The organism is Bacteroides mediterraneensis, assembly GCF_025993685.1.
In the GTDB taxonomy this organism is placed as follows: domain Bacteria; phylum Bacteroidota; class Bacteroidia; order Bacteroidales; family Bacteroidaceae; genus Phocaeicola; species Phocaeicola mediterraneensis_A.
Genome location: NZ_DAJPEN010000001.1, coordinates 3,107,745 through 3,165,415, shown reverse-complemented (window position 1 = coordinate 3,165,415; position 57,671 = coordinate 3,107,745). Strand labels below are relative to the sequence as shown.

The following is a 57,671-nucleotide window of genomic DNA, read 5'->3' as shown; positions in this document are numbered from 1 at the left end:
CTAAATTATCATATAAAGTATCATACTACGTATTCTATGTATGCATCGCACTGATTCTGGTGGTGCTGGGCATGTTCTACGGAGTAGGATACAGCGAAACAAATGCAGCTGGTTTGGTTGAACCGGCTAACACTCCGGCCCTGATGTACCTGATGTATGGTATGTTTGCAATTACTGTTATCGCAACTCTTATAGGAGCTATTGCACAGTTTGGCGGAGCGTTGAAAGATAATCCGAAAGGAGCTATCAAATCATTGATTGGATTGATTCTGTTGGTTGTATTGCTGATTGTAACTTATAACCTCGGTTCTTCTGAAACAGTTGTTATGGGTGGCGGTACAGAATATACCAATGTCACTATGCTGAAGGTAACAGACATGCTGCTGTACTCTACATACGTATTGTTCGGCTTGGCTGCCCTTGGTACATTGATCAACTTGTCTGGAATTTTGAAGAAATAATATCATCATTGAAGTTTAATTAAAATATAAGGAGTAAGTCAAATGGCAAAAAAGAAAAGAGCAGTGCCGGGAATCAACTCAAGTTCTACGGCCGATATTGCCTTCATGTTGCTTATTTTCTTCCTTATTACAACATCAATGGATACTGACCGTGGTTTGGCGAGACGTTTGCCGCCTCCACCTGAAAACAAGGATCAGAAAGATGATATTATTGTAAAGGAAAGAAACGTTCTTCAGGTTCGTTTGAACAAGGACGACCAACTGATGGTCGGTGGAGAATGGTCTGACATCAGACAGTTGAGACAAAAGGCAAAAGAATTCATTGCCAACCCGAATAACGACGAGAACTTGCCTGAAAAGCATGCAAAGCATCTTCCGTTCTTCGGTGACGTAATGATTACAGAAAAGCATGTAATCTCTGTGCAGAATGACGTGGGTACTAGCTACAATGCGTATATTCAGGTTCAGAACGAATTGGTAGCAGCTTACAATGAGCTGCGTAACGAACTGGCTCAGTCTCAGTTTGGAAAATCATTCGCTGAATGTTCTGAAGACGAGCAGAAAGCTATTACAGACTATTATCCGCAGAAGATTTCTGAAGCAGAACCTAAAAAATATGGAGGAAAATAATCATGGGAAAATTTAATAAGACAGGTAAGCGTGGCATGCCGGAGTTGAATACCTCTTCTTTGCCGGACCTTATCTTTACCATGTTGTTCTTCTTCATGATTGTAACAACCATGCGTGAAGTTACGTTGAAGGTTCAGTTCAAGGTGCCGCAAGCTACGGAATTGGAAAAGCTTGAAAAGAAGTCTTTGGTGTCCTTCATCTACATCGGTAAGCCGATGCCGGAGTTCCAGAAAAAGATGGGTACTACCGACCGTATCCAGTTGAACGATAAGTTCGCTGAATCTTCAGAAGTGCAGGACTACATCTATCAGGAACGTGAAAACATGAAAGAGGAAGATAAACCGTTTATGACTGTTTCCCTGAAGGTCGATGCAAATACCAAGATGGGTATCGTAACAGAAGTAAAACAGGCTCTTCGTCAGGCATACGCTTTGAAGATTAACTATTCAGCTACTCAGCGTCAGTAATAGTTTTTCATACTTACAAGAAAAGGCTGTCTCTTTAGAGGCGGCCTTTTTTTATGTCTTTAGGAGACCTTGGAGTTGATGGGGCTCTATTGTATGCAGGTTATTTTGTTTTCTGTGGAGAAGACTGACTGACGTGACGTACGAGCAACCTTCTGTGTATTTTTTTCTCTGGGCATGTAGGAACAGAAAGGCTTCTCTGAGGGAGTATAAGAATGGGTGAGATTGGTATGGTAGACAAGTCCTGCCTTTCTGCCTTTGATGGAAAAAGTGTCGGATAGAGGTGTGTCTTTTATTGTGAAACAGTGGGAGGGACAAGTAAGTAACGCTTCTTTTTCCAGTAATATACCTGTCCGTAGATATCCGCCAATGCCCAGCCGATAGGAATGGACCACCAGATACCGTGTACACCAATGGAAGGAATGGATGCTAAGAGGTAGGCTAAGGCTACACGGGTTCCCAAGGACAGAATGGTCAGGATAATAGACATTTCAGGCTTGCATACCGCCCGGTAAAAGCCATACCATAGAAACAGGTAGCCGATACCTAAGTAGAAACTGCCTTCTACTCGGAGATATTCTACTCCAATCCGGATAATTTCTTTTTCTTCCGGTGAAATGAAAATCTGCATTAGCCAGGGAGCAGTCAGAAAGATAAGCGCTGAGAGAAGCAGGCAGAAAAGCGTAGTCATCCAGAACGCTTTTTTGAAGCCTTGTAGGATGCGCTCTTTCTTTCCGGCTCCGTAGTTTTGGGCAGTGAAAGTAGAGAATGCATTGCCGAAATCCTGTACGGGCATGTAAGCAAAGGAATCAATTTTGACGGCGGCAGTGAACGCAGCCATGACGGAAGTCCCGAAACTGTTAACCAGCCCCTGTACCATCAGAATACCAAAGTTCATGACCGATTGTTGTATGCAAGTCAGTGAGGCATACGAAAATACCTGCCTGACGAGGGGACGGTTTATCTTGAAGTCTTTGCGTGTAAGTCGTGTTTCCGGAATTTTTCTCCAGCAGTACAGCCAAAGTCCGATGGCGGAAACGGCTTGCGAAAGGACCGTAGCTGTGGCCGCTCCTGCGATACCGTAGCCGAGTCGAAGGATGAACAGCAGGTCGAGTACGATGTTCAATACGACGGAGATTGCCAGATAAACTAGGGGTGTAAAGGAATTGCCTAATGCCCGCAGGAGGTAGGCATAATAATTATACAGGTAGACGAACCAGATGCCGATAAAGGTAATTTTCAGGTAGTCGTACGTCATTTCCTGTAATTCTTCCGGGGTTTGCAGCCATTGGATAATAGGACGGATGCAGCTGATGGTGAAAGCGAAAATGAGGAAGGTAGCGATGCCCGTAATGAGTAGAGCGGCTGCTTGGCTACGTTTCAGAAGTTCATAATCTTTGGCTCCGTAACGCATGGAGAACAAGGCACTGCATCCCATGCACAGACCGATGAAAATGGAAGTGATGAATACCATGAGCGTGTAGGAGGAGCCTACGGCAGCCAGCGCATTGGCCCCCAGCGTCTGGCCGATAATCAGTGTATCCGCAATATTATATCCCTGCTGGAGCAGGTTGCCGAGGATGAGCGGATAAGCTAGACAAAGCATGCTTTGGGTGATATTTCCCGAAGTGAGGTCTTTCGTGCGACTGGTCTGCATAGTTTATGGGGTATAACAAAATAAAATGGATTTAATAAACACGTGTTTATTAAATCCATTTTTACTATGTGCGCCTGATAGGACTCGAACCTACACGTCTCACGACACCAGATCCTAAGTCTGGCGCGGCTACCAATTACGCCACAGGCGCATACAGAAAACGATTTCTGCATTTGCGGAGGCAAAGGTAGAAATAATTTCCCGATTCTCCAAATCTGCGGGTCAATTCTTTAGTATTTTGATGGCGGTTTCAATGAGTGTATCTTTTCCTCGCTGCATGTCTTCACTGGTCATGTCTACTTTCACATCCGGCTCGATACCGAACTCCAGCTGGTTCATGTCCGGGTCGAACATGGGGCTGGCCGAGAAACGGATGGACCATCCGTTGGGGATTTCGGAACTGAACGGCAGACCGGAACCGCCTCCGGTCGTATCTCCCAGGGTAGTGACATGGGGGAACTGCCGCATGGTATTGACAAAGTCATTGGTGGCACTGTAGGAACGTCGGTTGGTCAGCACTACGGCCTTTTTCTGCCAACGGATGCTGTTGGATGGTTCTTGATACACCGGTTCCGGGTCGGAAAAGTCATTGTGGCCGGGTCCCGTTTTGTGGCGGATGTAGCCCACCAGCACCTTTTCGTTGGTAAAGCGGGCGGCCAGTTTTTGGGCGGTAGTCAGGCTACCCCCTCCGTTGTTGCGCACGTCGATAATCACTCCGTCGCAGATTTCCAGTTTTTTCAGCATCTGATCCAGATTTCCATCGCCGATACCGTCCGAGAAGCTCTCGCAGTACACATAACCGATGTTGTTGTCCAGTATCTGGTAGGTGAGTCCGGAAGTGATGATATAGTTTTTTTTAAGGTAATTGCTTTGGATGCTGTCGCTGAAATTGCGCGGGTAGGCATCAAACCATTCCCGGTATTGCGAGCTGCCTAAGGAGCTGCTCAGATTCACATGGCCGTCTCTGAGTTCGTTGACCATATCTGAAAGAACTTCAAAAAGTGCTTCCCAGCTCATCGACGGAGAAATCCGTTTCGCATAGCGGGTGTGTACTTCGTCCCAGTCCAGACCATACACTTCCTTTTTGTAATCCAGGAAACAATATTGCTCGTCGATGATTTTCCAGAGCGATTCGAAATTGGCTTCCGGTGTATTGCCCTGTATGTCTTCACGGATACACGAAGAGAATAAGGTGTAGGTCAGCACCAGCAGGAGGCCGTATAAGTGGAAATGATATATTTTCTTCATATCAGTAGGGAGTAACGTTTGAAGGCATGGTGATTCGGTTCTTGCCTTTCAGCAGGTGGAAATTCTTCACGAAGCCAATCATGAAATCATGTGAGTAAGTATGGTATTTCAGGTGGTTGACCTTGGCTTGCTGGAGATCGCAGACATAGGCTACACGCATTGTGACCTTCCGGATAGGGAAGTCGAGGGTTATCATCTGACGGAGGGAAGGGCTGTTGTGGAGGGAGGTAAACAGGACATTCTTTCCTTTGTATCCCAAGGAGAACATTTCGTAGTAGGACTGTCCGAATTCGGGAGAGAACATGGTACCCAGCAACGGAAGGTTGGCCTGGTAACGTGCTACCAGCGGATAGTGGCCGATGTGGAACTTGTAGATAGCCATGCCGGAGAGGCCCAAACTTCCGTACACCTTGGCCTGTGCCGGGTTATTGGAATTGCGCGTATTGTACACGAATCCCCCGTTCAGGTCAATTGTCGGGCCGGCCAGCAGCTTCAACTGCTCACTGAGACGGAACTGATAGTGGAGAGCATAACTCCAGTTCAGCAGTCCGGCATACATATAACCTGTCTTGCTGGGATTGTGCGTGTACGACACATGGGCTTGCAACAGATTCTGTGCCGATACGTTTCCGTTCATCAGCCGGGTCATGCGCATATTCTCACGCAGGATACGTACCTCCGGCCCTTTGTATTCCAGTGGAGAAAGATACGTGTCGAGTACGTTGCTCACGCCTGCTCCGTAGAGTACGGAACGCATCACGTAGCGGGTCGCACGCAGACTGTCTTCCTGTGCATGGAGCATGAGGACAGACAGGCAGGCGTAGAGTAGAAAGATAATTCGTTTCATGCGATTAAAAGAGTTTCATTTGTCCGTCGTCTTCCTGGATGTCCTCTTCTTCTGTTCCGTCTTCCTCATCCTTTTCCGGTTCTTCCGGTTCCGGCTCCGGCATGCGGGTCGGTTCCAGCTCGGTAATCCGTTCGACGGTATAGGTGGTCAGACGCTTGCCCTTGGCCTTGAAGCTTTTGACGCCCACAAAGTCGCTGGCTTCCAGTACGAGTGCTTCCCGGAAGCTGTCGTGCCCGCCGAAATCAACTTGTATGCGCGGGTACACCTGACAAGTCAGCAGGATGAGCTGTGTATGTTTGTTGTCGCCCAGGAAATTCTGTTTCTTGTTGGTCGCTTCGAAGGTGAACCGTTTCAGGTACGGATAATTCTGTTGGTCGGCATCATAGAGTACGGCTGTCCATACCTTGTCGGGATTGAACTTTTCAATGCAAAGGATATCCGGATCGTAATGGTTGCTCAGGTCGAAGTTCGTGGTGTAGAATTCTCCGTTTTTCTGAACCACCAGGATGCTTTCATCGCTTTGGAATTCGCCCAGGTATTGTCCTCTGCCGTCGTAGTTGAGCCGTAGCACGTCGTGGTCGAACCAGACCTTTCTGCCACCGAGGGTGGAACCGCCTTTCTGCTTCAGGCTGATTTTGTGTACCTCGGCCTTGGTGAGCAGGTTACCCATCGATTGCTTGCCCTTGATGTGGATGGTACTGAAATCCTTCTCGAAGGTCGGTTTCTTGATGCGGGGTGTCGGACGCAGGATGACCCGGATGACTTCCGCTTCTCCGTTGGGATTGGCCGTGAAGTAGACAATCTTGGAGCCTGGTGTACCTTGTGTCACGTCGTACTCCCGGTCGCGGATGATGGAGGTCACATTGAAGCGTTTGATATAATAATACCCATCCTTTCCGTCACGGTAAATGACGTTGTAGATGGTACGTTTGTCGTTCTTTTTGAATACATTGACATACAGGATGTTCTTGCCGACAAACAGTTTGTCGGACACGCGGACAATCTTGTATTTTCCGTCCTTGTAGAAGATAATCACATCGTCGATGTCGGAACAGTTGCACACATACTCGTCTTTTTTCAGCCCTGTACCGATGAAGCCCTCCTCTCGGTTGATGTACAGCTTCTCGTTGGCTTCCGCCACTTTGGTAGCCACGATGGTGTCGAAGTTGCGGATTTCTGTACGGCGTGGGAAATTCTTGCCATATTTCTCTTTCAGGTGCTGGTACCAGTCGATGGTATATTCCGTGATGTGTGCCAAGTGGTTGTCAATCTCCTCCAGTTGGGCTTTCAGACGGGCGATGAATTCGTCTGCCTTGTCTTTGTTGAACTTGAGGATACGTGCCATTTTGATTTCCATCAGTTTGAGGATGTCTTCTTTCGTCACTTCGCGCACGAACTGTGGATAGAAGGGAGTCAACCGTTCGTCAATGTGCTCGCAGGCTGCATCCATGGACTCTGCCTGTTCGAATTGCTTGTCCTTGTAAATCCGCTCTTCGATGAAGATTTTCTCCAAGGAAGCAAAATGCAAGGTTTCCAGCGTTTCGTCCCGCTGAATTTCCAGTTCTTTCCGGAGCAGGGCCAGTGTGTTGTCGACAGATTTTTTCAGCACTTTGCTCACCGAGAGGAAATGCGGTTTCTTGTTGTCGATGACACAGCAGTTGGGTGAGATGTTCACCTCGCAGTCTGTAAAGGCGTATAGAGCGTCGAGTGTCTTGTCGGACGATACACCCGGCGTCAGATGTACCAGAATTTCTACCTTTCCGGCCGTGTTGTCGTCTACCTTCCTAACCTTGATTTTTCCCTTTTCGATGGCCTTCAGAATGGAGTCAATCAGAGACGATGTGGTCTTCCCGTAAGGAATCTCGCTGATGCACAGGGTCTTGTTGTCGAGTTTGGAAATCTTGGCCCGTACGCGTACTACGCCCCCTCTTTCCCCGTCGTTGTAGCGGGACACATCGATGGAGCCCCCTGTCTGGAAGTCCGGATAGAGCTGGAAGTCCTCTCCGTGCAGGTAGGCAATGGCCGCATCACACAATTCGTTGAAGTTATGGGGAAGAATCTTGGAAGAAAGTCCCACGGCGATACCTTCCACCCCCTGAGCCAGCAGCAGCGGGAATTTTACCGGCAGAGTGACCGGTTCCCGGTTTCTTCCGTCGTAGGAAGCCTGCCATTCCGTGGTTTTCGGGTTGAACACCACGTCGAGGGCGAATTTGGACAGCCGGGCTTCGATGTAACGGGGAGCTGCTGCGCTGTCGCCCGTCAGGATGTTACCCCAGTTTCCCTGGCAGTCGATGAGCAGGTCTTTCTGTCCCAGTTGCACAAGGGCGTCTCCGATGGAAGCATCTCCGTGCGGATGAAACTGCATGGTGTGTCCCACGATGTTGGCCACCTTGTTGTAGCGTCCGTCATCCAGACGTTTCATGGAGTGGAGAATGCGTCGCTGCACCGGCTTCAGTCCGTCGTTGATGTGGGGTACGGCACGCTCCAGAATCACGTATGAAGCATAGTCCAGAAACCAGTTCTGGTACATGCCGCTCAGCTGGTGCTTCACCGCCTCATCGGTGGTCGATACAGGTTTGTAGTCAGAGTGTTCTTCTTTTTCAGGCAGATTTGCCGTTTGCTTTTCGTCCTTGTCAAAAGTATCTTCGCTCATATTCAAATGGGTCCTATGTAAAAGAGATTCGGGCAAAGTTACTGAATAATTCTGTAAGGTGGAAATAACTGACTTACAATTCTAGACCTTGCAAGGGGCATTTTTAGGGAAATCCCTTAGCTTGATTATCTCGACACGAGCGTGATGAGAGGTGGACACGGACGTGACGAGACCTTGACACGAACGTGATGAGACCGTTGCACGTTCGTGTCAAGGTAAGAAGTCAAGTACGGGATAGCTTATTGCTGCTTGCGGTAGCTGCGGATGGCCCATACATATAGCAGAACGGCAAAGGTGGAGAGCATGGAAAGCTGGAAGCCGATGTCGCCGATGTGGCTGCCCTTCAGATAGACCATGCGCATGATTTCCATAAAGTAACGCAGCGGATTAAGGTATGTGATGTATTGTGCCCATTCCGGCATGCTGCTGATAGGAGTGAAAAGTCCGCTCATCAGAATGAAAATCAGCATGCAAAACCACATGACGAACATGGCTTGCTGCATGGTAGAAGAATAGTTGGAGATGACCAGTCCCAGTCCCGACATGACCAGCGCGAAAATCAGTGTGGCCAGATAGATGGTGAGGATGTTTCCTTCGGGAGTCAGGCCGTAGACCAGCCAGGCCAGCAGCATGCACAGGTTCAACACCACAAATCCGATGGCCCAGTAGGGCAGCAGTTTGGCGAGGGTAAAGGTGAAACGGCTCACCGGACTGACATTGATTTGCTCGATGGTACCTGCTTCTTTCTCGCTCACCACGTTCAGGGCTGGCAGGAAGCCGCAGAGCAGTACCAGAATCAAGGTCATCAGGGCGGGTACCATGAATACTTTGTAGTTGAGGTACGGGTTGAACAGGTAGCGCACGGAAGTAGGGAAGGCTTGCGGATTGAGAATCTGTTGCAAGTAGGCACTTCCCAGTCCTCCTTTGGTACCGTTGACCGTGTTGACGGCAATTAGGGCGGAGGGACTGAGGCCGCGGGCCTGGTCTTTCTCAAATCCGCGGGGAATTTCCAGCAGCATGTCCACCTGGTCTTTTTCGATGACATTCAGACCTTGTGTGTAGGAAGCAGGCAGGGCGGTCAGCTGGAAGTAACGGGAGGCCTCGATGCGGTGTACCAGTTGTTGGGACGAGGGACTATGGTCGTGGTCAATGACGGCAATGCGCAAGTCCTCGATTTCCAGTGTGGCGGCCCAAGGCATCACCAGCATCATCACGCAGGGAAACAGCAGAATGAGGCGGGGCAGGAAACGGTTCCGTTTCAGTTGCTTGAACTCTTTTTCTATCAGGTAACGTAACATCATAAGCTTGCGGTTTATTCCAATCGGTTTTTAAATTTGCGGGTGGTGGCTGCAATCAGGACTACGGCCATGAGGCATAACACAGCCACTTCCTTCCACACGTAGACAAAGGGTACACCTTCAATCATCAGTCGTCGCACTGCTGCCACGTACCAGCGTGCCGGGATGAGGCAGGAAAGGGCCTGGAGGATACCCGGCATACTTTCCACCGGAAAGATGATACCCGACAGGATAATGGTCGGGATGAGCAGGACCATGGCCGAAACGAGCAGGGCTGCTACCTGGGTATGGGTGACGCAGGAAATCAGTAGTCCCAGCGCCAGCGACACGAAGATGAACAGCAGGGAGACTCCCAGCAAGGCCGTCAGACTTCCGGCTATCGGCACGTCGAGCACAAAGACCGAAAGCAGCAGGATGGTGGTCAGGTTCAGCAGGGAGAGCATGAAGTAGGGCACGGCTTTCGAAAGGATGACAAACAACGGATTGACGGGAGAGACCAACAGCACTTCCATTGTGCCGGTTTCTTTTTCGCGGACGATTGAAATGGAGGTCATCATGGCGCAAATCAGCATCAGAATCAGTCCCATAACTCCTGGCACGAAGTTGTAGGCACTCTTCATCTGCGGGTTGTAGAGCAGCTTGTTGTAGGCTACAATCGGCATCCCTTCCGTACTTCTTTTGGAGGAGAAAGCGTCAGCGGGCCGGATGGTTTGCAGGGCTTGTCGGAGAATGGTTTGGGCATACGTACTCCGGGTGACTGCCAGGTTGGGTTCCGTGGCGTCGGCCAGAATCTGTATCTGTGCGGAATTGAAGCGGAAACGGTGCAGGTCGGACGGAAAAATGACGGCCAGCTCTATCTGGTTGCGCCGGAACAGCCGCTCAATCTCATCGGGAGACTGGACGACATGTTTTACCGTGAAATACTCACTGGCATCCAGTTGCTCTACCAGTTTCCGTATATCCGTCTGAAGGGAGGGAGCCAATACGGCAGTCTGGACATTGCGCACCTCGGTAGAGATGGCAAAGCCGAAAAGGATAATCTGTATAATCGGCATTCCTATCAGTATCAGCATGGTGCGCCGGTCGCGCAGAATGTGATGGAATTCTTTTCTGACAAAAGCGATAAACTGTTTCATGGTCGTTCGGTTTGAGCGTGAGTAAAAGCCGCGTCTCCCCGTTGGGCATCGCGGGCCAGTTTCTGGAACACTTCGTCCATGTTTCGGGCTTGAAAACGGGCTTTCAGTCCGTCGGGAGTATCCAAGGCGCGGATATGTCCGTCCACCATCATGGAAATGCGGTCGCAATATTCTGCTTCGTCCATGTAGTGCGTGGTGACGAAAATGGTGATTCCCTGGTCGGCAGCCTGATAAATCAGTCCCCAGAACTGGCGGCGGGTGGCCGGGTCCACACCTCCGGTCGGTTCATCCAGAAAAACCAGTTCCGGGCGGTGAAAGATAGCTACCGAGAAGGCCAACCGTTGTTTCCAGCCTAGCGGCAGGGAACGGACCAAGGTATGTTGCTCCTCGTAGAGGCCGATACGCCGTAAGGTCTCTTCGGTGCGGGTCGTAATTTCTTTGGCATTGACCCCGTAGATACCTCCGAACAGGCGGAGATTCTCGCGGACCGTTAGGTCTTCATACAGCGAAAACTTCTGGCTCATGTAGCCGATTCGTCGTTTTATCTCCTCACTCTGGGTCCGGACATCGAACCCCATCACTTCCGCTTTCCCTTCGGAAGGCAGACTGAGTCCGCAGAGAATACGCATGGCGGTGGTTTTTCCGGCCCCATTGGCTCCCAAAAAGCCGAAAACCTCTCCCCGCTGTACCGAGAAAGAGATATGGTCGACCGCGGTAAAAGTGCCGAACCGTTTGACCAGATTGTCTACCTGAATGAGGGGGGCGGCGTTTCCGACTGCTGCTTTTCGCTTAAGTCCGGGAGGACACAGAATGTCGCTGAACCGTGTCAGGATGGTTTCCGGGCGGTCGATACCTTTGATTTCTCCTTCATACAGGAAGGCCACGCGGTCGCATTGTCGGGCTTCGTCCATGAAAGGGGTGGATACCACGAGAGTGATGCCTTCCTGACGGAGACGGGCCAGCATCTCCCAGAATTCCCTGCGGGATACAGGGTCTACTCCGGTGGTCGGCTCATCCAGAAACAGGATTCTGGGAGCATGGACCAGCGCGCAACACAATGCCAGCTTTTGCTTCATACCTCCCGACAGGGCTCCGGCTCGCCGGTTTTTGAACGGAGCAATCTGTTCGTAAATCGGCCGAATCCGTTCGTAGTTCTCTTTCACAGTGGTGTGAAAGACGGTGGCAAAGAAACGCAGGTTTTCTTCCACAGTCAGGTCTTGGTACAAGGAGAAACGTCCCGGCATGTAGCCTACGCTTCGTCGGATGGTGCGGAAGTCGGCCAATACGTCGGCATGCAGTACATGAGCCGTTCCCTGGTCCGGTTTCAGTAGAGTGGTCAGGATGCGGAAGAGTGTACTCTTTCCGGAGCCGTCGGGACCGATGAGACCGAACAGTTCGCCTTGTTTCACCTGGAAAGATACGTTGCGCAGGGCCTGTACCTTTCCATAGTTTTTGCTTACGTGGCTGACTTCAATAAGGGTTTCCATTTATGTGCTTCTTTCAGAATTTGACTTCGCCGTACATTCCCAGTTTGATGTGGCCGTCGTTGTGGACGGCTATCTTGACAGCATAGACCTGGTTGGCGCGTTCGTCATCGGTCAGGATGGTTTTCGGGGTGAATTCGGCTTCTTCGGAAATCCAGGTCACTTTGCCGGGGTAGGTGTTCCGTTGTGCATCGCCGAAGTCGGCAAATACCGTGACCTCGCTTCCCAGTTTTACGGAGGCCAGTTGCCGGGAGGTGACGTAGGCCCGCAGGAAGATGTGTTCCGTGTCGGCTATCTTGAACAGCGGCTTCCCGAGGGTGGCCAGTTCTCCCGGTTCGGCGTATTTGGCCAGAATTGTTCCGCTTATCGGGGTGGTGATATGGCATTTCTTGAGCTGGTCTTCGATTTGTGCCACTTGGATGGCTACCGACGAGCTTTGTTCCGTCAGGCTGGCAGTGGTGTTTCCTAATGACGACACCTGTGCCTCCAGTTGCCGGTTGAGTACCGCCAGCTGGGCGTCCCAGTCATCCAGTTGTTTGCGGTTAGCCGCCTGTGCTTTCAGCAGGTTTTCCACTCGGTTGCGTTCCCGTTGTGCGGTGGCGATTTGTTCCTTGGTGGCGGCAATCTGCCGATGAATGTCGGGGCGTTGGCTTTCCACGGATTTCATCTGTGCCTCCAGCTGTCGTTTTTTCAGGTAGAGCTGTACGGTGTCCACCAGCCCCACTTCAGTGCCTTGGGTAAAGTGCATCCCTTCTTCCGCATTCAGATAGAAGAGCTTTCCGGAGGCTTCGGAAGAGACCACAATCTCAGTTGCTTCAAAAGTACCGGTTGCATCAAAGTCGTCTTTATCTTCACAGGCGGTGAGACAAATCAGCATAAGCGCTTGGAATACATATCTTTTTTTCATACGCAAGAATTTTTAGAATGAAGTATTTTAATTGGTCAGGTGTTTCCGTTGGTGTAAATGCATGAGCAGTTGTACTTCGTGTACGGCCTTGGCTTGTCGTGCCAGGTTTTCGGCTGTAATTTCTTTTAGCATGTCACTGACACTCAGTGTGCCATTGGCCACTTTGGCTTGGGCAGACCGCCGGATATTCTCTCGCAATCGGATGATTTCCTCGTCTTTCTTCATCTGCTGGCGGAGACTTTGGATGGTACCGTCCTCCTCTGCCACTTGCAATTGGGTGTGGAATAGAAACAAATCACGTTCGTTCTGGATTTTCTGGAGTTGGTTGTCCAGCTTTTTACGGTCGTTCTTTAGTGTGTACAGGCTTCCGAAATTCCAGGTAAAGCGGGCGCCTACCAGATAGTAGGCCCTGAATTTGTCTTTCAGAATATCCAGTCCCGGGTTGCCGTAGGCTCCTTGGGCGAAAAGGCTGAAAGAAGGGAGATAACCGCTCTGCAATCCTTTTCGTTGGATGGCTACAGTCTGCTCCTGTGCTTCGTACCACCGGAGTTCAGGTCGGTTAAAACCGGAAGAGGTTGTTGCAACAGGTTCTGGCCGTATCAGTTGAGCCTGTGCAGGGAATTCTTTTCCAGTGAGTAAAGACAACATGCGCAGGTAGGCCGTACGGTTGTTTTCCAGCTGGATACGCTGCTGTTTGGTCTGAAGAATCTCTACTTGTACGGCATCCACGTCGGCATCGTTGGCTGTGCCATTCATCCGGTAGGCTTCTACTGTTTTCAGGTTGCGGACCAGTTCTTCCTCCAATAATTTGTTTTGTGTCCGTTGTTCGTCCAGCAGGAGAATACCGAAGAAAACCTGATTTACCCGTTCTTCCAGGGCATACATGCTGGTGTCGAGCTGGCGTGCATTTTCTTCCGTGACTGCTTTGACTTGGGCTTTCTGGTGACGGATTTTTCCTCCGTCCCATACGTTCTGTTTGATTTCTACTAATGCCTGATACTGGTCTTTGGGCAGTCCCTTGATGCCAAGTCCCGGAATTTCGAAAGGAAAAGTGGTGGCTTCGCTTTGATAAGAAATTTTGCCACTCAGGCTGATTTGTGGCAGGTTGCCTTTGGCCACGTTCGATAAGGTATATTTTTCAGCTAGCTGAAGCAGCTCGTATTGTCGCACTAGCGGGTAGTTTTCGCGAGCCTGCTGCTGGCAACTTTCTAAGGTGATTTGTGCCTGGCTTATCATGCTCAGGCTCCATGCACACAGAAGGAGGAAAGTTCGTATCATAGGCATTGAGTCTTTATTAGAAGTGATACGACAAAGATAGAGGCTTTTGGATAAACTTTCGGTCCTATATGTGGGGTGGAATGTTCTTTTTGTTCGATAAGTATGTGATTTTAGGATGAAAAACGGGTAAAATATTATCTTTGCAGGAAATCATTGTGTCGAATCAAATGAAATCGAATCATCTGTTGTTGCTGGCATTGAAGACAGTGAGTGAACACGTGGGTGCAGGGCGTAACACTTCTCGTTTTTTAACCTCCGAGCTGGGACTGCTCCGTTCTGTTCAGGGGATAGCCGACGTCATTCATTTTATTCCCATGGAAGGACAGCCTTACCGGTTGACCGAAGGGAGAGTGGTCTATTTCCGTGCAGGGGTACTTCGTTTGCGTGTCAATCTTCGGGAAATGGAATTCAAGACGGGCGATTTGCTGATTGTGTCTCCCGGAACGGTTTTCGAGTTTCTTTATGTATCGCCCGATTTGGATTTGTCCATGCTGGCCTTTTCAAACAGTCTGATGGAAAACTGGCAGAAAGAAGAGTTGTTGCAAACTTATTTGCAAGGGAGATTGTGTTTGCATTTATCCTTGACTGCGCAAGAAGTGCAGCGTATGGAACAGTTGTTTGCCTTGCTGTGGGAAGTGGTACACGATCAGCCTTTCCCGAAAGCTTCCGTACAAAGTCTGATTTCTCTTTTTTTCCATCAAGTGGATTTTGTCAGGAAAAGCGGACAATTGGCAGAAAAGCAGAAACGAACCCGCCAGGAAGAAGTGTTCAACCGTTTTCTGGAGCTGGTCAACAAATATGCGGTTCGTGAGCGGAGCATCGCTTTTTATGCCGATCGGCTGTATCTGACTCCCCGTTATTTGAGCACGTTGCTCCGGCAAGCCAGCGGGCGGACGGTGATGGACTGGGTCAATGAGGCAGTAGTACAGGAAGCTAAGCTGAGGTTATGTCACACCGACAAGCTGGTGTATCAGATAGCCGACGAGTTGAATTTTCCCAATGCCTCGTTCTTTTGCAAGTATTTCCGGCGTATGACGGGGATGACGCCCAATGATTTTCGGCAGGAAAACGGATAAAAAGTGCTTATGATTTCATCTCCTGTATGGGTTGGCGATCCGTGCGGAGAGTTTTCAATACCGGGATGGTCAGCGGGAGTGACAGCAGGAATGAACACAGGTCGGATACAGCCTGGCACATTTCCACTCCTTGCAGCTGTAGGAAATAGGGTAGAACCAGTATCAGGGGAATAAAGAACAGACCTTGGCGGGAGGAAGAAAGGGTGACGGCCCGTTTGGGCTGGCGGATGGTCTGCAGGAGCATGTTGCACAGGATGACCCATGCACCCAACGGAAGCGTGATGAGCTGCCAGCGCAAGGCTTCGGCTCCTACGGCAATGACTTGCGGGTCTTCTTTCCGGAACCAGGATACGACTTCCGGTGCGTAAATGTAGCCAATCAGGGAGCAGACAGCCAAGAAGATGAGTCCCACTTTCACGCAGTATTTGAATCCTTGGAGCACACGCCGGTTCAGTCCTGCTCCGTAGTTGAATCCGCATACGGGCTGAAAACCTTGTCCGAAACCGATGACAAAGGAATTGATGAACATGCAGATGCGGGTGACGATGGACATTCCGGCAATAGCTGCATCTCCGAAGTTACCGGCTGCCACGTTCAGCAGGATGGTCGAAACACTGGCCAGTCCCTGACGGCACAGGGAAGGGCTGCCTCCATAGACAATTTCTTTCAGATAAGCCGAGGTGGGGGTGAAATAACGGTAATTGATGCGGATGTTTTCTCCTTTTCGGTCCATAAATATCAGGATAGTAAAGCTGCATACCTGACTGATGAACGTGGACCAGGCCGCTCCTGCAATGCCCATATCGAATACAAAAATCAGCAATGGGTCGAGGGCTATATTCAGAAAGGCACCTACCGTGATGCCAATCATGGCATATACGGCATTTCCCTGAAAACGCATCTGGTTGTTCAGCACAAGGGAAGAGGCCATAAAAGGGGCTCCCAGCAGGATAATGCCCAGATAGGTCTTGGCGTATGGAAGGATGGTGGGAGTGGAACCCAGTGCCACACAAATCGGTTCCAGAAAGAGCAGTCCGAAGAGTGCAATCAGAAAGCCAATGAAAAAGGCACAGAAAAAACCGGTAGCCGCCATTCGTTCGGCGCTTCGGTAGTCACGTGCACCCAGCCGTCTGGAGATAAAGTTGCCCGAACCATGCCCGCAGAAAAAGCCGAATGCCTGAATGATGGCCATGATGGAGAATGAAATTCCCACAGCCGCAGTTGATTGTGTATTGATTTTTCCGACAAAGTAGGTGTCGGCCATGACATAAAAAGAAGTGACCAGCATGCTGATGATGGTCGGGATAGCCAGTCCACGGATGAGTCGTGGCACCGGTGCCGTGGTCATAAGGGTAAATTTATCTTGGGGCATGGTTGTCTGTTTGATAGAATAGAACAGCAGCAAAAGTACTAAAAAAACGGCAGTATGGAAAGTTCAGTTCAGCTAAACTTCGGTCGCATAGAGGGGATGGGCATAAAAAATCCTCCTTATCGTCTGTTTTAAAGGGATAAGGAGGATTTATGGTAAACAGAGTTGTTTTTGTGTAACGGATTAGAATCCGGCTAGTTCTGTCACTTTGTCTACTGCGGCATTCAGTCCGTCCGGATTCTTACCTCCGGCAGTAGCGAAGTGAGGCTGTCCACCACCACCACCTTGAATCAGTTTGGCAGCTTCACGGACCAGTTGTCCGGCATTCAGTCCGGCTTTCACCTGGTCATCGCTCATGGTGACAGTCAGCAACGGTTTGTTTTCGAATACACTGCCGATTACCACAAACAAGTTTTCTGTGAACTGTCCTTTCAATTGGAAGGCGATGTTCTTCACTGCATCGGCTGGCATCGGAAGTACGGCTTTAATCACTTTTACACCGTTGATTTCCTTGGCGTTTTCAATCAGCTTGTTCTTTACAGAGGCCTCTTTCTCTTTCATGAATTCTTCCATCTGTTTCTTCAGGCCGGCATTCTCATCGATGTACTTGGTAATGGCAGCTTTCAGGTCCGGAGCGTTGTTGAACAAGGCTTTCAGGTCGTTGATGGTATCCTGTACGGTATCGAACATTTCTTCTACCTTGGCACCGGTTACGGCTTCGATACGGCGTACGCCTGCAGCTACAGAGCTTTCAGACAGGATTTTTACCATACCGATTTTCCCGGTAGCCGATACGTGCGTACCTCCACAGAACTCAATAGAGGAACCGAACTGTACGACACGCACTTCGTCTCCGTATTTTTCACCGAACAGGGCGATGGCACCCAGTTCCTTGGCCTTTTCAATCGGCAAGTTACGGTATTCTGTCAAAGGAATGTCTGCGCGAATCTTGGCATTTACCAGGTGTTCCACTTCACGCAGCTGTTCCGGAGTCACTTTCTGGAAGTGAGAGAAGTCGAAACGCAGAGAGTCTGGAGTAACCAAAGAACCTTTCTGTTCTACGTGGGTACCCAGCACCTGGCGGAGGGCTTCATCCAGCAAGTGTGTACAAGAGTGGTTGGCGGCACAAGCGGCACGTTTGTCGGTATCCACACAAGCCATCATCGGTGCATCCAGGTGTTCCGGCAATTTCTTGGCGATATGGATTGGAAGATTGTTTTCCTTCTTGGTATCAATGATGTCGATGGTTTCGAATTCGCTGACCAGTACACCGGTATCGCCTACCTGACCACCGCTTTCTGCATAGAACGGAGTTTCGCTCAACACAATCTGGTAGAGTGTCTGGTTTTTCTGTTTGATCTGGCGATAGCGCAGGATGCTGGTTTCGTATTCCGTGTAATCGTAGCCTACGAATTTGGTTTCACCTTCTTTCAGGGTTATCCAGTCACCGGTTTCTACGGCAGCGGCATTACGAGCACGCTGTTTCTGTTTCTGCATTTCTGCTTCGAAACCTTTCACGTCGGCAGTCAGACCGTTTTCACGAAGAATCAGTTCAGTTAAGTCGAACGGGAATCCGAAGGTATCATACAATGTAAAGGCATCTACTCCGCTTATTTCAGTCTTTCCGGCTGCTTTTGCTTCGTTCATTGTTTTGTCGAGCAGGCGGATACCTGTTTCCAGTGTGCGGAGGAAAGATTCTTCTTCTTCCTTCATCACTTTCTCAATCAGCGGCTGCTGGGCTTTCAGTTCAGGATAAGCACCTCCCATATTTTCAACCAGTACCGGAACCAATTTGTACATGAATGCCTGTTTCTGTCCCAGGAAAGTATAGGCATAACGTACGGCACGGCGCAGGATACGACGGATTACATAACCAGCCTTGGCATTCGACGGCAGCTGTCCGTCGGTGATAGAAAAGGCGATGGTACGAATATGGTCGGCTACCACACGCATGGCTACATCCACTTTCGGGTCATCACCATATTTCTTGCCAGACAAATCGCCAATCACTTTGATGATAGGCTGGAATACGTCTGTATCGTAGTTGGAAGTCTTTCCTTGCAGGGTGCGTACCAAACGTTCGAATCCCATACCGGTATCGATAACCTTTGCAGGAAGCGGTTCCAATGTTCCGTCGGCTTTGCGGTTGTATTGCATGAACACAAGGTTCCAGATTTCAATTACCTGAGGATGGTCTTTGTTTACCAATTCGCGTCCCGGAACGGCTGCTTTTTCTTCGGCTGAACGAGAGTCGATATGAATTTCAGAGCACGGACCACAAGGACCTGTATCACCCATTTCCCAGAAGTTGTCGTGCTTGTTTCCATTGATGATATGGTCTGCAGGGAAATACTGTGCCCAGTAACCGGCAGCTTCATCGTCACGAGCCAGGCCTTCTTCCGGACTTCCTTCAAAGACAGTAACATACAAGTCTTTTGGGTCCAGCTTCAGTACCTCTACCAGGTATTCGTAAGCCCAACCAATCACTTCTTTCTTGAAGTAGTCGCCAAATGACCAGTTACCCAACATCTCAAACATGGTGTGGTGGTACGTGTCGTGACCTACTTCTTCCAGGTCGTTATGCTTTCCGCTCACACGCAGACATTTCTGTGAGTCGGTTACGCGTTTGTATTTAGCAGGATGGTTTCCGAGTATGATATCCTTGAACTGGTTCATACCGGCATTGGTGAACATCAGGGTCGGGTCGTCTTTGATGACCATCGGTGCAGAAGGCACAATCTGATGTCCTTTCGACTCAAAGAATTTGACGAATGAGTCGCGGATTTCATTTGCTGTCAACATAATCGTTATATTGTCTTGTAGTTAATATTCCCAAAATTGATTTGCAAAGATAATTGGTTTTATTATTTTTGTCTGTATGTTTGGTGCAAAAACTTGATGTTTCGTTGCTTAAATTTTTCCAAAATCGAACGACATGCGTAAAGTCTATTATATTTATAATCCGAAAACACGAACTTACGACCGTATTTATCCGACCATGCGGCAGCGGGCTTTAAGCTATCTGCGCCAGCTGTTTGTAGGGATGGGATTGGGAGCCGGAAGCTTTATCCTGTTGTTGTGGATTTTCGGGTCGCCTTCGGAAAAAGACCTTCGTACAGAGAATTCCCGCCTTTTGTCGCAGTATGCCATTTTATCCTCCCGTTTGGATGAGGCTGAGGGGGTGATGCAACGTTTGCAGCAGCGTGATGATAACATTTATCGGGTAATGATGCAGGCAGATCCGCTGCCTGACGAGCAGCGTTCGGCTACAGTAAATAATGAGCGCTACAAGGAACTGATGGATATGGCCAACAGTCATTTGGTGATTCATACTTCGCAGAAAATGGATGATTTGGAACAGAAGATTTATGCACAGTCGAAGTCGTTCGACGAGGTTGTTGCGCTTTGCAAACAGCACGATAAAATGTTGGCGTGTATTCCTGCCATACAACCGGTTTCCAATAAAAACCTGAAGCAGACGGCTTCGGGCTATGGTATGCGGGTAGACCCAATCTATAAGACTGTGAAATTCCATGCTGGTATGGACTTCTCGGCCAATATAGGTACACCAGTTTATGCTACCGGTGACGGACGGGTGAGACAGGCCGGATGGGATGGCCTTTATGGCAACTGTATTATCATCGACCACGGTTTCGGATATGTCACCCGTTATGCCCATCTGAACAAGATTGAGGTACGGGTGGGGCAGAATGTAGCCCGCGGTGAGGTCATCGGTGAGGTCGGTTCTACGGGTAAAAGTACGGGGCCTCATTTGCATTATGAAGTTCGTGTCAAAGGGAAGATTGTGAATCCTGTAAATTATTACTTCATGGACTTGAATGCAGACGATTATGAGAAGATGGTAGAACTGGCAGCAAACCATGGTAGGGTATTTGATTAAAAAAGAAGGTTTTGTATGGCTTTGAAATCAGAAAAAGAGTTGAAACTATATTATTCCATCAGTGAAGTGGCAAAGATGTTCGATGTCAATGAATCCTTGTTGCGTTATTGGGAAAAGGAGTTTCCGATGATTTCTCCCAAGAAGACGGGAGGAAATGTGCGTCAGTACCGGAAAGAAGACATAGAGAACATTCGGCTGGTGTATCATCTTGTGAAGGAAAAAGGGATGACATTGGCAGGTGCAAAACAACGCCTGAAACAGAACCGGGAGGGAACTTTGCAAACAGCTAATGTGGTGGAACGTCTCAAGCACATCCGCGAAGAATTGATGAGTATGCGGAAAGAGTTGGATTACCTGACCTGATTCATTGTCATCGTCAATGGCTGCTGTTACGGTTCAGGTTGATGCGCAAAAATTGTTGCGTGACAAATACCATCATGCAACAGACGATGATTCTGGTGTAAAAGGTTAATTATTATCTCATGTATTTATTTTATTGAAGGTTAACGATCGCCTTTCTGATAAGGATTCTTCTGCTGATAGAAATTGATTCTTTCTGTCCAAGTCTTGTTTTCCAGAGGGAATACCTTATGGGTATTGGCCCAGTCAATCCATTGGGCTTCCATCTCCTCTACTTTCTCAGGGTATTTGGAAGAAAGGTCGTGGGTTTCAAACGGGTCTGTCGACAAGTCAATCAGCTCCCATTGGCTGTTGCGGTCGGCCCTTACCAGTTTCCAGCTTCCCTTGATGATGGCGCACGAACTCTGATGCTCAAAGAACAGTGTCCGGTCTGTGAGAGGCTTTCCGGTGGTGGCAGGAAGCAAGTTGGTACCTGGAAGGTCTGCATGTGAAAAACTCTTTGGATAGTCTGTATGTCCCAAGGCCATGCAGGTGGGAAGAATGTCGATGATGTGGGCGGGTTGATGGCATACTTTCCCTTTCATCTGATTTTTCTTCTTGTCTCCAAACGTCAGAATAAACGGGGTACTTGTTCCCCCTTGGAAGACCCACTTCTTATAACTGCGGTAAGGCGTGTTCGACAAGTCGGACATCAGTTGTCCGATGAATCCTCCTTCATTGGTGGCTCCATTGTCGCTTAGGAAAATAAATACGGTATTCTCATACATGTCTTTCTTTTTTATTTCGTCCACCAGCTGCCCGATACCTTCGTCCATAATCTCAATCATGGCTGCATACGTCGCCATGTCTTTGGTCCATTGTGCCTGTTGGGCAGGTGTCAGTTCTTCCCATGCGGGGCGTTTCCCACCAAATTCTTTGTGGAATATAGGCAATTCCATCGTATCCGGCACCAGTCCCAGCTGTTTCTGTTTCTCAAACCGTTGTTTGCGCAATACGTCATAACCTACTTTATAGCGGTCCATACATTTCTTTACGTATTTTGCAGGTGCCTGTAGAGGAAGATGAGGCGCATAATGTGCCACATACAGGAACATCGGCTCACGGGAATCGTGTGCACGGACAAAGCTGACCGCGGAATCAGTGATAGCTTTGGTGTAATAATAATCGTCCGGAAGTTCAGTCACTTTTTTCAAATCGTTATACACCGGTTCCGGCTTATAATAACTGCCTCCTCCGTGCAGGCAGCCGTAGTAGCGGTCGAATCCTCTTTGTACCGGATAGCTTCCATTAGGGGAACCGTATCCACCTGTAGTGGTGACATGCCATTTTCCGCTCATGTAGGTATGATACCCTCCCGCTTTCAGAACTTCCGCGATTGTAGGATATTCCTTGTCGATTTGTCCCCGGTACCCCGGACGGTGTTCGTCTACTTCAGCCATCCAGCCCATTCCTACCTGATGTTGGTATCTGCCTGTCAGTAGAGCAGCTCTGCTCGGGCAACTTCTTCCTGTATTCTTAAACTGGCTGAAACGTACGCCTTCCTGGGCCAGTTGGTCAATATGAGGTGTTTTAATTTCACTGCCATAGCATCCGATATCGGAAAATCCCATGTCGTCACAGAGAATCAGGACGATATTAGGTTGTTGGGGATTTTGGGCATAAATGGATAGTGGAGCACTGCAAATGATAAAAGGTATAAAAGATAATTTATTCATGTGGCATTGAATCTTAATAGTTGTGTGCAGCTTTGTTTTAAATCAGTTCTTTTTATGTAATACCAGAGGAATAACAGCTATATATCTTTAATTGGAAAGAACTTTTGCTGTACAGAGTCTTTAGTTATTTCTTGGCATACACTTCGTCTGGAAATGGAATTAGCTTGCCGGTAGCTTTCAGGGAAGGTCTTTGGGCGTCTCTTTCTCTCAGGTAATCGGACAGTTCCTTGCTCAGCTGCTTGACAATCTCAGGATGCTGCTTGGCCAAATCCTGCTGTTCGCCAATGTCATGGGTGACGTGATATAATCTGAGCTGTTGTGTCTCCCAAGTATAAATAAGGTGATAATTTCCTTTCAGGATAGCGGAATAGGCTCCGTATCCTTCTTCCTTGTTTTGTGATTCACCCCATAAATTGGGAAAATGCCACACCAAAGTACGTGCCTGAAGACTGTCAGGATTCTTGAGCACATGTACGAAGCTGGTACCATCAATCGTTTGTTGGGTATTGTAGTTTTTTATGCCGGCCATATCCAGAATGGTAGGGAAAAAGTCTTCAATGATTACCCGTTGTTTGCATACCGTATTTTCTTTGGTAACTCCGGGCCAATACACCATCATGGGTTCACGCACACCTCCCATAAAGGCCGAACCTTTTCCTGCCCGGGCAGGAGCATTCTGGTCACGGTCTTCCATTCCTTGGCGGGCGTGGCTCTGTGCCAGTCCCCCGTTGTCGGACATGAAGAGCAGGATTGTATTTTGGGCTACTTGCGGGTGTGAGGACAGATAATCAAGAATATCTCCCAGGCTCTTGTCCATGCCTTCTACCAGTGCCGCATATTTCACTTCTTTTTCATTCAGGGTCGTTTGGAGCTGTTTGTCGTATTTTCCTCTATATTTTTCGCTAAATCGTTTGTCTTCGTCATAAGGGGTGTGTACGGCATAGTGTGACATATACAGATAAAACGGCTTTTTGAGGCTGACCGATTTGTCGATTTCCCGGAGTGCTTCCCGGGTGAGAGCCTCTGTGATGAAAATATCCTGACCGTAATATTTCTCCAGTCCTTTGACTGCAAACGGACTTCCTTCTCCGAAGTTTTTGGTTCCCAGGTAGCTTCCCGGTGCGCCATTGGCTCCTCCTGCAATATTTACGTCGAATCCCATGTTAAGGGGATTTTCGCCGGGGGTGGTACGGGCCCCGAAATGAGCCTTCCCACAGTGGATTGTACGGTAACCGTTATCTTTCAAGATTTGTGGAAATGAGGTGATAGGAGTGGAATTGTTGATGTGGGATTCTGCCGGTTGGATACCATTGTAATTCCAGTCGGGCAGGTCGATTACCTCGCTTGTCTCGTCTGTCTGTTGGTTCAATTCCAGTGTCCAGTTCGTCACTTTATGCCGGGCCGCATTCATGCCCGACATCAGGCTGCAGCGTGTAGGCGAAGAAATGGCGCAGGCATAAGCCTCTGTAAAGCGTACGCCCATTTGGGACATTCTTTCCATGTTTGGCGTATGGTAGCGTTCGTTGAGCAAAGTTTTATTTTCATAGAAAGGTACGGAGGTGTCCTGCCAGCCCATGTCGTCTACCAGGAACAGAATAATATTGGGTTTGTCTGTGGTTTGTGCAAATAGAGCACTGCTTACCAAGCTACAGGTACTCAGGAGGGTAGTGATTTGTTTCATAATTTTAGTGGTTAGATATCCAGATGGAGGTTGTATTATGGAATGATGAGGCCCGTATAGGGACTCGCAAGCGTGTAGTTAATCTTTTCTGATTTATTACACTCTTGTGGGAACTTGGTTATTTGACTACAGATTTCAGCGACTCCTTGCATATCCCGTTGAGTCCGCAGCTCTCGCATTTTGGGGTACGAGCCGTGCAGACATAGCGTCCGTGCAGAATCAGCCAGTGGTGTGCGGTAGGAATCAGGTTTTCGGGAATGTATTTCACCAGCTCCTTTTCGGTGGCCAGCGGAGTGGTACACGTACGCGGAACCAGTCCGATACGGTGGCTCACACGGAACACATGGGTGTCTACGGCCATGGCTGCCTTGTGGAAGACCACGCTTTGGATGACATTGGCGGTCTTTCGCCCCACGCCCGGCAGTTTCACCAGTTCCTCCAGCGTATCGGGTACGGTGCTGTGAAAATCGCGCACCAGCATCTGGGCCATGCCTACCAGGTGTTTGGCTTTGTTGTTCGGGTAGCTGACGCTGCGGATGTATTCGAACACGACTTCCGGAGTGGTAGCGGCTAAGGCTTCCGGCGTGGGGAAGTCGTGGAAGAGGGGAGGCGTAATCTGATTGACCCGCTTGTCGGTGCACTGGGCACTCAGGATGACGGCTATCAGCAGTTCAAACGGATTGTTGTAGTGCAGTTCAGTTTCAGCCACGGGCATGGCTTTCTGGAAATATTCAATGACTTTCTGGTAAAGTTCTTTCTTGCGCATAATTCTGTAAATTAAAGGTGTGGATAAATCAGTACCATTTCTTTCGTTTGAAAAACAGGTAGACTCCGATGCCGGTTACGAGCATGATGCCCCATGCCATCAGATACCCGTATTTCCAACCCAGTTCGGGCATCCATTCGAAGTTCATTCCCCAGATACCGGCCAGGAAGGTCAGTGGAATGAAGATGGTGGATACGATGGTGAGCTGTTTCATAATGTTGTTCATCCGCTGGTCGTTGTTCGAAAGGTAAAGGTCGACCAAGGCCGAAATCATATCCCGGCAGCCGTCGAGGGTTTGCAGCACGAATTGCAGGTGGTCGTTCACGTCGGTGAAGAACGGGCGGTTGGCTTTGTGCAGCAGTACGTTGTCGGTGTGAAACAGCTTGCTCATCTGCTCTTTCAATGGCAGGATGCATTTCTTGATGAGGCGGGCATTCTTTCGGTAAGGCTGTATGTCTTCCAGTTTCAGGCCGCTGCGGGTTTCGGGTGAAAGCAGCGATTCTTCCATGTCTTCCAGTTCATCTTCCATGCGGGAAATGATGGACATGAAACTGGCCATGACACTGTTCAGCATGACGCTCAGCAGAAAGTCCGACTGGCGGTTCCGGATTTTCAGGGTATTGTTTTTCAATGCGGTATGGATTTCATTGAAGAAATCGCTGTCATGCTCCATGAAGGTCAGCACGAAATTGCTTCCCTGCACGATGCAAAGCTGTTGCGGTACGTACGCATTTTCCTCGTGTACCGACAGCTGTTTCAGGATGACCACATTGTAGGTGTCATGTTCCTCAATCTTGGTCAGATGTTCGGCATTGAGGATGTCCTGCGTAGTGAGGAAGTCGATATGAAAGAAGTCACATATTTCCTGTATGACCTTTGTATTCTGCAATCCGTGAATCTGAACCCAGTTGATGGCGTCGGGGCGGATAAGGGAAGAAAATTCTTCCATGGAGGCACCTGGATGGAACTCCAGCATGTCCGCATTGTATGTGCAGAAATGCAAGTGCGTGGGGGTATGACTGGCTCCCGTATAGTTGAGTTTCTCGCTTAGCAGGTTATTCTTTGTCATGGCCATTCAAAATTTAGTCGATTTTTTTCAAGGAAAGTTCTTTTCTGTCAATGTACTTGTCGAAGCGGAAGGAAGGCATGCCCAGGGCAATACCGGCATGGATGGTACAGCCTTCAATGCCTAACAGTTTCTGCAATTCTTTTTTCCGGTTCATGCCTGCCGCCGTGCATACGAATCCGGTATAGAATTGGGCTACGCCGAGTGCTTCAGCCATCAGCGACGCATTCTGGTAGGCCAGGTTGCAGTCCTGACACCCGAAACGTGCTTTCTTTTCCGTGTAGAAGAAAAGGACTGCCGTAGCTCCGCGAAGAATGCCGTCGTTTCCTTTGCCGAACTCTTCTTTCAGCTGCTTGAACACAGGAATGTAACGGTAGTTGGAGGGCATGAATGGTTTCAGTATCATCTTCACCAAGGGATTTTCCACCGTGTGTACAATAGACATGAACGTACCGATGGTGAGGCGGCTGATTTCCGTCAATGTTTCCGGGCGGGTAATCAGTACCATCTTGACTTCCTGCGCGTTGGTGGCCGTCGGAGCACGGTGAGCCGCTTCGATGATGCGTTGTAACGTTTCTTCGGGAATCCGTTCTTTGGAGAACGCCCGGTTGGAACGGCGGGAACGCATCAGCAGTTCCACCTGGTCGGCAGTGGGCAGCTGGTTCCGGTTGAAGGTATGGACTTTCTCCGGCGGGAAATCGGAATGTGTGATGGAATTTGTGGGACAAACGGCTACGCAATGTCCGCAGCTGATGCAGTTTTCGGTGCTTACCTCTATGCCTTTGTCTTTATGGAAAGAGAATAACGCCGAGGGACATATTCTGACGCACTTTTTGCAGCGTATGCAGGTATTTTGATCAATCTGTATTTGAACCATTGTTTATAGAATGAGTTTAGCTACATAATATACAAAGGTACGATTTTTATTTGTTTTTTGCCTTGCATTTAATGTCTTTCTCCGAAGAGATTTCTCTGTTCCACAGTGTGAAATATAAAAACCACACTGTGGGATACATATTTCACACTGTGGGATACAAATTCCACTGTGTGGTACAGAGAACATGTATGGGCGAAAGGAAGTAAGTGAAGTGGTGTTTGGAGCTATTGGAACGGGGAAGTGTGATTATGCGGATGAAACTGCATGGCCATCCCGAAAATTCTTTGTATCTTTGCGCCCGATTAAAAGAGAACATTTACATGCGATGCCGTGAATAGCGGTCGTGTATTCTAGAACACCACGTAAAAAACAGGAGCGATGAAAAAAGAAAATCTCGTATCAGTGCCCTTTATGGTTTTGGGCATTGTGTTTTGTGTCTGCCTGGTGGCAGCCAATCTGTTAGAAACCAAGGTCGTACAGCTGGGTCCGATTTCTGTGACTGCCGGACTCATTGTTTTTCCGATTTCTTACATTATTAATGACTGTATTGCCGAAGTGTGGGGCTTCCGTAAGGCGCGTCTGATTATCTGGATGGGATTCCTGATGAATTTCATGGTGGTAGCCATGGGACAGCTGGCCGTAGCCCTTCCTGCCGCTCCGTTCTGGGAGGGGGAAGAAAGCTTCAACTTCGTGTTCGGTATGGCGCCGCGTATTGCCGCTGCCAGTCTGGCGGCTTTCCTGGTAGGTTCGTTTATCAATGCGTATGTGATGAGCCGCATGAAAGTGGCTTCCCATGGAAAGAATTTTTCGGCCCGTGCCATCTTGTCGACTGTGGCCGGAGAGGGAGCCGATTCACTGATTTTCTTCCCGCTGGCGTTCGGGGGACTGATGCCGGTGAGTGAACTGGCCAAGATGATGTTGGTGCAGGTGGTACTCAAGACCTTGTATGAGGTAATTGTGCTGCCGGTAACCGTGCGCGTGGTGAAATACATCAAGCGGGTGGACGATACGGATGTCTATGACGAGCACATCTCGTACAATGTGTTAAAAATCAAAGAAATTTAAAGGATATGATGAATCAGAAAGAGGCCCTTGTCGTATTCAGCGGCGGACAGGATTCTACGACCTGTCTTTTCTGGGCAAAGAAGCATTTCAAGAAAGTACATGCGCTGAGTTTCCTCTACGGACAGAAGCATGAAAAAGAAGTGGAACTGGCGCGCAAGATTGCAGAGAAAGCGGGTGTGGAGTTTGACGTGATGGATGTGTCGTTTATCGGTCACCTGGGCAAAAACTCGCTGACGGATACTTCCATTCACATGGATGAGGTGAAACCGAAAGATTCTTTCCCGAATACGTTTGTGCCGGGACGGAACCTGTTTTTCCTGAGTATCGCGGCGGTATATGCCCGTGAGCGGGGAATTTTCCATTTGGTGACGGGGGTTTCACAGACGGATTTCAGCGGTTATCCGGATTGTCGCGACTCGTTTATCAAGTCGCTCAATGTGACGCTGAACCTGGCCATGGACGAGCAGTTCGTGATTCATACGCCGTTGATGTGGATTGACAAGGCGCAGACATGGGCATTGGCCGATGAGCTGGGCGTGCTGGATTTGGTGCGGAACGAAACGCTGACGTGCTACAATGGCGTTCCGGGTGACGGTTGCGGACATTGCCCGGCTTGCAAGCTGCGTCGTGAGGGATTGGAAAAATATTTGGCTTCAAAAGAAAACAAATGAGTATGGAAAGAAAAGACGAACTGACCTTGTTGGGCAACAAGAAAACGGTGTACAAACAGGATTATGCACCGGAAGTGCTGGAAGCGTTTGTGAACAAGCATCCGGAGAACGATTACTGGGTGCGTTTTAACTGTCCGGAGTTTACCAGTCTCTGTCCGATTACGGGGCAGCCGGACTTTGCGGAAATCCGTATCAGTTACCTGCCGGATGTGAAGATGGTCGAGAGCAAGAGTCTGAAACTGTATTTGTTCAGTTTCCGTAACCATGGTGACTTTCACGAGGACTGTGTGAACATCATCATGAAGGACCTGATTAAGCTGATGGATCCGAAATACATTGAAGTGACGGGAATCTTTACGCCACGTGGGGGGATTTCCATCTATCCGTACTGCAACTATGGCCGACCGGGTACGAAGTACGAGGAATTGGCCGAGTATCGGATGAAGAATCATGACCTGTAAACCACAGTCTACCGGAAGATAAAAGAAAGACAGGCGGAGAAACTGATTTTGAGGTTTCTCCGCCTGTCTTATGTTTATAAGGGTGCAGCCCTCAAGAGAGTTCCAGTCCCAAGGCTTCTTTGAGCTTCAGCAGACTGGGATTCTTTTTGCTCATCATCTGGAAACGTTCTACGTGGCTGTAAGCCCGCACGTTCTCGTTGGCTTCACTCACCCGTGTGGTCATCTTGATCTTGCGGTTGTGCAGCTTCTTTTGCAGGTGGGCTTCTATTTGCGGAGCGAGGTGCTGCATGTATTTCTGTACGATGTCGTTGTCCACTGCTACTTCGAAAGTATGCTGGTCGGCCAGCAGATGGGGGTGCATGTTCATCATACGTCCGGCATTGGCCGCTTCTTCCTTGGGTAACAGGCTGGCAAACTCACGCCAATAGTAGCCGAGGTCTTTTTCATTGAAGATATAGTCTTCCCAGTTGTCGGCGGCATTTTGTACGGGAGCCTGTGTCGCAGGCTGTGGAGTCGGAGCTGCCGTCTGTGTCTGTGCCTTACGGATGGACATGCCCAGCGTGCCCGCTTTGAGAACCGGAGCTTTCCTTTCGGGAGTGGCTTTCGGCAGCGGGCTGGTCTTGGTATAAGGAACTTCTGCCTGCTTTAACGTGGTTGTATAAGGCTGTGCCTGAGAAGCCGGTTGAGCCGGCGATGCGGTAGGAGCTACAGGGGCAGTTGCGGTGGCTGGAGCCGGGGCTGCCTGTGGCTGTTGTGTGGCGGGCTGACCGGCTTGCGCGGTGTGGAAAACGGGAGATAACTGTTTCTTAGGGCTGCGCCCACTTCCCGTGTCTTCCGGTTCAGCCGTCAGCTGCGCCAGCTGAATCAGCGTCAGTTCCACCAGCAGACGCTTGTTCCTGCTTTGCCGGTAGTTCAGGTCGCAGTCGTTACACAGTTTCATGGCCTTGTACAAGAATTGCGGGGTACATTTCTGTGCCTGTGCCTGATAGCGTTCGCGGATGGAAGCGCCGGTTTCCAGGAGTTGCAGGGTGGCCGGGTCACGGCTCACCAGCAGGTCACGGAAATGGGATGTCAGTCCGGTGATGAAATGGTTGCCGTCGAAACCCTTCCGGAGGATGTCGTTGAAGGTCAGCAAACAGTCGGAAACCTTGTTCTCCAAGAAGAAATCGGTCAGTTTGAAATAGTATTCGCAGTCCAATACGTTCAGGTTCTCGATGACACTCTGGTAGGTGATATGCCCGTTGGTGAAGCTCACCACCTGGTCGAAGATGGAGAGTGCGTCGCGCATACCTCCGTCCGCCTTTTGGGCAATCACGTTCAGGGCTTCCGGTTCGGCCTCGATATGTTCTTTGCGGGCCACATTCTCCAGGTGCTCCACGGTGTCGCTCACCGTGATGCGGTTGAAGTCATAAATCTGGCAACGGCTCAGGATGGTCGGCAGGATTTTATGCTTTTCCGTGGTGGCCAGGATAAAGATGGCGTGCTGGGGAGGTTCTTCCAAGGTTTTCAGGAAGGCATTGAAAGCCGCTGTAGACAACATGTGTACCTCGTCGATGATGTACACCTTGTATTTGCCAATCTGTGGCGGGATACGTACTTGTTCAATCAGGGAACGGATGTCTTCTACAGAGTTGTTGGAAGCAGCATCCAGCTCATGGATATTATAAGAGCGCTGTTCGTTGAATGCCTTGCACGATTCACATTCGTTGCAGGCCTCGCCTTCTGCCGTGGGATGCAGGCAGTTGATGGTCTTGGCAAAAATGCGGGCGCAGGTGGTTTTTCCTACCCCTCGCGGACCGCAGAACAGGTAGGCATGCGCCAGTTTATGGTTAGCAATGGCATTTTTCAGGGTCGTGGTCAATGCACGCTGTCCCACTACGGTATCGAATGTAGACGGGCGGTATTTGCGTGCCGATACGATATAATTTTCCATGAGTCGATTCGTTTTTGATTCCTTGATATTTCTGCAAATGTACATAAAATCTCTTTCTTGTCATGGACTTGCTGCGAAATAATTTCTATCTTTGCAAGGTAATAAAGCAGGAATTTTTATGGGTAAACTGGCTAATATATGGGCTTTTATCGGGAGGCATAAATATTGGGTGACCATTGGGGCCTTTCTGTTGATTATCGGCGTGCTGGACGAGAACAGTCTGATACGCCGTGTGGCACATAAGCGGGAAATTCATCAGTTGAATACGGAGATTGAGCGCTACCGGAAGCAGTATGAGGAAGACAGTAAGATGCTGAAGGAGATTACTTCCAACAAGGAAGCGCTGGAGAAGGTGGCGCGTGAGAAATACCTGATGAAGAAAAAAAATGAGGATATTTTTATTTTTGAGGAAGACAAGTAAATGAATGCGAAGATAAAAGACAACCTGGCTGTGGTGGGGGCTGTAGTCCTTTTTGTGGGCTTGATACTTCAGTTTCTGAAAATGGAATGGGCTCCTTATGTGTATCTGGTAGGGGCATGCCTGTTTGCCTACGTGCAGCTGGTTTCAGAATATAAGGGTAGCAGTGTGGTGATTCGTCGTCTGCGGCGTCAGCAGCTCCTTGGTGCGATGTTGCTGGTATTGACGGGAGTGGTGATGTTGCTCTGGAAGCGGAACGAATGGATTGTCTGTCTGACGGTTTCTGCGGTGCTGGAGCTTTACACGGCTTTCCGGATTCCGCAGGAGGAAGCAAAGGAAAATTAATTTCGGAGAAAAAGTGCTTATGAAGGAAAGATATTGGAAATATTCACTGATTGTGTTTATCCTTGGACTGGGGTACCTGTTATTCCGTCAGGCGCAGCCTTTCATGAACGGTATTTTGGGAGGATTTACGCTTTACCTGCTGTTGCGTAACTTTACCTTCTGGCTTCAGACAAAAATGAAGCGGGCGCTGGCTGTGTGGCTGGTGACTATCGTAGTTACGCTGTTCATCCTAGTACCGCTTTCCTTGTTTGCATGGGCTTTGGTGAGCCAGGTTTCACAAATGCATTTTGATACGGAGGCCATTATCCGGCCGATGTGGGAGGTGGTGGACTTTATCAAGGACCGGACTGGTTTTGATGTGATGTCGGAAAAAAGTCTTTCTTTCTTGGTGTCACAGGCTTCTTCCATCGGGCAGTCGGTGATGAGTGGCGTCAGTGACTTGCTGGTCAACTTGTGCGTAGCGATCATGTTGATGTTTTTTATGCTGTATGAAGGGAAGAGCATGGAACATTATATCTCTACGTTGCTTCCCTTTAAGGCCGAAAATAAGGTTGAGGTGTTGAAGAAGGTGCAGCTGATGGTTCGTTCCAATGCCATCGGCATTCCGTTGCTGGCCATTATCCAAGGATTTATCTCATTGGGGGGCTACCTGATTTGCGATGCGCCTAATCCGTTTCTGAGTGCCATGCTGACGGCATTTGCTTCGGTGATTCCGATTGTCGGAACAGTTCTGGTTTGGGGACCGATTACGGTCTATTTTCTGGTGGTCGGCAATTGGGTAAGTGCTTTGATGATGCTGGGATACGGGGCGATTATCGTGTCACAGTGTGACAATCTGATTCGCTTCCTGTTGCAGAAGAAGATGGCCGATGTGCATCCGTTGATTACTATTTTCGGGGTGGTGGCCGGTCTTCCTCTGTTCGGTTTTATGGGCATCATCTTCGGACCGCTGCTGGTGTCTCTTTTCCTTCTGTTCGTGGATATGTTCCGGAAAGAGTTTTTGTTGGAAGGTGAGGATGGCTCAGGAGTCAGTCAAGGTTAATCCGGCTGTCCAGAAACTGCATGATTTCTTCTTTCTGGTCGGGATGGAACCAGGTGATTTCCGTATCTCTCTTGAACCAGGTCATTTGTTTCCGCGAATAAATCCGTGAATTCTGTTTGATTTTCTCAATGGCGAAGGGGAGCTCCCATTCTCCATCCAGGTACTTGAAAATTTCCTTGTAGCCTACGGTGTTCAAGGAGTTGAGGTGCTTGTAAGGGTACACGCGTCGGGCTTCTTCCAGCAGTCCTTCTTTCATCATTTCGTCCACGCGTTGGTTGATGCGCTGGTAAAGTTCCTCTCGGTTGCGTGTCAGGCCGATTTTGATGATGTGGAAGGGACGCTCTTTTTGTGTGCGGGTGCGGAAAGAAGTGTAGGTCTTTCCGGTCATGTAGCAGATTTCCAGTGCATGAATCACTCTTTTGGGGTTTTTCAGGTCTACAATGCGGTAGTATTCAGGGTCGAGCACCCGTAATTCAGCGCAGAGTGGTTCCAGTCCTTCTGTCTCGTAGCGGTGTATCATCAGGTCTCTGGTTTCTTTATCTACGGTGGGAATATCGTCAATGCCCTTGCAGACTGCATCGACATACATCATGGAACCTCCTGTCATGACGACTACCGGATGGGTCTGGAACAGTTCTTCCAGCTTTTTCAGCGCTTCTGTCTCATATTGTGCCGCACTGTAATAGTCGGTCAGTTCCAGTGTCCCGACGAAATGGTGGGGGACTCTCGACAGCTGTGCGGGAGTGGGGGCGGCGGTCCCGATTTTCAGGTCTTTGTATAATTGTCGGGAGTCTGAGGAAATGATTGAGGTATGAAACCGTTCGGCGACAGAAAGGCTCAATTCGGTCTTGCCTACACCTGTAGGACCGATGAGTACGATAAGGACGGGCTTTTTCATGAGCAGTTTGTATTGACAGAAAAAAGAAATGTCATTCTGAACCCTCGTCCAGGATGACATTCTTGTGATATAAATGAGTATGGAAAAAGCGGAAGGTTAGTATTTGTCTTCGTCGTAAGGATTTCCGCTTCCTTCGTTGATGTCGAATCCTTCCGGATCAAAATCTTCCATGTCGTAATCCTGGTCTCCGTAGAAGTTTTCATCCAGGTCGAGTGCGGCATTGGTATTCATCTGCTCGTCAAAGTCGATGGTCTGTTTAGGAGCTTCTCCACTTTTACGGGAACATACTGCCTTGTCCAAATCCTTTCCTGTGATGATTTCAGATAGTTCAATGAAAAAGACGCGTTCGGCTAAGGGATCGAAGACATACAGAAGTTTTTGTTTTTCGTCTTCCAGCAGTTCACTGAGGCGGGTATCTTTCATCACGTAGGTATCTTCCTCAGAACTTCCTGTACCCATGTCTTCAAGTGTGATTTCGGTTTCCTTCTCCCAGTCGTCGTCGCAGATAAAGAAGGAAGTCATTTGGTCGTCCTTATATCCTGTTGACTTCAAGATAGCTTCGTGCAGGTCATAGAAGGAAGCTTCAGAGTCGATCTTGATTTCTCTCAGGAAATCATCGACTTCGTCAGATATGATTCTAAATTTATATACCATTTTTGTTTGTCTTTGGTTGATGTGGTAAATATACAAAATCTTTTTTATCGGATGATGCCTCGTTGCGAGTTTTCCACAAATGAGATGATGTATTCTATTTCTTTGCTCATCGGCACTTCTTTGCGGATTTCTTCCAGCGCATCGGATACGATTTTTCCACTGTTGTAAATGATACGATACGCGTTATGAATGTTTTCAATCAGTTCATTGGAAAATCCTCTGCGTCTTAGTCCGACAATGTTGATGCCACAATAAGCAATCGGGTCGCGTCCGGCAATGATGAACGGTGGGATATCCTTGCTGAAACGGCAGCCTCCCTGAATCATCACGTATCCGCCTACACGGCAGAACTGGTGCATCAGTACGGAAGCACTTACGATGGCATTGTCGTCAATGATGACCTCTCCTGCCATTTTGGTCTGGTTACCGATGATGCATCCGCTTCCTACAAGTGTGTCATGGGCTACGTGCACCCCTTCCATCAGCAGGTTGTTGTTACCTACGATGGTTTTACCTTTGGCGGCTGTTCCCCGGTTGATAGTCACGTTTTCCCGGATGGTATTGTTGTCACCGATTTCTGCGGTAGTCTCTTCTCCGTGGAATTTCAGGTCTTGGGGAATCGCACCGATTACAGCACCTGGAAAAATCCGGTTCCCGTTTCCAATCCGGGAGCCATATAAGATATTGGCATTGGGCATAATGACATTGTTGTCTCCAATGACCACATTCTTGTCAATAAAAACAAATGGACCTATTTCTACGTTTTCTCCGATTTTAGCTTCGGGGTCTATATATGCTAGAGGGCTGATCATGTTACTTGTTTTTTACAATTTGTGCCATAAATTCAGCTTCGCAGACAATTTTTTCTCCCACGAAAATATATCCTTTCATGGTGGATATGCCGCGGCGAATGGGCGCCATCAGTTCAACTCTGAAAATCAGGGTATCTCCCGGCACAACTTTTTGGCGGAATTTTACATTATCTATTTTCAGAAAATAAGTAGAATATCTTTCGGGCTCATCTACTGAGTTGAGCACCAGCAATCCTCCTACTTGGGCCATCGCTTCTATTTGCAGGACGCCAGGCATCACCGGTTCTTGGGGAAAATGTCCCTGGAAGAACGGTTCATTGGAAGTGACATTTTTGATGCCGACAATGTAATTGGCACCAATGGCTATCACTTTGTCGACCAGCTGGAACGGATAGCGGTGAGGGAGTAGTTCGCGGATACGGTTTACATCCATCAGGGGTTCCTCGTTGCAGTTATAGATTGGAGCCTGAATTTCGTGCAGGCGGATTTCCTTGCGCAACTGACGGGCAAATTTGTTGTTGATGGTGTGTCCCGGGCGGGTGGCAATAATGCGTCCTTTAATGGGCTTTCCCACAAGGGCTAAATCACCGATGATGTCCAGCAGCTTATGGCGGGCAGGTTCGTTAGGCCATACCAATGGAATATGGTTGATATATCCCAAATGACTGGCATCCATGTGGGGAACTCCCATCACATCGGCCAGTTTGTCGAAGTTTTCTTGTGTCATCTGCCTTTCATAGATGACGATGGCATTGTCCAAGTCCCCTCCTTTAATCAGTCCGGCATTCAGCAGGGGCTCAATTTCACGGACGAACACAAAAGTACGTGCTGAAGCGATTTCTGTGGGAAAGTCTCCCATGTTCTCCAACGTAGCATATTGGTTGGTCAGGATTTTAGAGTCGTAAGATATAAGTGTATTTACGCTGAACTTGTCATCTGGGAGTACAATGATGGATGAACCCGTTTCTTCGTCACGGAATTCAATTTTGGACTTAATGATGTAATAGTCTTTCGGAGCAGCTTGTTCTTCGATGCCTACTCGCTTGATACATTCCACATAGGCTTTGGCACTACCGTCCAGAATTGGAAATTCCGGTCCGTCTACCTGAATCAAGCAGTTGTCGATGCCGGCTGCATACAACGCGGCCAGTGCATGTTCTACTGTACTAACTTTCACCCCGTTTTTTGCTAAAACTGTTCCGCGGGTAGTGTCCACTACATTTTCTGCTACAGCATCCAGTATGGGCTGGTCATCCAAATCGATTCGCTGTATTTTATACCCGTGGTGCTCTGGGGCAGGATTGAACGTAACGGTAAGTTTTACCCCCGTGTGGAGTCCTTTGCCATTGAGTGAAAAGCTGCCTTTTAAGGTTTGTTGTTTCAACATGGGCTTATTTATTTAGTTGTTTTTTTAATTCTTCGATTTCTTTCTGCAGACGTCCAAGTTCCACGTACATGTCCGGAAGCTTTTTGTAAATTGCTGCGGAACGTGCAAACTGTTTCGGGTCGATGGCTGGATATCCCATCAGGGTAGAATGGGATTTGGTGTTCCCTGGAATGCCTGATTGGGCGCCTACGGTTACATGGTCTCCCACTTTGATGTGTCCGGCTACACCTACCTGACCACCGAACATGCACCATTCTCCCACTTTGGCCGATCCGGCAATTCCTACTTGGGAAGCCATTACGGTATTTTTCCCGATTTCCACATTGTGAGCCACCTGGATTAAATTGTCCAGCTTGACTCCTTGGTGCACAAGGGTGGCTCCCATTGTAGCGCGGTCTATACAGGTGTTGGCACCGATTTCTACATTGTCTTCAATGATGACGATGCCGATTTGGGGGATTTTTTCGTATCCTTCTGGGGCAGGAGCGAATCCAAATCCATCGGCGCCGATAACTGCTCCTGCGTGCAGGATACAGTTGTTGCCAATTCTACAGTCCTGATAAATTGTTACGTGGGGATAAAGTATAGTATTGGCACCGATTTTCGCATTGCTCCCTATCGTTGCTTGCGAATGTATATACGCATTATCGCCGATTTCGGCTCCTTCTTCAATGCAGACAAAAGGGCCGATATAGACATCTTTTCCTATCTTTACATTTTCAGCAATGGAGGCTAACGAACTGATACCTTTCTTTTTAGGAATACTCATTTCATAGAGAGTCATTAATTTCGCCAAGCTTTCATACGCATCATCTACTTTGATTAAAGTGGCTTTGATTTCATGCTCCGGATGAAAATCCTTGTTTACCAATACGATGGTCGATTGTGTTTCGTATATGTAATGGGTGTATTTGGGATTGGATAGAAAGGATAATGCTCCTGGTACTCCTTCTTCTATTTTAGCGAAGGTATGTACTTTGGCATTTTCATCTCCAACGATGATTCCCTGGATGTATTCCGCAATTTGTTTAGCTGAGAACTCCATATTTGATAATCTTTTGTTCCTTTGTTTTCCTGGTTGTTTTTCAAATCTTTGTTGCTTGAAAAAGCATACTTACTACTTAATTATGCAAATTACGTGTTTTTTTTTTATATATCCGTGAAAAAAGCCAATTATTTGCCGGAAATGCCCTTTGATTTTTGTGTATGGGCTCAAAAATATGCCTGAATTAGGACTTTTTATATTGAATTTAGAATAAAAAAGAAGCATAAAAGCCTTCTGAAAATAGTGGCTTTTATGCTTCTTATGGTATAGTGGAAAATTTGCTTTTTGCTAAGTTATAGGATGGCTGCCAGTTGTTTCTCCATTTGTTGCTGTACTTTCTGTGCTTCTTCTCCTGCTGCTTTGGCGAAATTCTCAGTTTTATCCGCATAGATGATGGCACGGCTTGAATTGACAATCAGCCCACATTCCTTGGTCATGCCATATTTGCAGACTTCTTCCAGTGAACCACCCTGCGCGCCGATTCCCGGAACCAGCAGGAAGTGGTTGGGGACGATTTTACGGATGTCCTCAAACATACGTCCCTGAGTGGCACCTACCACGTACATCATGTTCTGGTCGTTGGCCCATTCCTGTGATTTGCGTAACACTTTTTCAAAGAGACGTTCGCCTTCTTTGTCTTCCGTAAGCTGGAAATCATGTGAGCCTTTGTTGGAAGTCAGTGCCAGCAGGATGACCCATTTGCCTTCATAGGTGAGGAACGGAGTCACACTGTCTTCACCCATGTAGGGAGCTACAGTGACAGAGTCGATGTTCAGTTCTTCAAAGAAAGTGCGGGCATACATGGCCGAGGTGTTACCGATATCGCCACGTTTGGCATCGGCGATGATGAACTGGTCAGGATAGTTTTTTTTGATGTATTCCACAGTCTTTTCAAACGCAATCCATCCTTTTACGCCCATGCTTTCATAGAAGGCCAAATTGGGTTTATAGGCGATACAGTAAGGGGCAGTAGCATCGATGATAGCTTTATTGAATGTGAAAATCGGGTCTTCTTCTTTCAGGAGGTGTTCCGGAATTTTCTTGATGTCGGTATCCAGTCCTACACACAAAAAAGATTTTTTCTTTTTGATGTTTTCAAATAATTCCTGTTTGTTCATAATGTTTTTATGATTAATGGTAATAATGTGACTTTATAATTCGCTCTCTTTCAGTCGTTCTGCATTTTCGGCCACAATCAGGTGGTCGATGCAATCCTGGATGTCGCCATCCATGAAAGCCGCCAGGTTGTAGATGGTGTAGTTGATGCGATGGTCGGTGATACGTCCCTGAGGATAGTTGTACGTACGGATTTTGGCCGAACGGTCACCCGTGCTCACCATGGTCTTTCGTTTGGAAGCGATGTCATCGATGTATTTCTGGTGTTCCTTGTCGTAGATGAAGGTACGCAGACGGCTCAGGGCGCGTTCCTTGTTCTTCGGTTGGTCGCGGGTTTCCGTACACTCGATGAGGATTTCTTCCACGATACCCGTGTTCGGATTCTTCCAGTTGTAACGCAGGCGGACCCCCGATTCTACTTTGTTTACGTTCTGGCCTCCGGCACCTCCGCTTCGGAAAGTATCCCATTTGATTTCACCTTCGTTGATTTCTACGTCAAAGGGTTCAGCTTCGGGCAGTACGGCAACCGAGGCAGCTGATGTATGAACACGTCCCTGAGTTTCAGTTGCAGGAACCCGTTGCACGCGGTGTACGCCTGATTCATATTTCAAAGTACCATATACCTTGTCTCCGGTAACGGAGCAGATGATTTCCTTGAAACCTCCGGCAGCACCTTCGTTGGCACTGGATACTTCCAGTTTCCAGCCTTTGCGTTCGCAGTATTTGGAGTACATGCGGAATAAATCGCCGGCAAAGATGGCGGCTTCATCTCCTCCCGTACCTCCACGGATTTCCAGGATGGCATTGCGGTCATCTTGCGGGTCGGCTGGTACCAGCAACAGTTTGATTTCTTCTTCCAGCTGGGGAATACGGGCTTCACAGGCAGCCGCTTCTTCGCGGGCCATCTCCTTCATTTCCGGGTCGCTTTCAGCCATCATTATTTTGGCCTCCTCCAGTCCGTTGAGGCATTGCAAATATTCCTTGCGGGCATTCATCAGGTCGCCCAGTTCCTTATATTCTTTGGTCAGTTTGACGTACCGTTTCTGGTCGGCTATCACATTCGGGTCTGTAATGAGTGTAGAGACCTCTTCAAAACGTGAAACCAAACCGTCTAATTTTTCCAGTAATGTATTGTTTTCTGCCATTCTAATGGAATGCTTATACAGTTGAGTGATGAGATTGGTCTTGGCTTACCATAACCTGTCATAGGCCATTCAGGTAAAGAAAACCAACAATATGAAACCAAGCAAGACGAGCGGCAAGTCTCTTCGGGTTTTCCATTTAAACTCTTTAGTCCCAAAGTATTTCCCAAATACAAAGGAAATGACAAAACCCGGGAGTCCAAAACTTATCATTTTGAGAAAAGGAGCGTCCATTTCAATGCCAAAATAGAAAAAGACAACCCATACAACGAGTAATCCGATGCCGATAAGACATCCTTGTTTTTCTTGCGGTTTCATACAATCGTAAGAAGTAGCTGGTTAATATTTGAATTCTCCGAATTCAGAACGGATAATCAGTTCTTTGTGGTCGCTTTCTTCGATGCGTCCGATAATCTGGGCATCGATGTTGAACGATTTGCTGATTTCAATTACCTGCTCTGCATGCTCCGGTGACAGGTAGACTTCCAGACGGTGTCCCATGTTGAACACTTTGTACATTTCGTCCCATTCGGTACCGCTCTGTTCCTTGATGGTGCGGAACAAAGGAGGCACAGGGAAGAGGTTGTCTTTGATGACCCGGCAGTTGTCGCCTACGAAGTGCAGTACTTTTGTCTGGGCACCGCCTGAGCAGTGAACCATACCGTGGATTTGCGGACGCAGGGCATCCAGCAGTTTCTTGACTACCGGAGCATAAGTACGGGTTGGAGACAGCACCAGTTTGCCGGCATCCAGCGGAGAACCTTCTACTGCATCTGTCAGCTTCAGTTTGCCACTGTAAACCAGTTCTTCAGGCACTGCGTGGTCATAGCTTTCCGGATATTTCTCTGCCAGGTATTTGCTGAACACATCATGACGGGCACTGGTCAGTCCGTTGCTGCCCATACCGCCGTTGTATTCTTTCTCATAAGTTGCCTGACCGTAAGAAGCCAGACCCACAATCACATCCCCCGGACGGATATTGGCGTTGTTGATGACATCCGCACGTTTCATACGGCAGGTCACCGTGCTGTCCACGATGATGGTGCGGACCAAGTCGCCTACATCAGCGGTTTCTCCACCAGTAGCATATACACCGACGCCCATTTCGCGGAGTTCGGCCAGCAGTTCGTCCGTGCCGTTGATGATGGCTGAAATCACTTCACCCGGTACAAGCAGCTTGTTGCGTCCGATGGTAGAAGATACCAAGATATTGTCTACCGCACCCACGCACAACAAGTCATCAATGTTCATAATCAGTGCATCCTGTGCGATGCCCTTCCATACAGACAAGTCGCCGGTTTCTTTCCAGTATAAATACGCCAGTGAGGATTTTGTACCGGCTCCGTCGGCATGCATGATGTTGCAGTATTCTGGGTCACCTCCCAGAATATCAGGGATAATTTTACAGAATGCGTTCGGGAAAATACCTTTGTCAATGTTCTTGATGGCGTTGTGTACATCTTCTTTCGATGCAGATACGCCGCGCTGCATGTATCGTTGATTGCTCATGAGTATAGTAAGTTTGTTTGTTTCAATTGAATGTGCAAATTTAGTGATTATTCCTTTTATTACCATGCGTTTCGGAATAAAATACATCAGAACACGGTGATACCTGCTGGGGTGATGCTTCCATCGGGTGCCAGCAGACTTAACCGGAAAAATCCTTTGCCGATTTTGCGGGGAATGTCTTTTTCCGGCTGGGTGGTCCGGAGGATTTCAATTCCTGTCGCCTCACTGACAATCAGGGTATACCCTTTGGGTAATACGGGCAGCCGTCCATATAATATGGTAGGCTCGTCTTTTGAAGGAACATTCAGGGCCAGCGGGGGACTTTCGACTCCAAAACGGTTGACGGCTGTAACCGCCCAGTAGATATTTCCTTTTTGTGAGGTGCCGGAGATGAAGGTGTACCGGCAGCTGTCCGTTCGGGTAATGACCAGATTTCGGGCATTCTCAATATCTACAGGATAAGCGTCAGAGGTATAAATGCGATAGTAGATACCTCCAGGCTGGTTTTCGGCCCCTTCCCAACTCATTTGGATGTGATTCCCTTGCACGGTGAGAGAAGGTTGAGTGGGTTGTGAAGGAAGGGGCGTTTTTGTCCACCGCATGGGAGGGACGACAGCCGGGTAGGCATAAAAGTTTTCTTTCAACTCATCCAGAATTCCTTTGGTATTGCTGAGTACGAATTTATTGCGGAAATAGGCCTGTCCGTCCAATCCGATTTTTCGGGAGAAATAAATCTGGCGGATGATTTCATCGATTTTCCAATCCTGTTCTTTAGGATGCAGGAAATAAATTCCCAATCCCGGAATAATCCATCGGTCGTTCTTGTTTTCTTTCCAGTCGAGGGCGAAGGGATAAAAATGATTTCCTTGAAAATACATCATCGGGAAAAGGGCATCCTGAATACCCTCGTTCAACCATTTCTGCGCATCCTGGTAAACGGTTTCATAGGCATTCCATCCGAAGGAAGAGTACCGCTGGGTATCGTTGAATTTGCCGATGGGAGAACTGCTCACTTTTACCCAGGGCTTCAACCGTTTGACTTCCGTGTAAATCCGCCGGACAATATGTGTAATGTTGTCTCTTCTCCATTGCTTCAGTTCCTGTTTTTTCCCGTATTTGCGGAAAGTGTCCTTGTCGGGAAACTTTTCACCTTGTTCCGGATAGCGGATATAGTCCAGATGGATACCGTCCACATCGTAGCGTGAGACGATTTCCTTGGCTATCTGGCAGAGGTATTCGGCCGTGCCGGGATTTCCGGGGTCAAGATACCAGCTGCCGTTGAACAGCTTGCAGAGCTTGGGCTGTTTTTTGACAACGCAGTCTTTCCCTAACAGGCCGACTTGCCGTTTGTTGCCGATAGGGATACATACCAGCCATGCATGGAGTTCCAGTCCTCGCTTATGACATTCTTCGACGGCAAATTGTAAAGGGTCATATCCGGGGTTCTTTCCCGTATGTCCGGTCAGGCTTTCGGCAAATGTTTCATAGGCCGAAGGATACATTACGTCTCCCCGAAGCCGGGTTTGAAAAAGTACGGTATTGAAGTGAGCCGCCTGTAAGGCATCCAACTGCCGGATGAGTTCATTCTTTTGTGCTTCAATGCCTTGTGGCGAATTGGCCTTGCGGGCAGGCCAGTCCATTCCTCCTAGCGTGGTCAGCCAGGTGGCCCGGATTTCTTCTTTAGGCTGTGCTTGTATAAAGAGGGAACAGCTTATAAATAACAAACTGATGAGTATTCGCATGTTGGATTCAAAATTTGCGCAAATATACACAAAGCTGGTTGCAGAGACAAATTGAAAATAGAGTTTTCGATGGTAGGGTATATACTAGCTGTATGGCATCAATCTTGTTTGACCGTAGGAGATTGGACACGTTCAAGTTGTTTCCCAGAATGAAATGTGATTTGATGATTAAAATTATCTTTTTATGGCGTCTGTTTTCTTCTTTTTATTACTTTTGCGGCAAAATAAGAGATAAATCGAAAATCTATGGTCACATTTACTATCGCATTGGTTTTACTGGTGGTAGGATATTGGGTTTATGGAAAATACATCGACACGTTGTTTGCACCTGATTCCGCCCGAAAAACTCCGGCATTGACCTTGACGGACGGAGTTGATTTCATTCCACTTCCTACGTGGAAAATCTTTATGATTCAGTTCTTGAACATTGCCGGCTTAGGTCCTATTTTCGGGGCTATCATGGGCGCACAGTTTGGCACGGCTTCTTACTTATGGATTGTGTTCGGTACGATTTTTGCCGGTGCGGTCCACGATTTTCTGTCCGGCACCTTGTCATTGCGGCACAAAGGGGAAAGCTTGCCGGAAATTATCGGCCGTTATCTGGGGGTAAGGACGAAAAATGTAGTTTGTGTATTCACTGTGTTGCTGATGATTCTGGTGGGGGCCGTATTTGTATCGGGTCCTGCAGAACTGTTGGCTGGAATGACGCCTGCTTCCTTGAATGTGTATTTCTGGGTGGTAGTCATCTTCTTGTATTACATTCTGGCCACCATGCTTCCTATCGACAAGATTATCGGTCGGATATATCCATTGTTTGCATTTGCCCTGTTGTTCATGGCAGTAGGAATTCTGGTCATGCTATATGTGAAAAGTCCGTCTCTTCCGGAGATATGGGACGGATTTGGAACCAAGTATGAGGAAAATCCCATATTCCCGATGATGTTCATTTCCATTGCCTGTGGAGCCATCAGCGGTTTCCATGCCACTCAATCACCCTTGATGGCACGTTGCATTACCAATGAGAAACATTGTCGTCCGGTGTTTTACGGGGCGATGGTGACCGAAGGTATTGTGGCTTTGATTTGGGCAGCCGCTGCGACGTATTTCTTTCAGGAAAACGGCATCGTAGACAAGGTGACAGGAGTGGCTTATTCAGGAGCCAAGGTAGCCACTGACATTTCCAAGGACTGGTTGGGCACCTTCGGAGGTATCCTGGCCATTCTGGGAATCGTGGCAGCTCCGATTACGAGTGGCGATACGGCTCTCCGCTCGGCCCGTCTGATTGTGGCCGATTTCTTCCATGTGGAGCAGCGTTCCATCGGAAAGCGTCTGGCCATCAGTATTCCGATTTTTCTGGTCACCGTAGGATTGTTGGTCTACAGTTTTGGCGATGCGGAAGGTTTCAAGATAATCTGGCGGTATTTTGCCTGGTGTAACCAGACTTTATCTGTCTTTACGCTATGGGCTATTACCGCCTATCTGGTGGGGGCCCGGAAAAACTACTGGGTGACCTTGGTGCCTGCCCTGTTCATGACATGTGTCTGCTCCACTTATTTGTTTATTGCCCCCGAAGGTTTCTCGTTGGGAAGCGAAGTCTCCTATGCCATTGGAGGAGGCTGTACGTTGGTAGCAGCGGTGTGGTTCGTGTGCTGGTTCCGCCGGGTACGTTCCTTGTAGGAATTTGTTTGGCTGTTCAACAGATTATGGCTACTTTTGCAGCCGGTAAAGGATAAAAGTGAAATCAAATGAAAAAACAATTCTTTTTGATGTGGGCCATGGCCGTTGTTTCGACGGGAGTAATGGCTCAGAAGAAAGATTTTGGCTATAAGTTTTATGGCCAGGTACGTACAGACTTGTTTTATAACAGCCGTTCCAATTCGGAGACAGTGGATGGACTTTTTTATATGTATCCCAAGGATGTGGCTCCCGATGCGGATGGAAAGGATTTGAATGCAAAGCCCGATGGCAATTTCTATACCTTATATACCAGATTGGGGGTGGATGTGACTGGGCCGATGTGGGGAAAGGCTAAGACTTCGGCAAAGGTAGAGATAGACTTCCGCGGTTCAGGAACCACTTATTCTCTGATTCGTATTCGTCACGCTTATTTTAATCTGGATTGGGGAAAATCTGCGTTACTGGTAGGACAGACCTGGCATCCTTTGTATGGAGATGTGTCGCCCGATATCTTAAACCTGAATATGGGAGCTCCTTATCAGCCTTTCAGCCGTGCGCCTCAAGTGCGCTACCGTTTGACGGAAAAACATTTCGTGCTGACGGCTGCTGCCGTATGGCAGTCGCAGTATCTGTCGGTCGGTCCGTCTTCCAACCAGGCAGGTGCGACGACTACTCAGAAGAACCAGAGTTTCATCAAGAACGGATGTACGCCGGAATTTTATCTGGGGATGGATTATAAACGCCCGGGTTTATTGGCTGGAGCAGGCGTACATGTGTCTTCCATCACTCCTCGTACGCAGTCGGAATATGATGGAAAAACCTACAAGGTGAGCGAACGTATTACGGGAGTTTCTGCCGAGGCACATGTGAAGTATACACACCAGCGTTTCCTGCTGGCTGCCAAGAGTGTGCTGGGCTCCAACCTTACACAGGCCAGTACCATCGGAGGTTATGGCATTACTTCCACTGATTCCCGTACCGGGGAACAGGAATATACGCCGGTGCGCGTTTCTCATACTTGGTTGAATATGATGTATGGAAGTACCTTCCGTGGCGGAATCTTTGCCGGATATCTGAAAAACTTGGGTGCATCGAAAGAAGTGACCGGAGTGCTGGGTACTGGAACTGATATTGACCAGTTGAATACTTTAGGTGCCGAATTCACTTATAACCGTCCAAACTGGAAAATCGGAGCCGAATATACCTGGACAGGTGCCTGGTATGGAGATTATACTGCAAAGGCCCGCGTGACCGATACGCATTTGGTAAAAAATAACCGTATTGTATTCACTGCCTTGTTTCAGTTCTGAGACAGGATACGTCTGCTGTCCGCTGAATGTGGCGGTTGGGACATGAAAAGTGTAAGTTGAAGATAAGTCCTTGTATTTCTACAAATTTCATGTTAAAAATCAAGTAAAGGTTATAAATATTGAGATAGTATGAAGAAAAAGTATTACCTTTGCATAAATACAAAAACATAGAAGATGGGACATCATCAATTAGACACCTTAGACGAACAAATCCTGCGCATGATTGCAGGCAACGCACGTATTCCTTTTTTGGAAGTAGCACGTGCTTGTAATGTATCGGGAGCCGCTATTCATCAGCGAATTCAAAAGTTGACGAACCTGGGAATTCTGAAAGGTTCAGAATTTATCATTGATCCGGAAAAGATAGGCTATGAAACTTGTGCCTACATCGGTTTGTATTTAAAAGATCCGGAACAGTTTGATTCCGTCACGGAGGCATTGAAGCACATTCCGGAAGTCGTGGAATGTCATTTCACCACCGGGCAGTACGACTTGTTTATCAAAATTTATGCGAAGAACAATCATCACCTGCTGGAAATCATTCATGACAAACTTCAGCCGCTGGGCCTGTCACGTTCGGAAACAATCATTTCTTTCCGTGAAGCCATCAAACGCCAGATGCCAATCATGGACCTGGCGAATGACGATGATTGATGCGTGACACTTATTTTTGTGTACGTTCGTAGTTAACGAAACTATAGGAGTAGAGATGCTTTTCGTCTGTCGGATGGCATTCTCTACTTTTTTCTTGCCATACATGGCGGTCTATTTCCGGGAAGAAAGTGTCGGCGGGCACTTGGTCGTCTTTCACTTCTGTCAGATAGAGGCGGTCGGCCAGCGGGAGGGCCTCCATGTAGAGCATGGCTCCTCCGATGATGAAGACTTCTTCTTCCTCTTTGCAGGATTTCAAGGCTTCTTCCAGCGAGTGGAAACATTCCGCTCCTTCAAAATGCAAATCCTTTTTGCTCAACACGACGTTTCTCCGGTTAGGCAGGGCGCCTTTGGGGAGGGATTCAAAGGTATGCCGTCCCATCAGAATGGTATGGCCTGTGGTGAGTGCCTTGAAGCGTTTCAAGTCATTGGGCAGCCAGTAAAGCAACTTGTTCTGGTAGCCGATACCTCGTTTCTGATTGATGGCGGCGATGATGGATAAGGTCATATTTTGTTCTTTATGATTGGTTATACAGATACTTTTCCAGCGATATGTGGCCACGGGTCGTAGTTCTCCAGCTGGAAATCTTCGTACTGGAAGCTGAAGATATCTTTTACGTCCGGATTGATTTTCATGGTAGGCAGCGGACGGGGAGTACGTGTCAGCTGGAGGTCCACTTGCTCCAGGTGGTTCAAGTAGATGTGGGCATCTCCGAGCGTATGGATGAAGTCACCCGCTTTCAGTTCGGTCACCTGTGCCATCATCTGCAGCAGCAGGGCATAGGAGGCGATGTTGAACGGTACGCCCAGAAAGGTGTCCGCACTGCGCTGGTACATTTGCAGGCTCAGTCGGCCGTTGGCCACATAGAACTGAAAAAACGCGTGGCACGGGGGAAGGTTCATGTGGTTCAAGTCGCCCACGTTCCAGGCACTGACGATGATGCGCCGGGAATCGGGATTGTGCTTGATGGTTTCCACCGCTTCCGAAATCTGGTCGATGAACGTACCGTCGTAGCCGGGCCAGGAGCGCCACTGGTAGCCGTAGATATGGCCTAGGTCTCCGTTTTCATCGGCCCATTCGTTCCAGATTCTGACGCCATGTTCTTGCAGGTATTTCACGTTGGTATCCCCTTTGAGGAACCACAACAGTTCGTAGATGATGGATTTCAGGTGAAGTTTTTTGGTTGTGACGAGCGGGAAGCCGTCTTCCAGGTTGAAGCGCATCTGGTGGCCGAACACGCTGAGGGTGCCTGTGCCGGTACGGTCGTCTTTGCGTACGCCTTCCGTACGGATGCGGTGCAACAAGTCAAGATATTGTTTCATGATTGGATTTTTTTGTTTTTGCAAAGGTAGCTAATTTTTTTTATTTTTGCTGGCGTAACATAATTGCTTAGCTTCATCATGAATTTACCCTCTGATTTTGTCACTCGCACATGTCGGCTGATGGGGGATGCCGACTTTTCTGCGTTGGAGGAAGCCTTGGAAAAGGAGACTCCGGTCAGCATCCGTATCAATCAGGATAAATGTATGTTTGTTCCTGTGGACAGCACACCAGTGCCCTGGTGTCCGGAAGGATACTACTTGTCCGGCAGGCCGGCGTTCACGTTCGACCCGTTGTTTCACGCCGGATGTTATTACGTGCAGGAGGCATCGTCCATGTTTTTGGCCCAGGCACTCCGGCAATACGTGCAGGAACCGGCCGTAATGCTCGATTTGTGTGCGGCTCCCGGAGGAAAATCCACACTGGCCCGGTCGGTGTTGCCCGAAGGCAGTCTGCTGGTGGCCAATGAAGTGATGCGCAACCGTTCGCAGGTACTGGCTGAGAATCTGGTCAAATGGGGAAATCCGGAGGTGATGGTAACGAACAACGACCCGGCGGATTTTACGGAACTGGGTCCTCTTTTCGATGTGGTGCTGACCGATGTACCTTGTTCGGGAGAAGGAATGTTCCGCAAGGATGAAGTGGCAGTACAGGAATGGAGTATCGCTAACGTGGATACGTGCTGGCAGCGGCAGCGTCGGATTCTGCGTGATATATGGCCTTGTCTGAAGACCGGAGGATTGCTGGTGTACAGCACTTGCACGTACAACCGGGAAGAGAATGAAGACAATGTGGCCTGGATTGCACGGGAGCTTGGCGCAGAGGTGCTGCCTCTTGAAGTGAAGCCGGAATGGCATATTACCGGAAATCTGACCGAACATACATTTCCGGTTTATCGTTTCTTGCCGCACAAGACGACGGGGGAAGGATTGTTTCTGGCTGTCTTGCGGAAAACGTCGGAAGAAGACCGGGAATGTGCACGGGTGAAGCCGGCGGGCAAGTCTCCCAAAAAAGGAAAAGGAGGAAAGACACCGGTGTTGCAGGTGTCGCGAGAGGTGCAGGCGTGGATACACGGAGCGGAAGGTTACGGGTTCAGCGTGGAAGAGATGGAAGCGGTGGCTTTTCCCATGGCTCATAAACCCCTTTATGAGTTGCTGAAAAGTCGGCTTAAGGTGCTGCATGCCGGTGTCACGTTAGGAGAATGGAAGGGGAAGGACTGGCAGCCTTCGCATACACTGGCCATGAGTACGGCATTCCGGAAAGAGGCTTTTCCGACAGCGGAACTGACTTATGAACAGGCTGTGGCTTATTTGCGGAAAGAGGCGGTGACACTTTCACCGGAGGTACCGAAAGGATATGTGGTGCTGGCTTATCGCGGACAGGCATTGGGTTTTGCTAAAAATATCGGCAACCGAGCCAATAATCTGTATCCCCAGGAATGGAGAATCCGGAGCGGATATTTGCCGGAAATTCGCCCCGATTTATTCGTTTGAAAAACGCAAGTGCGTTTAGACTAAAACGCAAGTACGTTTTGAGCCAAACGCCTAAGCGTTTTAAGTAAAACGCACTTGCGTTTTTTCTGCAACGTTCAGGCATTTGGCTCTTGTTTTATAATTCGCTGTAAACTAGCGTGATTCGGCGTCTTTCAATGTAAGTGGAATGCCTTGGTAGAAATCCAGAATCTTGGTTCGGAACAGGTAGTCGTATTTTGCCTGCACACAGTCGGACACGGCTTTCATCCAGTTGGTGCGGGCTTCATTGTATTCCGTGGCGTTGGCTTTTCCGTTGGCATATTTTTCTTTCATGAGTTTGAAAGAGGCTTCTGCCGCTTCGTCGGCTACCTGACTGCTCTGGTATTTGCTTTCCGCATTGACGGCATTGTAATAGGCTTGCTGTATCTCCTTGTAGAGTGCCTTTTTACTTTCCTCCAGTTGCCAGTTCAGGGTGGTTTGTTCCAGGCGTGCCGTGCGGACCCGGTTACGGGTACTCAGTCGGTTGAAGATGGGGATGCTCAACGAAAGTCCCACGTATTGGCTGAAATTGTCCTTCAGCTGGGAATGGAAACTGGCATTGTCTCTGCCCGACATCTTGTAGTAGCTGGTACCCAGTCCGGCACCGAAACTGAGTTGGGGATAATAGGCACTTTGGGCGATGCGGATGTTGCGGGCCGCGCCTTGCAAGCGATACTGTGCCGCCTTGATGGAAGGCTTGATGAGTAGCGCCTGATTGTAGATGTCGGTCGGAGAGGTCAGCGTGCCGAACAGTTGTTCGGGCTGGATGTCGGGACTGACAATCTGGAAATTATCCGGCGAAGGCAGTTCCAGCAGTTGGCTGAGGTCGAGCAGGGACAAGCGATAGTCGTTCTCGGTCTGTACCAGTGAAAGCTGGTCTTGTGCCACGCGCGACTTGGCCTCGTACAATTCCGATTCAGAGGCTTTCCCGTTTTGGAAATAGGCTTCTTTCTGGGTCAGCATTTCCTGGCTCAGTTCCACTTGCTGTCGGGCTATTTTCACCAGTTCCTCGTTGAAGAGCACTTGCAGGTAGGCCGAGGTCACCTGGATGCTGATATCCTCTTTGGCCTTGTTCAAGTCTTCCGTGGCTGCTTGGAGGTTCAGTTTGGAAAGGGCAATGTTATTCGGAATCTGCATGCCGGTGAACAAGGGTACACTGGTGCTCAGGTTGAAGCCCGTGTTCTGGGTGTTGATACTCTGGTAGGTGTTGTTGGCCTGGAGGCTTCGTCCGAAGTTGAACGAGTGGGACGCACTACCGTTCAGGTCGGGCAGACGGCTCCATTTGGCGGTGTTCAGTTCCACTTCGCTTTTGTCGCGGGCAGCCTCCTGCTGTTTGACGGTCAGGTTGTGGGCGATGGCATACTCGATGCAGCGGGTCAAATCCCATGCTTCCTCTGCTTGGCTGGCACCTGTGGCCAGGAGGCCGAAACTCAGTACGGCCAGTTGTTTCAAGTTGATTCTCATGGCTTACATTTCTTTTTTGAGTCCTCGGATAGCTTCATCGGGTTTCAGCCCGCTCTTAATCTCGATATTTACTCCGTCACTGATGCCGGTCTGTACCTGGCGGCGGATAAATTTCTGTGTGGGTACACTGTCGGTCAGTACATAGACAAAGGTAGAATCCCCACTGAACTCAATGGCACTTTCCGGTACGGTCAGTGCGTGGTTGGCCCGTTGGAGTTCGATTTCCGCATTGGCGCTGTAGCCGGAGCGGATGGTCACGCTGTCGGGCACGGTGATGGCCGCCTTGATTTCAAACTGGTTGGCTCCGTTGTTTTCCACGCTTTTCGGAGAAATGTATTCCAGTACGGCATCGAATTTCATGTTCTGCAAGGCTCCCAGCGTGATTTTGACAGGGATGCCTTCGCGGATACGTCCCACTTCCGTTTCGTCCACATTGCCGCGGAAGATGAGGTCGCTCATATCGGCTACAGTAGCGATGGTGGTACCGTCGTTGAACGTGTTACTCATGATGACGGAGTTACCCACTTTGATGGGCACATCCAGAATCAGTCCGTCGATGGTGGAACGGATCAGGGTGCTGCTGAAGGAGGCACTGCTCTTGGTGATTCCTTCTTTTACGATTTGCAGGTTGTCTTTGGCTGCCTGCAATTCTTCGCGGGCTTGTTTGGCGGCCAGCAGCGTCTTTTCGTATTCTTCGCTGCTCACCAGCTTGCTCTTATAGAGTTTTTCCATGCGTTCCAAATCCGTTTCTGCCTGTCGTCCGTTGATTTCGGCCAGACGGACACGGCTTTCAGCCGAATTGAGCGAACCCAGTTCGGGGATGACTTTGACCTTGGCGATGATTTCGCCTTTCTTCACCGTTTCGCCGGCTTCCTTGTACACTTCCGAAATGATGCCGGAAATTTGCGGCTTGATTTGTACTTCGTCGCGCGGTTCAATCTTTCCAGTGGCTACGGTGGTTTGCACCAAATCCGTGGTCTGTGAATGGAGGATTTCGTAAGCCGTGTCTTTCGGCTGCGATTTCTGATACAGGAACACGAAGGTCCCGATAAAAATCAGTGCGATCAGCACCAGTGAGATGATTTTGATGTACTTTTTCATAATGAACTTTGGTTTTTTTGTTTGTTTTGTGGCTTTATTTATTCGTCGCGTATGGCTTCAATGGGTTTGATGCTCATGGCCCGGTAGGCAGGAGCCAGTCCGGCCAGCAGCCCTAATACGAGCAAGAGGGCGCAGGCACCGATGGCTTCCCAGAAACTGATTTGGAACTCGGTGGGTGCAGTAGGGGTGGAAGTGCCCATTTCTGTCAGGTTCAGGAGGAAGACGGCAAAGGTAATGCCGGCCATGCCTGCCAGAATGGTCAATACCATGCTTTCCGACAGAATCTGTGACAGGATATCGTTGGGACGGGCACCGATGGCGCGTCGGATACCGATTTCGGTGGTCCGTTCCTTGACGGTGACCATCATGATGTTGCTCACTCCGATGGCACCGGCCAGCAATGTGCCGAGGCCGACCATCCAGCCTAGGATTTTGATACCTGAAAACAAGTTGTCTACCATGCTGAACATGGCTTCTGCATTGACCAGAATCACGGCCTGTCCGTCGTCGGGGTGAATCAGATGGGCATTTTTAATCACCTGTTCCACTTTCTTCTCTACCTCTCCAATGGAATAGCCTTTACGGGCCGTATAACAGAGCAGCTGTACTTTCTGGCCGAAGTTGTAGTTCTGCTGCATGGTGGTGAACGGGATGATGACCGAGGTTTCCGACTGTCCTTGTATGGAAATGTTTCCTACGGCCATGCTGACCCCGATAATCCGGTAGTAGATGCCGTTTACCTCGATAAACTTTCCGCAGGGGTCTTCTCCTCCCGGGAACAGGCTCTCGTAGATACGTTTCCCGATGACACACACTTTCCGTTGGTCGCGGATGTCGATGTCGTTGATGAAACGTCCGAACACGATGTTTGGTTCTTCAATCTTCTGGTATTCGGGATACAGGCCTTTCAGGGTTCCTGAGATTTTATTCTCATTGTAAATGGCATTGATGCCCCATTTGGCCAGGGTGGCAGTCACGGTTTCCAGCTCGTTGACTTGTTTCCGGACCCGTTCCACATCTTTGTTTTCCAAATCCCAGTATCTTCCCTGCTGGAATCCTTTATAGGCCTTGCTGGTTTTGTTGGCACCCAGAAAACCGGAGTTGGTGGCAAAACCTTCAAATTGGCGTGACAGCAGCTGTTGAAGGCCTTTGGCCCCTCCCATCAGGGCAATCAGCATGAATACCCCCCAGAAGATACCGAAGGCCGTCAGGAAACTTCTGGTTTTGTTGCGGGTGATGGTGAGAAGAATTTCTTCCCATGTATCTAAATCAAATCGTCTCATGATTAATCTGCTCTAAGTGCTTCAATGGGTCGGATTCTGGCTGCTTTCCTTGCCGGGAAAAGTCCGGCCAGCGTACCGGCGATAACTAATGTCAGGGTGGCCTCGATGGCGATGGAAAGGTCAACCGTGGGGTTCTCGAAGAAGGTCATGGAAAAGACACCCATATCCATGGTCTGTTTTCCAGCCACCTGATTCATGTATTCCGTGACGGCAATGCCCGCCACCATACCGATGTAGCCGAAGAAAGTCGTGATGGTCACACTTTCCGAGATAATCAGCCAGAGGATGGACATCGGCTTGGCTCCCAGTGCCTTGCGGATGCCGAACTCGTGGGTCCGTTCGCGGACGGTGATGAGCATGATGTTGCTCACTCCCACGATGCCGCTCAGCAAAGTAAAGATGCCAATCACCCAGATGGCAGTATGCAGAATCTTCGTGGCGCTTTGTTGCTGGAGGTACTGGGTGAAACGGTTCCAAATCCAGATGGCTCCGTCGTCGGTAGGAGAGAATTGTTTTTTCAGCCCTAAGGTGCGGCGGTAGTCGGCTTCGAATTGTTCGTTCAAGGCTTCATTGGCCAGTCCCTTAGTGGTAAAAGTGATGTTATCAATACTGTCTCCTTTCTGATAGATGGTTTGCAGGGTGGTAAAAGGTACCAGGGCGGAAGGTGAGAAACTGTTTTGGTCGGTATAGATTCCCACCACCTGATAGGAGACCCCTTGTGCGTTGAGATATTTTCCGATGGGAGAAGTATGAGGGAAAAGATTTTTGACCGTCTTTTCGTGAAGGACAATAATCTTTCGCTGTTCTTTCATATCACGTTCGTTGACAAAGCGTCCTTCTTTTATCTTGATGGCCTCCAGTGAAGGATAGTTGGGAAACACGCCATCCAGCTCAATGCTAAGGGCCTCTTTCCCGTAAGTCAAGGTCACATCGCTTTTGCTCACCGTGGCACCCGTCTGGATGATATAGTCGGGAAAGGAAGAGGAGGTGAGTTGCCGGTCGCTTTCTTTCAGGTAAATGCTGCGACCTTCTTTCATTCCTTTATAAGGTTGTGAAGTCATTCCCGGATAAATTTTCATGGAGTTCATGATCATCCCTTCCGACTGGTTCTCAAATGCATGGATGAGGCCGTTGCCCGCTCCCAGGAGTACAATCAGCATAAAAATGCCCCATGCCACGGAAAAGCCGGTCAACAGAGTGCGCAGTTTGTTGCGCATGATGGTTCCGTAGATTTCTTGTATCAGTTCTGTCATAGCGGTAGGTTATTTCATGAATCCGTTTTGTCCGAACGGAGAAGCATGGTGGTCGATATTGTCTTCTATGCGTTCTATCAGTCCGTCTTTGATATGGATGATTTTATTGGTCTGATTGGCCACTCCACTTTCGTGGGTAACCACAACAATGGTCAGTCCTTCCTGGTCGTGCAGTTCTTTCAGGATGTTCATCACTTCCACCGAAGTCTTGCTGTCGAGTGCTCCGGTCGGTTCGTCAGCCAGGATGATTTCCGGTTTCGATATCAGTGCCCTTGCGATGGCTACACGCTGCTTTTGTCCGCCCGACAGTTCATTGGGAAGGTGATGCGCCCATTCTTTCAGTCCCAGTTTGTCCAAGTATTCCATGGCCAGCAGATTTCGTTTCTTCCGGCTGACGCCTTGGTAGAAAAGAGGAAGCGCCACATTCTCCATGGCGTTTTTGAACGAAATGAGGTTGAATGACTGGAAGATGAAGCCGATCATCCGGTTGCGGTATTCGGCTGCTTTGGTTTCACTCAAATTTCGGATAAGGACATTGTTCAGATAATATTCTCCGGAATCGTAGTTGTCCAATATCCCGAGAATGTTCAGCAAGGTAGATTTTCCGGAACCGGAGGCACCCATGATGGAGACAAATTCTCCTTTTTCAATGTGCAGGTCGATACCTTTGAGTACATGAAGGGGAGTGCCGTTGTAGTAGGTTTTGTGAATGTTTTTTAAAAGTATCATTTGGTTTGTGTTAATTGATTTTTAATCGTACTTCACAAAAGTAGAAAAAGTGATACGTTTCTAAAAATAGTGGGTGAAAAATTTGTTCTGTTTTTACTGATTATTTACTTTTGTCCGTAAATAATTAACCCTAAATAGAGATATGTCATGGCAATAAACATGGAAAAACCTTATGTAGTAGGTATGGATATTGGCGGAACAAACACCGTCTTTGGTGTAGTTGACTCGCGTGGTAACGTGCTGGCTTCTGATTCTGTCAAAACTCAGCAATATGAAAATATCGAAGATTACGTCGATGCAGTATGTAAAAAGCTCCTTCCGTTGCTTTCTCAGTTTGGTGGAGCTGAAAAGATAAAAGGTATGGGAGTCGGTGCGCCGAATGGTAACTATTACAGCGGGACCATTGAGTTTGCTCCGAACCTGCCGTGGAAAGGCATTATTCCGTTGGCTTCCATGTTTGAGGAACAGCTGGGTATCCCCACTGCGTTGACAAACGATGCCAATGCGGCTGCTATCGGGGAAATGACGTATGGTGCAGCTCGTGGTATGAAAGATTTTATCATGATTACCTTGGGTACCGGCGTAGGAAGCGGTATCGTAGTCAACGGACAGCTGGTTTATGGCCATGATGGCTTTGCCGGTGAATTGGGTCATGTAATTGTGGACCGTAACGGTCGTCCTTGCGGTTGCGGACGTAAAGGTTGTCTGGAAACCTATTGTTCGGCTACCGGAGTGGCTCGCACAGCCCGTGAATTCCTGGTACAGCGTACGGAGCCGAGTTTGTTGCGTAATGTGCCTGCGGATGAAATCCAGTCGAAGGATGTATATGATGCCGCAGTGAAAGGCGACAAATTGGCACAGGATATCTTTGAATATACAGGACGTATCCTGGGAGAGGCATTGGCCAACTTTATTGCTTTCTCCAGTCCGGAAGCCATTATCCTGTTCGGGGGCTTGGCTAAGTCGGGCGATTACATCATGAAACCGATTCAGAAGGCGATTGATGAAAATGTATTGAAGATTTATGCAGGAAAGACTAAATTGCTGCTTTCTCAATTGAAAGATGCAGATGCTGCTGTATTAGGAGCCAGTGCATTGGGATGGGAAGTGAAGGATAATTAATCCGTGATTATAAACTGAAAAAAACAGCCTTGGCGGGATTTGTACTTGCCAAGGCTGTTTTTTTCTATTATCCTCCTGGGCATGCTGTCTTCACAGAGAGTATGCAGGAGGATAATAATCCTAATTCTAACCTAAATAATATTATGAAAAACCTTTTTTATTCAAGATGCAAAAATAATCATTCTGTGGAATATAGGACTGTAATTTTTGATTTTATCAGCGAAAAAAACGAAGCATATTTGTATCTGATTTGATAATTTGGGAAGGTAAATGTAAATAATGTAAATAAAGTTTGTATCTTTGCCCCAAATTTATAATTGAAAACAATATGAGTTATAATTTGCTGAAAGGAAAAAGAGGTATTATTTTTGGTGCACTGAACGAACAGTCTATCGCATGGAAAGTGGCAGAAAAGGCTGTAGAAGAAGGTGCTGTCATTACATTATCTAATACCCCTGTAGCAGTACGTATGGGGCAGGTATCTGCTTTGGCGGAAAAGTTGAACTGTGAAGTGATTCCCGCTGATGCTACCTGCGTAGAAGATTTGGAGAATGTGTTCAAGCGTTCAATGGAAGTATTGGGCGGTAAGATTGACTTTGTACTTCATTCAATAGGTATGTCTCCAAATGTTCGCAAGAAACGTACATACGATGACTTGGACTATGACATGCTGGCAAAAACATTGGATATATCTGCCGTATCATTCCATAAAATGATTCAGTCTGCCAAGAAGTTGGATGCCATCAATGAATATGGTTCTATCTTGGCTTTGAGTTATGTAGCCGCACAGCGTACGTTCTATGGTTACAATGACATGGCCGATGCCAAGGCACTGTTGGAATCAATAGCCCGTAGCTTCGGTTATATCTACGGTCGTGAACACCATGTGCGTATCAATACAATTTCTCAGTCACCGACTATGACTACTGCCGGATCGGGAGTGAAAGGTATGGATAAGTTGTTTGACTTTGCCAACCGTATGTCTCCGCTGGGTAATGCTTCGGCTGATGAATGTGCGGATTACTGTATTGTGATGTTCTCTGATCTGACTCGTAAGGTAACGATGCAGAATCTGTTCCACGACGGAGGTTTCTCTAGTGTCGGAATGAGCTTGAGAGCCATGGCTACTTACGAA

At 48.4% G+C, this 57,671-nt stretch carries 51 protein-coding genes and 1 tRNA gene (2 of these 52 cut by a window edge); 18 read left to right on the top strand and 34 right to left on the bottom strand.

Annotated elements, in window-relative coordinates:
- The 3 genes in view from OIM59_RS13655 to OIM59_RS13645 are tightly spaced (at most 42 nt apart) and all read left to right on the top strand, a layout consistent with a single transcriptional unit that may run on beyond the window.
- Positions 1-461, top strand: the 3' portion of a protein-coding gene (locus OIM59_RS13655; protein ID WP_299171133.1) for a hypothetical protein. The gene continues 4 nt to the left of window position 1, outside the view; the window shows 461 of its 465 coding nt (coding positions 5-465); its start codon lies off the left edge, out of view; its stop codon occupies positions 459-461.
- Between the two features lie 42 nt (positions 462-503).
- Positions 504-1,091, top strand: a complete 588-nt coding sequence (locus tag OIM59_RS13650) for a biopolymer transporter ExbD (protein ID WP_299171136.1) — start codon at positions 504-506, stop codon at positions 1,089-1,091.
- A gap of 2 nt (positions 1,092-1,093) precedes the next feature.
- On the top strand, positions 1,094-1,558 hold the full coding sequence (locus tag OIM59_RS13645; protein ID WP_072543430.1) for a biopolymer transporter ExbD: 465 nt from the start codon (positions 1,094-1,096) through the stop codon (positions 1,556-1,558).
- Between the two features lie 289 nt (positions 1,559-1,847).
- Here the strand turns inward: OIM59_RS13645 and OIM59_RS13640 are convergent, their stop codons facing one another.
- From OIM59_RS13640 to OIM59_RS13595, 10 genes are all read right to left on the bottom strand, one after another.
- Complete coding sequence (locus tag OIM59_RS13640) at positions 1,848-3,212, bottom strand: MATE family efflux transporter (protein ID WP_303897205.1); 1,365 nt, start codon at positions 3,210-3,212, stop codon at positions 1,848-1,850.
- 69 nt (positions 3,213-3,281) lie between these two features.
- Positions 3,282-3,363: transfer RNA gene (locus OIM59_RS13635), tRNA-Leu, on the bottom strand.
- 71 nt (positions 3,364-3,434) lie between these two features.
- Entirely contained in the window at positions 3,435-4,460 is a 1,026-nt protein-coding gene (locus OIM59_RS13630; protein ID WP_303897203.1) for a S41 family peptidase, read from the bottom strand.
- 1 nt (position 4,461) lies between these two features.
- Positions 4,462-5,307 (bottom strand): DUF3316 domain-containing protein, encoded by an 846-nt coding sequence (locus tag OIM59_RS13625; RefSeq protein ID WP_303897201.1) that lies wholly within the window; start codon positions 5,305-5,307, stop codon positions 4,462-4,464.
- Between the two features lie 4 nt (positions 5,308-5,311).
- The gene (locus OIM59_RS13620) at positions 5,312-7,960 is read right to left on the bottom strand and encodes a DNA gyrase/topoisomerase IV subunit A (RefSeq protein WP_303897199.1); all 2,649 of its coding nucleotides are present in this window, start codon (positions 7,958-7,960) and stop codon (positions 5,312-5,314) included.
- A gap of 239 nt (positions 7,961-8,199) precedes the next feature.
- Positions 8,200-9,258, bottom strand: coding sequence for an ABC transporter permease (locus OIM59_RS13615; RefSeq protein ID WP_303898245.1), 1,059 nt, complete (start codon positions 9,256-9,258; stop codon positions 8,200-8,202).
- A 14-nt stretch (positions 9,259-9,272) separates the two neighbouring features.
- Positions 9,273-10,394 (bottom strand): ABC transporter permease, encoded by a 1,122-nt coding sequence (locus OIM59_RS13610; protein WP_303897197.1) that lies wholly within the window; start codon positions 10,392-10,394, stop codon positions 9,273-9,275.
- The gene (locus OIM59_RS13605) at positions 10,391-11,881 is read right to left on the bottom strand and encodes an ATP-binding cassette domain-containing protein (RefSeq protein ID WP_303897195.1); all 1,491 of its coding nucleotides are present in this window, start codon (positions 11,879-11,881) and stop codon (positions 10,391-10,393) included. The genes OIM59_RS13610 and OIM59_RS13605 overlap by 4 nt, the downstream gene beginning before the upstream one ends.
- 13 nt (positions 11,882-11,894) lie before the next feature.
- Positions 11,895-12,785, bottom strand: a complete 891-nt coding sequence (locus OIM59_RS13600) for an HlyD family secretion protein (protein ID WP_303897194.1) — start codon at positions 12,783-12,785, stop codon at positions 11,895-11,897.
- Positions 12,786-12,812: 27 nt separating this feature from the next.
- Complete coding sequence (locus OIM59_RS13595; RefSeq protein WP_303897192.1) at positions 12,813-14,069, bottom strand: TolC family protein; 1,257 nt, start codon at positions 14,067-14,069, stop codon at positions 12,813-12,815.
- Positions 14,070-14,230: 161 nt separating this feature from the next.
- Between OIM59_RS13595 and OIM59_RS13590 the strand changes: the two genes are divergently transcribed.
- Positions 14,231-15,139, top strand: a complete 909-nt coding sequence (locus tag OIM59_RS13590) for an AraC family transcriptional regulator (RefSeq protein ID WP_303897190.1) — start codon at positions 14,231-14,233, stop codon at positions 15,137-15,139.
- Between the two features lie 7 nt (positions 15,140-15,146).
- Here the strand turns inward: OIM59_RS13590 and OIM59_RS13585 are convergent, their stop codons facing one another.
- Both OIM59_RS13585 and alaS read right to left on the bottom strand, forming a co-directional pair.
- Positions 15,147-16,511, bottom strand: a complete 1,365-nt coding sequence (locus tag OIM59_RS13585; RefSeq protein WP_299171167.1) for an MATE family efflux transporter — start codon at positions 16,509-16,511, stop codon at positions 15,147-15,149.
- Positions 16,512-16,691: 180 nt separating this feature from the next.
- Positions 16,692-19,310: an alanine--tRNA ligase gene (alaS, locus tag OIM59_RS13580; RefSeq protein WP_299171170.1), complete on the bottom strand. Its 2,619-nt coding sequence runs from the start codon at positions 19,308-19,310 to the stop codon at positions 16,692-16,694.
- A 133-nt stretch (positions 19,311-19,443) separates the two neighbouring features.
- Between alaS and OIM59_RS13575 the strand changes: the two genes are divergently transcribed.
- Together OIM59_RS13575 and OIM59_RS13570 are read left to right on the top strand one after the other, a co-directional pair.
- Positions 19,444-20,409, top strand: coding sequence for a M23 family metallopeptidase (locus OIM59_RS13575; protein WP_177866796.1), 966 nt, complete (start codon positions 19,444-19,446; stop codon positions 20,407-20,409).
- Between the two features lie 15 nt (positions 20,410-20,424).
- Entirely contained in the window at positions 20,425-20,772 is a 348-nt protein-coding gene (locus OIM59_RS13570; protein ID WP_072543420.1) for a MerR family transcriptional regulator, read from the top strand.
- Between the two features lie 140 nt (positions 20,773-20,912).
- Here the strand turns inward: OIM59_RS13570 and OIM59_RS13565 are convergent, their stop codons facing one another.
- From OIM59_RS13565 to OIM59_RS13545, 5 genes are all read right to left on the bottom strand, one after another.
- A complete protein-coding gene (locus tag OIM59_RS13565; RefSeq protein WP_303897186.1) occupies positions 20,913-22,484 on the bottom strand; it encodes an arylsulfatase in 1,572 nt (523 codons plus the stop codon).
- 124 nt (positions 22,485-22,608) lie between these two features.
- Positions 22,609-24,165: a sulfatase gene (locus OIM59_RS13560; protein ID WP_299171186.1), complete on the bottom strand. Its 1,557-nt coding sequence runs from the start codon at positions 24,163-24,165 to the stop codon at positions 22,609-22,611.
- Between the two features lie 118 nt (positions 24,166-24,283).
- Positions 24,284-24,931, bottom strand: a complete 648-nt coding sequence (gene nth, locus OIM59_RS13555) for an endonuclease III (protein WP_299171188.1) — start codon at positions 24,929-24,931, stop codon at positions 24,284-24,286.
- 28 nt (positions 24,932-24,959) lie between these two features.
- Positions 24,960-26,000: a magnesium/cobalt transporter CorA gene (corA, locus tag OIM59_RS13550; protein ID WP_299171191.1), complete on the bottom strand. Its 1,041-nt coding sequence runs from the start codon at positions 25,998-26,000 to the stop codon at positions 24,960-24,962.
- A 13-nt stretch (positions 26,001-26,013) separates the two neighbouring features.
- Entirely contained in the window at positions 26,014-26,874 is an 861-nt protein-coding gene (locus OIM59_RS13545; protein ID WP_299171194.1) for a nitroreductase family protein, read from the bottom strand.
- A 378-nt stretch (positions 26,875-27,252) separates the two neighbouring features.
- Between OIM59_RS13545 and OIM59_RS13540 the strand changes: the two genes are divergently transcribed.
- The 3 genes from OIM59_RS13540 to queF are packed head-to-tail and all read left to right on the top strand — an operon-like array spanning position 27,253 to position 29,071.
- A complete protein-coding gene (locus OIM59_RS13540; protein ID WP_072543416.1) occupies positions 27,253-27,939 on the top strand; it encodes a queuosine precursor transporter in 687 nt (228 codons plus the stop codon).
- 8 nt (positions 27,940-27,947) lie between these two features.
- A complete protein-coding gene (gene queC / locus OIM59_RS13535) occupies positions 27,948-28,610 on the top strand; it encodes a 7-cyano-7-deazaguanine synthase QueC (protein WP_299171481.1) in 663 nt (220 codons plus the stop codon).
- A gap of 2 nt (positions 28,611-28,612) precedes the next feature.
- The gene (gene queF / locus OIM59_RS13530) at positions 28,613-29,071 is read left to right on the top strand and encodes a preQ(1) synthase (protein WP_022354806.1); all 459 of its coding nucleotides are present in this window, start codon (positions 28,613-28,615) and stop codon (positions 29,069-29,071) included.
- Between the two features lie 91 nt (positions 29,072-29,162).
- Here the strand turns inward: queF and OIM59_RS13525 are convergent, their stop codons facing one another.
- Positions 29,163-31,004, bottom strand: a complete 1,842-nt coding sequence (locus OIM59_RS13525; RefSeq protein WP_299171201.1) for a DNA polymerase III subunit gamma/tau — start codon at positions 31,002-31,004, stop codon at positions 29,163-29,165.
- Positions 31,005-31,122: 118 nt separating this feature from the next.
- Here OIM59_RS13525 and OIM59_RS13520 point away from each other — a divergent pair, with 118 nt between their 5' ends.
- Genes OIM59_RS13520 through OIM59_RS13510 form a run of 3 tightly spaced genes read left to right on the top strand, consistent with a single transcriptional unit; the run spans position 31,123 to position 32,809 of the window.
- A complete protein-coding gene (locus OIM59_RS13520) occupies positions 31,123-31,425 on the top strand; it encodes a septum formation initiator family protein (RefSeq protein ID WP_299171203.1) in 303 nt (100 codons plus the stop codon).
- Positions 31,426-31,767 carry a hypothetical protein gene (locus OIM59_RS13515; protein ID WP_299171205.1) on the top strand — a complete coding sequence of 114 codons (342 nt, stop codon included), beginning with the start codon at positions 31,426-31,428 and terminating at the stop codon, positions 31,765-31,767.
- A gap of 19 nt (positions 31,768-31,786) precedes the next feature.
- Positions 31,787-32,809: an AI-2E family transporter gene (locus OIM59_RS13510; protein ID WP_303897182.1), complete on the top strand. Its 1,023-nt coding sequence runs from the start codon at positions 31,787-31,789 to the stop codon at positions 32,807-32,809.
- Here OIM59_RS13510 and miaA read toward each other — a convergent pair.
- The 9 genes from miaA to OIM59_RS13465 all read right to left on the bottom strand — a co-directional run bounded on the left by miaA (position 32,796) and on the right by OIM59_RS13465 (position 43,114).
- Positions 32,796-33,707: a tRNA (adenosine(37)-N6)-dimethylallyltransferase MiaA gene (miaA, locus tag OIM59_RS13505; protein ID WP_299171211.1), complete on the bottom strand. Its 912-nt coding sequence runs from the start codon at positions 33,705-33,707 to the stop codon at positions 32,796-32,798. The genes OIM59_RS13510 and miaA overlap by 14 nt on opposite strands.
- A 96-nt stretch (positions 33,708-33,803) precedes the next feature.
- The gene (locus OIM59_RS13500; RefSeq protein WP_072543410.1) at positions 33,804-34,361 is read right to left on the bottom strand and encodes a hypothetical protein; all 558 of its coding nucleotides are present in this window, start codon (positions 34,359-34,361) and stop codon (positions 33,804-33,806) included.
- 44 nt (positions 34,362-34,405) lie between these two features.
- Positions 34,406-35,173 (bottom strand): acyl-ACP--UDP-N-acetylglucosamine O-acyltransferase, encoded by a 768-nt coding sequence (lpxA, locus tag OIM59_RS13495; protein WP_299171214.1) that lies wholly within the window; start codon positions 35,171-35,173, stop codon positions 34,406-34,408.
- Position 35,174: 1 nt separating this feature from the next.
- On the bottom strand, positions 35,175-36,560 hold the full coding sequence (locus tag OIM59_RS13490) for a bifunctional UDP-3-O-[3-hydroxymyristoyl] N-acetylglucosamine deacetylase/3-hydroxyacyl-ACP dehydratase (protein WP_299171217.1): 1,386 nt from the start codon (positions 36,558-36,560) through the stop codon (positions 35,175-35,177).
- A 4-nt stretch (positions 36,561-36,564) separates the two neighbouring features.
- The gene (lpxD, locus tag OIM59_RS13485; protein ID WP_299171220.1) at positions 36,565-37,605 is read right to left on the bottom strand and encodes a UDP-3-O-(3-hydroxymyristoyl)glucosamine N-acyltransferase; all 1,041 of its coding nucleotides are present in this window, start codon (positions 37,603-37,605) and stop codon (positions 36,565-36,567) included.
- Between the two features lie 293 nt (positions 37,606-37,898).
- On the bottom strand, positions 37,899-38,723 hold the full coding sequence (gene pyrF, locus OIM59_RS13480) for an orotidine-5'-phosphate decarboxylase (protein ID WP_299171223.1): 825 nt from the start codon (positions 38,721-38,723) through the stop codon (positions 37,899-37,901).
- 33 nt (positions 38,724-38,756) lie between these two features.
- Entirely contained in the window at positions 38,757-39,866 is a 1,110-nt protein-coding gene (gene prfA / locus OIM59_RS13475; RefSeq protein ID WP_072543406.1) for a peptide chain release factor 1, read from the bottom strand.
- Between the two features lie 336 nt (positions 39,867-40,202).
- Positions 40,203-41,372, bottom strand: a complete 1,170-nt coding sequence (locus OIM59_RS13470) for an AIR synthase-related protein (protein ID WP_299171237.1) — start codon at positions 41,370-41,372, stop codon at positions 40,203-40,205.
- Between the two features lie 86 nt (positions 41,373-41,458).
- On the bottom strand, positions 41,459-43,114 hold the full coding sequence (locus tag OIM59_RS13465; protein ID WP_299171240.1) for a glycoside hydrolase family 10 protein: 1,656 nt from the start codon (positions 43,112-43,114) through the stop codon (positions 41,459-41,461).
- 246 nt (positions 43,115-43,360) lie between these two features.
- On the opposite strand from OIM59_RS13465, the gene OIM59_RS13460 reads away from it, so the two are divergent.
- From OIM59_RS13460 to OIM59_RS13450, 3 genes are all read left to right on the top strand, one after another.
- The gene (locus OIM59_RS13460; protein ID WP_299171243.1) at positions 43,361-44,791 is read left to right on the top strand and encodes a carbon starvation protein A; all 1,431 of its coding nucleotides are present in this window, start codon (positions 43,361-43,363) and stop codon (positions 44,789-44,791) included.
- A 68-nt stretch (positions 44,792-44,859) separates the two neighbouring features.
- Entirely contained in the window at positions 44,860-46,101 is a 1,242-nt protein-coding gene (locus tag OIM59_RS13455) for a hypothetical protein (RefSeq protein WP_299171245.1), read from the top strand.
- 174 nt (positions 46,102-46,275) lie between these two features.
- Positions 46,276-46,755 carry an Lrp/AsnC family transcriptional regulator gene (locus OIM59_RS13450; protein ID WP_022354822.1) on the top strand — a complete coding sequence of 160 codons (480 nt, stop codon included), beginning with the start codon at positions 46,276-46,278 and terminating at the stop codon, positions 46,753-46,755.
- 10 nt (positions 46,756-46,765) lie between these two features.
- Here the strand turns inward: OIM59_RS13450 and OIM59_RS13445 are convergent, their stop codons facing one another.
- Both OIM59_RS13445 and OIM59_RS13440 read right to left on the bottom strand, forming a co-directional pair.
- Positions 46,766-47,260 (bottom strand): dihydrofolate reductase, encoded by a 495-nt coding sequence (locus OIM59_RS13445; protein ID WP_303897177.1) that lies wholly within the window; start codon positions 47,258-47,260, stop codon positions 46,766-46,768.
- A 20-nt stretch (positions 47,261-47,280) separates the two neighbouring features.
- Positions 47,281-48,075, bottom strand: coding sequence for a thymidylate synthase (locus OIM59_RS13440; RefSeq protein ID WP_299171250.1), 795 nt, complete (start codon positions 48,073-48,075; stop codon positions 47,281-47,283).
- A 78-nt stretch (positions 48,076-48,153) separates the two neighbouring features.
- Here OIM59_RS13440 and OIM59_RS13435 point away from each other — a divergent pair, with 78 nt between their 5' ends.
- On the top strand, positions 48,154-49,566 hold the full coding sequence (locus tag OIM59_RS13435; protein ID WP_299171253.1) for an rRNA cytosine-C5-methyltransferase: 1,413 nt from the start codon (positions 48,154-48,156) through the stop codon (positions 49,564-49,566).
- A gap of 132 nt (positions 49,567-49,698) precedes the next feature.
- Here OIM59_RS13435 and OIM59_RS13430 read toward each other — a convergent pair whose 3' ends face one another.
- From OIM59_RS13430 to OIM59_RS13410, 5 genes are read right to left on the bottom strand one after another with little or no spacing between them, the layout of a single operon-like run.
- Positions 49,699-51,048, bottom strand: a complete 1,350-nt coding sequence (locus OIM59_RS13430; RefSeq protein ID WP_299171256.1) for a TolC family protein — start codon at positions 51,046-51,048, stop codon at positions 49,699-49,701.
- 3 nt (positions 51,049-51,051) lie between these two features.
- Entirely contained in the window at positions 51,052-52,149 is a 1,098-nt protein-coding gene (locus tag OIM59_RS13425) for an efflux RND transporter periplasmic adaptor subunit (protein ID WP_299171259.1), read from the bottom strand.
- A 38-nt stretch (positions 52,150-52,187) separates the two neighbouring features.
- On the bottom strand, positions 52,188-53,432 hold the full coding sequence (locus OIM59_RS13420; protein ID WP_299171261.1) for an ABC transporter permease: 1,245 nt from the start codon (positions 53,430-53,432) through the stop codon (positions 52,188-52,190).
- A gap of 2 nt (positions 53,433-53,434) precedes the next feature.
- Positions 53,435-54,685 (bottom strand): ABC transporter permease, encoded by a 1,251-nt coding sequence (locus OIM59_RS13415; RefSeq protein WP_299171264.1) that lies wholly within the window; start codon positions 54,683-54,685, stop codon positions 53,435-53,437.
- Positions 54,686-54,694: 9 nt separating this feature from the next.
- Positions 54,695-55,414 carry an ABC transporter ATP-binding protein gene (locus OIM59_RS13410; protein ID WP_299171267.1) on the bottom strand — a complete coding sequence of 240 codons (720 nt, stop codon included), beginning with the start codon at positions 55,412-55,414 and terminating at the stop codon, positions 54,695-54,697.
- A gap of 147 nt (positions 55,415-55,561) precedes the next feature.
- Here OIM59_RS13410 and OIM59_RS13405 point away from each other — a divergent pair, with 147 nt between their 5' ends.
- Together OIM59_RS13405 and OIM59_RS13400 are read left to right on the top strand one after the other, a co-directional pair.
- Complete coding sequence (locus OIM59_RS13405; protein WP_072543392.1) at positions 55,562-56,536, top strand: ROK family protein; 975 nt, start codon at positions 55,562-55,564, stop codon at positions 56,534-56,536.
- Between the two features lie 328 nt (positions 56,537-56,864).
- A protein-coding gene (locus tag OIM59_RS13400; protein ID WP_299171270.1) for an enoyl-ACP reductase crosses the window boundary here: on the top strand, positions 56,865-57,671 show its 5' portion. The gene runs 51 nt beyond the window's last position; the window shows 807 of its 858 coding nt (coding positions 1-807); its start codon is at positions 56,865-56,867; its stop codon lies off the right edge, out of view.

Coding starts and splice junctions, on each gene's coding strand:
- OIM59_RS13650 (WP_299171136.1), top strand. CDS start 504: ATGGCAAAAAAGAAAAGAGCAGTGCCGGGAATCAACTCAAGTTCTACG.
- OIM59_RS13645 (WP_072543430.1), top strand. CDS start 1,094: ATGGGAAAATTTAATAAGACAGGTAAGCGTGGCATGCCGGAGTTGAAT.
- OIM59_RS13640 (WP_303897205.1), bottom strand. CDS start 3,212: ATGCAGACCAGTCGCACGAAAGACCTCACTTCGGGAAATATCACCCAA.
- OIM59_RS13630 (WP_303897203.1), bottom strand. CDS start 4,460: ATGAAGAAAATATATCATTTCCACTTATACGGCCTCCTGCTGGTGCTG.
- OIM59_RS13625 (WP_303897201.1), bottom strand. CDS start 5,307: ATGAAACGAATTATCTTTCTACTCTACGCCTGCCTGTCTGTCCTCATG.
- OIM59_RS13620 (WP_303897199.1), bottom strand. CDS start 7,960: ATGAGCGAAGATACTTTTGACAAGGACGAAAAGCAAACGGCAAATCTG.
- OIM59_RS13615 (WP_303898245.1), bottom strand. CDS start 9,258: ATGTTACGTTACCTGATAGAAAAAGAGTTCAAGCAACTGAAACGGAAC.
- OIM59_RS13610 (WP_303897197.1), bottom strand. CDS start 10,394: ATGAAACAGTTTATCGCTTTTGTCAGAAAAGAATTCCATCACATTCTG.
- OIM59_RS13605 (WP_303897195.1), bottom strand. CDS start 11,881: ATGGAAACCCTTATTGAAGTCAGCCACGTAAGCAAAAACTATGGAAAG.
- OIM59_RS13600 (WP_303897194.1), bottom strand. CDS start 12,785: ATGAAAAAAAGATATGTATTCCAAGCGCTTATGCTGATTTGTCTCACC.
- OIM59_RS13595 (WP_303897192.1), bottom strand. CDS start 14,069: ATGCCTATGATACGAACTTTCCTCCTTCTGTGTGCATGGAGCCTGAGC.
- OIM59_RS13590 (WP_303897190.1), top strand. CDS start 14,231: ATGAAATCGAATCATCTGTTGTTGCTGGCATTGAAGACAGTGAGTGAA.
- OIM59_RS13585 (WP_299171167.1), bottom strand. CDS start 16,511: ATGCCCCAAGATAAATTTACCCTTATGACCACGGCACCGGTGCCACGA.
- alaS (WP_299171170.1), bottom strand. CDS start 19,310: ATGTTGACAGCAAATGAAATCCGCGACTCATTCGTCAAATTCTTTGAG.
- OIM59_RS13575 (WP_177866796.1), top strand. CDS start 19,444: ATGCGTAAAGTCTATTATATTTATAATCCGAAAACACGAACTTACGAC.
- OIM59_RS13570 (WP_072543420.1), top strand. CDS start 20,425: ATGGCTTTGAAATCAGAAAAAGAGTTGAAACTATATTATTCCATCAGT.
- OIM59_RS13565 (WP_303897186.1), bottom strand. CDS start 22,484: ATGAATAAATTATCTTTTATACCTTTTATCATTTGCAGTGCTCCACTA.
- OIM59_RS13560 (WP_299171186.1), bottom strand. CDS start 24,165: ATGAAACAAATCACTACCCTCCTGAGTACCTGTAGCTTGGTAAGCAGT.
- nth (WP_299171188.1), bottom strand. CDS start 24,931: ATGCGCAAGAAAGAACTTTACCAGAAAGTCATTGAATATTTCCAGAAA.
- corA (WP_299171191.1), bottom strand. CDS start 26,000: ATGACAAAGAATAACCTGCTAAGCGAGAAACTCAACTATACGGGAGCC.
- OIM59_RS13545 (WP_299171194.1), bottom strand. CDS start 26,874: ATGGTTCAAATACAGATTGATCAAAATACCTGCATACGCTGCAAAAAG.
- OIM59_RS13540 (WP_072543416.1), top strand. CDS start 27,253: ATGAAAAAAGAAAATCTCGTATCAGTGCCCTTTATGGTTTTGGGCATT.
- queC (WP_299171481.1), top strand. CDS start 27,948: ATGAATCAGAAAGAGGCCCTTGTCGTATTCAGCGGCGGACAGGATTCT.
- queF (WP_022354806.1), top strand. CDS start 28,613: ATGGAAAGAAAAGACGAACTGACCTTGTTGGGCAACAAGAAAACGGTG.
- OIM59_RS13525 (WP_299171201.1), bottom strand. CDS start 31,004: ATGGAAAATTATATCGTATCGGCACGCAAATACCGCCCGTCTACATTC.
- OIM59_RS13520 (WP_299171203.1), top strand. CDS start 31,123: ATGGGTAAACTGGCTAATATATGGGCTTTTATCGGGAGGCATAAATAT.
- OIM59_RS13515 (WP_299171205.1), top strand. CDS start 31,426: ATGAATGCGAAGATAAAAGACAACCTGGCTGTGGTGGGGGCTGTAGTC.
- OIM59_RS13510 (WP_303897182.1), top strand. CDS start 31,787: ATGAAGGAAAGATATTGGAAATATTCACTGATTGTGTTTATCCTTGGA.
- miaA (WP_299171211.1), bottom strand. CDS start 33,707: ATGAAAAAGCCCGTCCTTATCGTACTCATCGGTCCTACAGGTGTAGGC.
- OIM59_RS13500 (WP_072543410.1), bottom strand. CDS start 34,361: ATGGTATATAAATTTAGAATCATATCTGACGAAGTCGATGATTTCCTG.
- lpxA (WP_299171214.1), bottom strand. CDS start 35,173: ATGATCAGCCCTCTAGCATATATAGACCCCGAAGCTAAAATCGGAGAA.
- OIM59_RS13490 (WP_299171217.1), bottom strand. CDS start 36,560: ATGTTGAAACAACAAACCTTAAAAGGCAGCTTTTCACTCAATGGCAAA.
- lpxD (WP_299171220.1), bottom strand. CDS start 37,605: ATGGAGTTCTCAGCTAAACAAATTGCGGAATACATCCAGGGAATCATC.
- pyrF (WP_299171223.1), bottom strand. CDS start 38,723: ATGAACAAACAGGAATTATTTGAAAACATCAAAAAGAAAAAATCTTTT.
- prfA (WP_072543406.1), bottom strand. CDS start 39,866: ATGGCAGAAAACAATACATTACTGGAAAAATTAGACGGTTTGGTTTCA.
- OIM59_RS13470 (WP_299171237.1), bottom strand. CDS start 41,372: ATGAGCAATCAACGATACATGCAGCGCGGCGTATCTGCATCGAAAGAA.
- OIM59_RS13465 (WP_299171240.1), bottom strand. CDS start 43,114: ATGCGAATACTCATCAGTTTGTTATTTATAAGCTGTTCCCTCTTTATA.
- OIM59_RS13460 (WP_299171243.1), top strand. CDS start 43,361: ATGGTCACATTTACTATCGCATTGGTTTTACTGGTGGTAGGATATTGG.
- OIM59_RS13455 (WP_299171245.1), top strand. CDS start 44,860: ATGAAAAAACAATTCTTTTTGATGTGGGCCATGGCCGTTGTTTCGACG.
- OIM59_RS13450 (WP_022354822.1), top strand. CDS start 46,276: ATGGGACATCATCAATTAGACACCTTAGACGAACAAATCCTGCGCATG.
- OIM59_RS13445 (WP_303897177.1), bottom strand. CDS start 47,260: ATGACCTTATCCATCATCGCCGCCATCAATCAGAAACGAGGTATCGGC.
- OIM59_RS13440 (WP_299171250.1), bottom strand. CDS start 48,075: ATGAAACAATATCTTGACTTGTTGCACCGCATCCGTACGGAAGGCGTA.
- OIM59_RS13435 (WP_299171253.1), top strand. CDS start 48,154: ATGAATTTACCCTCTGATTTTGTCACTCGCACATGTCGGCTGATGGGG.
- OIM59_RS13430 (WP_299171256.1), bottom strand. CDS start 51,048: ATGAGAATCAACTTGAAACAACTGGCCGTACTGAGTTTCGGCCTCCTG.
- OIM59_RS13425 (WP_299171259.1), bottom strand. CDS start 52,149: ATGAAAAAGTACATCAAAATCATCTCACTGGTGCTGATCGCACTGATT.
- OIM59_RS13420 (WP_299171261.1), bottom strand. CDS start 53,432: ATGAGACGATTTGATTTAGATACATGGGAAGAAATTCTTCTCACCATC.
- OIM59_RS13415 (WP_299171264.1), bottom strand. CDS start 54,685: ATGACAGAACTGATACAAGAAATCTACGGAACCATCATGCGCAACAAA.
- OIM59_RS13410 (WP_299171267.1), bottom strand. CDS start 55,414: ATGATACTTTTAAAAAACATTCACAAAACCTACTACAACGGCACTCCC.
- OIM59_RS13405 (WP_072543392.1), top strand. CDS start 55,562: ATGGCAATAAACATGGAAAAACCTTATGTAGTAGGTATGGATATTGGC.